The following is a 56,718-nucleotide window of genomic DNA, read 5'->3' on the forward strand; positions in this document are numbered from 1 at the left end:
AACTGGGCCACGTCGGCGATCAGCCCACCGAAGCCGGCAGCGCCGAAATCGCCCAGGCGTGGCCGGGCGGTGCGGCCGTGGCCGCGATGGTCCACGGCGTGAACGATGAAGCCGGCGGCATTCAACGCTTTGGCGAGACGGTCGTAGCGTTCTCCATGCTCGGCCAGGCCGTGGGCGATCTGCACCAGGCCGGCCGGTGCGCCGGCCACGTCGGACCAGGTGGAGGTGGCGATGCGGGTGCCGTCCGCGTCGGAGACGAAGGAGGAGGTGGAGGTGCTCATGCGTCCATTCTCACACCCGGGCGGCGGTGGATGCCAGCCCTGCCGGGGCCATGCCTGTGTGAACGATCTGCACCGGCGCCGCCCCCGGGCGGCATGCAGGGCACTCGCCCGCCCAAGGCATCTTCGCGTCAGTCACGGGGCAGCGCATCGCCGCCGTAGCGGCGCATGTGCTGCCGGCAACCTTCCGCCATGGCGGTCGCGCCGTCGTGCACCCTTGCCCCGTCCGCTTCCGCCATGCGCAACATGGTGGCGCAGACCTGCTCGAAGTGGCGGGCCGCCACCGTGGCGCGGGTGAAATGGTGCAGGTAGGAAGCGCGGTAGGCCCGCGCTTGGAGCGAGTCGTTCGCCAGGTCGTCGAGGAAGCTGGCGTAGTTCTGCGCGACAGGTGCATCGAGTTGCCGGTCGGTCCAGAAGCGGAAGGCCATCAGCAGGGCGGCCACGCCGAGAACGGCCGCCAATGGCGCGAGCCAGCGCCGGCGGAGGGCAGAGGGGGATGCAGGCGTGGGAGGCACGGGTCGAAGGGGTGGGCTGTGGGGACGAAGGTTCCAGCGAGCGCAGTGTAGAAGGGAGCGGGGTGGCCCCGGGCACGACGCAGGGCGGCTCGGGTGGCGGAAGGTGCGGCTGGCCCGGGGACTACCGATGCTTTATTTTGCGTTCACCTGCCCGGTTCCCCCCTTGCAATCCGTTTTTCACCATCCATATGGATGGTGTATGGATGTTTTTAAGGATCGCGCATGACGACTCCCACTACTGGCAACCGCCTCGCCAAGACGGGCGACTCCGAGAAGATCACGATCAACCTCGGCTATGTCGATCTCGGGCAGATCGATCTGCTCGTGGCCGAGAGCTTCTATGGCAACCGGACGGACTTCATCCGCACGGCGATCCGCAACCAACTGGCGGCGCACGCCGACGCGCTGAAGCAGGTAGTCGCTCGCAAGATGCTGGTGCTGGGCTTGCAGCATTTCAGCGCCGGCGATCTGGAAGCGGCCCGCTCGGCCGGCCAGCGCCTGCAGATCCGGGTGCTGGGGCTGGCCAGCATCGACCCGGCGGTCACTCCGGAACTGGCCCTCGCCACTATCGAATCCATCCACGTGCTGGGGGCCCTGCAGGCCAGCAGTGCCGTCAAAGCTGCGCTCGCCGGGCGCATCCACTGAACTTCAAGAAAGCCCCCGCATGAACGACCGCTTTTCCCAATGGATGGCTGACGCCGCCCAGTCCACCCACGCCGGCCGGCTGGCCGAGGCGACCGACACCATCCAGCGGGCCCTGCGCGACGCCGGGCTGGCCCCGACTCGCGCGCACTCCGGGCCCGGGCCTGCCCCCCGGGGGACGCCGCCTGGGCAGGCGGCGCCAGGCTGGGTGCTGGATGGGCTGACGCGCGTGATCGACGACGGGCCGCATCCGGCCGGTCGCCCAGCAGGTGCGGCGGCCGGCGACGGAGCATCCTGGGCGGGCGCTGCTGGCAGCGCGAACGCCGATGGGGCGGGCGAGCGCTGGCTGCGCGACAGCTTCAGCCACCGCGGCCGCACGCTGGCCTACCGTCTCTATCTGCCCCCGGAAACGGCAGGCACCGCCGTAGCGACGGCGGCGGGAGCGCCGCGGCCCCTGGTGGTCATGCTCCACGGCTGCACGCAGAACGCCGACGACTTTGCGGCCGGCACGCAGATGAACCGGCTGGCACGCGACCACGGCGTGGTCGTGCTCTACCCTGAACAGACGCAGCGCGACAACGCCCAGAAGTGCTGGAACTGGTTCAAGCCGCAGCACCAGCAGCGTGGGCGGGGCGAGCCCGCCGCCCTCGTGGCGCTGGTGCAGGCGGTGTGCGCCGCCCATGCCGTCGATCCCGCTCGCATCTATGTGGCAGGGCTTTCCGCCGGGGGCGCCATGGCCGACATCCTGGGCCAGTGCTACCCCGACGTGTTCGCCGCCGTGGGGGTGCATTCCGGCCTGCCGCAGGGCGCGGCGGCGGATGTGGCATCGGCGCTGGCCGTCATGCGCAACGGGCAGGCCGCCGCGCAGCCCAGGGGCGGTGCCGGACTGCCGCGTGCCGCCGTGCCCACCATCGTCTTCCATGGCGACGCCGACACCACGGTGCATGTGCGCAATGGGGCGGCCATCGCCCGTGCGGGCAGCCTGGCGGCCGATGCGGCGCAGGGGGCGGCGGGGCGGCAAGGGGCGTGCGAAGCCACCCAGGGCCGGTCGAGCCGGGGCGAGCGGCACACGCGCACCGTCTACACCGATGCCGGTGGCGGCGCCACGGTCGAGTACTGGACGCTGCATGGCGCCGGCCACGCCTGGTCCGGCGGCAGCGCTGCGGGTACCTATACCCACCCCGGCGGCGTGGATGCGAGTGCGGAAATGCTCCGGTTCTTCCTGCAGCATGCCCGCAAGGGGTAGCGGGCGCCCGTGCAGAGCCGCTCCAGGGCGGCGGTCTTTCACCCGGCGACTCCGCAGGCCGGCGAAGCGCCCGCCCGGCGACGGCTGGCGGCTGGCGGCTGGCGGCTGACAGCAGCTTCCAACTTGTCCGACAGGCGGGGGTGGGTGGGCCGGTTAACTTGTGGCTTCAGCTCCAGGAGAGAACGCCATGCCCACGACCAAACCCCTGTCCGGAACGGACGCCCCCGCCAGCGAAAAGCCCCATGCCGCCCAGACCAAACACCGCGCCCCCAGCATCGGGGTGATCGGCACGGCCGTGGCGGTGGCGGCCGTCGTCGTCGCGGCCGTCGCCTTCATGTGGCGCGACAAGATCTACGACCCGGCCAGCAGCTATGGCACCGAATCGCCCCACATCGCCGTCCCGGCGCAGTCGGAGCCACCAAAGCGCTGATGTCGGCTCAAGCCATGGGACGGCGCTGCCCTGCGTAGGGGCTGCGGCGTCCGTCCACACGGGATATCCGTCCCGCCCACCCCTGAAAACCGCCCTGCATGCCCCGCGACAACGACCGACCTCCCGCCTCTGAATTCGCTGCTGGCCAGGGCTTCATCGAGGTGCGCGGTGCGCGCGAGCACAACCTGCAGAACGTCGATGTACGCATCCCGCGCAACGCCCTCGTGGTCTTTACCGGCGTTTCCGGCTCGGGCAAGTCGTCGCTGGCGTTCGGCACGCTCTATGCCGAGGCCCAGCGGCGCTATTTCGAGTCCGTCGCCCCCTACGCCCGCCGGCTGATCGACCAGGTCGGCGTGCCGCAGGTCGATGCCATCGAGGGCCTCCCACCCGCCGTGGCGCTGCAGCAGAACCGCGGCACGCCCACGGCGCGCTCGTCGGTAGGCAGCGTCACCACCATCTCCAGCCTGGTGCGCATGCTGTATTCGCGGGCCGGCCACTACCCCGCCGACCAGCCCATGCTGTATGCGGAAGACTTCTCGCCCAACACGCCGCAGGGTGCGTGCCCGCACTGCCACGGGCTCGGCCGCGTCTACGAGGTGACCGAGGCCTCGATGGTGCCCGACGATTCGCTCACCATCCGCGAGCGGGCCGTCGCCGCCTGGCCCAGCGCATGGCAGGGGCAGAACCTGCGCGACATCCTCACCACCCTGGGCCACGACATCGACGTGCCCTGGCGCGACCTGCCGAAAAAAACGCGCGACTGGATCCTCTTCACCGACGAGCAGCCCACCGTGCCGGTCTATGCCGGCTTCACGCTGCAGGAAGCACGCCGCGCGCGGCGGGAGAAGCAGCAGCCCAGCTACATGGGCACGTTCACCGGCGCGCGTCGCTATGTCATGCACACCTTCGCGACCAGCCAGAGCGCGATGATGAAGCGCAAGGTTTCGCGCTTCATGGTCGGCACGCCGTGCCCGGTGTGCGCCGGCAAGCGGCTCAAGCCGGAGGCGCTGTCCGTCACCTTCCGGGGGCTGGACATCGGCGACTTCACGCACCTGCCGCTGGCGGCCCTGGCGGGGCTGCTGCAGCCGGTGGCCGAAGGGCAGGGCGACAGTGCCGCTTCGCCTGGCAACGACAAGCCGCTGCCCCGCGCTGCACGCGCCCGGGCCACCGCCGCCCGCGTGGCGGCAGGCGGCTCTGCCCATGCCGCCGCGCCCGACGTGCGGCGCACTGCGTCGCAATCGGCCGAAAAGCGGATCGCGGCCCAGCGCATCGCAGCCGAACTGCTGGGCCGCATCCGCGCCTTGACCGATCTGGGCCTGGGCTATCTTTCGCTCGACCGTGCCACCCCCACGCTGTCGCCGGGTGAACTGCAGCGCCTGCGGCTCGCCACCCAGCTGGCATCGCAGCTCTTCGGCGTGGTCTATGTGCTCGATGAACCCTCGGCCGGCCTGCACCCTGCCGATACCGCATCGCTGCTGGCGGCGCTGGAGCGCCTGAAGGCCGCCGGCAACTCCATCTTCGTGGTGGAACACGACGTGGCGACCATGCAGCGCGCCGACTGGCTGGTGGACGTGGGCCCCGAGGCGGGCGAGCGCGGCGGCCAGGTGCTCTACAGCGGCCCGCCGCCGGGGCTGGCCGGCGTGGCCGCTTCGCAGACGCGGCGCTACCTGTTCGGTGATGCCGCCGAGCGGCCGCGCCGCAGCCCGCGCCTGCCGCAATCCTGGCTGACGCTGGAGGACGTGCACCGGCACAACCTGCGCGGCGTCGATGCGGCCTTCCCCATTGGCTGCCTCACGGCCGTCACGGGCGTCTCCGGCTCGGGCAAGTCGAGCCTGGTCAGCCATGCGCTGCTGGACCTGGTGGGCGCGCGGCTGGGGCACGAGGGGGCGCTCGCCGACGGCGATGAACCACCCATGCCGGACGGCCCGCCCGATGCCGCAGCAGGCGACGACGACCCGGGCGCCGGCGGCATGCCCGCCACGGCGGCTGCGGTGACGGGGCGGCTGGGCGGTGCGGCCGGGCAGATCCACCGGCTGGTCTGCGTGGACCAGAAGCCCATCGGGCGCACGCCGCGGTCGAACCTCGCCACCTACACCGGCCTGTTCGACGCCGTGCGCAAGCTCTTCGCCGCCACGCCTGCGGCGCGCAGGAAGCGCTACGACGCCGGCCGGTTCTCGTTCAACGTCGCCAAGGGCCGCTGCCCGACCTGCGAGGGCGAAGGTTCCGTGAGCGTGGAACTGCTGTTCCTGCCCAGCGTCTACGCGCCCTGCCCGACCTGCCACGGCGCCCGCTACAACCCCGAGACGCTGGCCATCACCTGGAACGGGCTCACCATCGCCGACGTGCTGCAGCTCACCGTGGATGCGGCGTGCGACGCCTTCGCGCAGGAGCCCTCCGTGCTGCGGCCGCTGCAGGTGCTGCAGGCCATCGGCCTGGGCTACCTGCGGCTGGGGCAGCCGGCCACGGAGCTGTCGGGCGGCGAAGCCCAGCGCATCAAGCTCGCCACCGAGCTGCAGCGCACGCAGCGCGGCCACACGCTGTACGTGCTGGACGAGCCCACCACCGGGCTGCACCCGGCCGATGTGGACCGCTTGCTGGCGCAGCTGGACGCCCTGGTGCAGGCCGGTAACACGGTCGTCGTGGTGGAGCACGACATGCACTTCGCCGCATCGAGCGACTGGGTCATCGACATGGGGCCGGGCGCGGGCGACGAGGGCGGGCGCATCGTCGCCGCCGGCACGCCGCAGGCCGTGGCGCAGCATGCCGCGTCGCGCACCGCCCCCTATCTGGCCCGCGCCTTGCGGCCGGCTGCGGACGGCGGCGGCTCTGCGACGCCGGCGGCGCGGCCCCAGGCGGCATAGGACGAATTGCGCACCAGCTTGCGGTTCTCGTCCGGCGCGCCGTCCTTCCACCATACCGGGCCGCGCTCGCCCAGCGCCTCCTTGGTGCGTTGCACCGCGTCGCGTGCGGCGGCCCGGTCCTCTGCGGTGCCGGGCGCGCGCAGCGCGCGCCGGGCCGCCATCAGCTGGCGCACCAGCGCGCTGCGCTCGCCCTCGGCCAGGGCCGGGTCGGCCATGCGCCACAGCCGGCCGCGCACGACGAAATAGCGGCCGTCGGGCGTCACGGGATGGGACTGCGCGCTGCCTTGCGGCGGCGTGTCCGACGCGTCCATGCCCCGCCGCGTCACTCGTCCACCCGCCCCAGCCGGATGGGCCCGCCCGGCGCGGTGGCATCGACCGGCACCCCCTGCCGGGTCACCCGCAGGCGGCCGGCCAGGGCGAGGTTCCGTGCCACCTCGCGGATGTGCGGCATCCAGTCACGCCAGCGGTCGCCGGGCGCTGCGAGGGAGCGGGCTACCTCGGAGGGGCAGATGGTCGCCTGGGGTTGGCGCGCCGCCAGCAGGGAAAAGATGCGCGCTTCCACCGCCGCCTGCGGCAGGCTTTCCGGCGGGGCCGGGGCGTGAGCGGATCGGACGTCGGGCATGACGGTGCAGCGGCGGAGCGTCAGGACCTGGCTTTGGACTGGGACTTTGCTTTGGACTTGGACTTGGACTTGGACTTGGACTTGGACTTGGACTTGGACTTGGACTTGGACTTGGACTTGGACTTGGACTTGGAAGATTTTGCCGCCACGTGCATGTTGTCCACCAGGTTCGGATAGGGCCGGCCGGCCTTCTTCGCGCGGCGCTTGGCAGTGGCTTTCTGCGCAGGCGTCAGGCGCTTGCTGCGCTGGACGGACTTCGGGTTGCTCCTGTTCCAGGGGCTGGCGCGGCTGGTCTTCTTCTTTTTCCTGCGGTGCGAGGTGCTCATGCGGTCGTCTCCCAAGACGTGTTGACGTGACTTCGCATCACACCTCGCGGCGCACTGCGCGGGGGTGGGCGGCAGGCGGCGTGTGGTGTGGGACGGGATACCATCCGCCCATGGCCCGAGGCAAATCTTCTTCCGCCGCCGATGGCGGGCGCCCGCCGCATGCCGGCAACAAGGCGAACCTGCCCAGCAAGCTCTGCGCAGGCTGCGGCCTGCCCATGACCTGGCGGCGCAGCTGGGCGAAGAATTGGGAAGAAGTGAAGTACTGCTCGGAACGCTGCCGGCGCCACAAATGAACAAGGGCTGAAGCCCGGTCAGAATCCCGCCATGGCTCAAGGCAAACGTGTATCCGCAGACATTTCCGGCGAGACCCTCGCCGCCATCCGCGCGCTGGGCGCCGCGGCCCGGCAGGCGCGCCTGGCCGCAGGCGAGGGGCAGGCCGCAGCCGCCGCCCGTCTGGGCGTGCATGTGCAGACCATCGGGCGCGTCGAGGCGGGCGAGCCCGGCGTGGCGATCGGCCATGTGCTGGGGCTGCTGGCGCTGTACGGCGTCGAGGTGGCATGCCGCCCGCAAGCTGGCGGATCGCCGGCCGCCGCCAACGCCGCCAACAACGCCGCTTCCTGAGTTGTCGCTTCGCGCTCCGTGCTGCCGCACGGACCGGCGCGGCGTGACGGCGCGGACGACACGGTTCCGCCCCCGGGTTTCTGCGGGTGTCGATTTAGTTGACAACTAAACTATTGAGAACCAAACTGACCGCTTCTGGACTCGGCAAGGCGGCAGGTCATGAAGATCGTGTGCATCGGCGGGGGGCCCTCGGGGCTGTATTTCGCGCTGCTCATGAAGCTGCAGAACCCGGCCCACGACATCCGCGTCGTGGAGCGCAACCGTCCCTACGACACCTTCGGCTGGGGCGTGGTGTTCTCCGACCAGACGCTGGGCAACCTGCAGGCGGCCGATCCGGTCACCGCCGCGCAGATCCTCGATGCCTTCAACCACTGGGACGACATCGACGTCCACAGCCACGGCCAGACGGTGCGCTCGGGCGGCCACGGCTTTTGCGGCATCGGGCGCAAGCGGCTGCTCAACATCCTGCAGGCCCGCTGCGAGGAACTGGGGGTCGAGCTGGTGTTCGAGACCGACGTGCAGAGCGACGAGGACTACCCCGACGCCGACCTGGTGATCGCGGCCGACGGCCTCAACAGCCGTATCCGCACGAAGTACGCCGCCACCTACCAGCCCGACATCGACCTGCGCCTGTGCCGCTTCGTCTGGCTGGGCACGCACCAGCTGTTCGACGCCTTCACCTTCGCCTTCGAGAAGACCGAGCACGGCTGGTTCCAGGCGCATGCCTACCGCTTCGACGACAGCACCTCGACCTTCATCGTCGAAGCCCCTGAAAAGGTCTGGCGCGCCGCCGGGCTGGAGGCGATGGACAAGGAAGAGGCCATCGCCTTCTGCGAGCGGCTCTTCGCGCGCCACCTGGGCGGCCACCCGCTGATCTCCAACGCCAGCCACCTGCGCGGCTCGGCCCAGTGGATCCGCTTTCCGCGCGTGATCTGCAAGCGCTGGGTGCACCACAACGGCCATGCGCCGGTGGTGCTGATGGGCGATGCGGCCCATACCGCGCACTTCTCCATCGGCTCGGGCACCAAGCTGGCGCTGGAAGACGCGATCGAGCTGGCCCGCTGCATCGGCCGCCAGCCGGACGACCTGGCCGCTGCGCTGGCCGACTACGAAGCGGTGCGCGGCGTCGAAGTGCTGCGCATCCAGAACGCGGCCCGCAACTCCACCGAGTGGTTCGAGAACGTGGACCGCTACGCCAGCCTGCCGCCCGAGCAGTTCGCCTATTCGCTGCTCACGCGCAGCCAGCGCATCAGCCATGAAAACCTGCGCTTGCGCGACCGTGGCTACGTGGAGCGGTACGAAGACTGGATCGCCCAGCGCGCCGGCCTGCCGCAGCGCGGCGACGCGCAGCAGCCCCCGGTGCCGCCGATGTTCACGCCCTACGCCCTGCGCGGCCTGGTGCTCAAGAACCGCGTCGTCGTCTCGCCCATGGCGCAGTACTCCTGCACCGACGGCCTGCCCGCCGACTACCACCTGATGCACCTGGGCGCCCGCGCCCTGGGCGGGGCGGGCCTGGTCTTCGCCGAGATGACCTGCCCGTCGCCCGACGCACGCATCACCCCCGGCTGCCCGGGCCTGTGGAACGAGGCCCAGCGCGATGGCTGGAAGCGCATCGTCGATTTCGCGCATGCCCACAGCACCGCGAAGATGGCCCTCCAGCTCGGCCATGCTGGCGCCAAGGGCGCCACGCGCGTCGCCTGGGAGGGCATCGACCAGCCGCTGCCCGAAGGCGAGCGCTGGCCGCTGCTTTCCGCTTCGCCGCAGCAGTACCTGCAGGGCGTGAGCGACACCTCGCGCGCCATGACCCGGGCGGACATGGACCGCGTGCGCGACGCGTTCACCCAGTCCACGCGCTGGGCCCAGGAAGCCGGCTTCGACTGGCTCGAACTGCACTGCGCGCACGGCTACCTGCTCAGCAGCTTCATCTCGCCGCTCACCAACCAGCGCACCGACGACTACGGCGGCTCGCTGGAGAACCGGCTGCGCTACCCGCTGGAGGTGTTCGCCGCCATGCGCGCGGCGTGGCCGCAGGACAGGCCCATGTCGGTGCGCATTTCCGCCCACGACTGGGTGGAGGGCGGCATCACGCCCGATGACGCCATCGAGATCGCCCGCGCCTTCAAGGCGGCGGGCGCCGACATGATCGACTGCTCTTCCGGCCAGGTGAGCAAACTGGAAAAACCGGTCTACGGCCGCATGTTCCAGACGCCGTTCGCCGACCGCGTGCGCAACGAGGCCGGCATTCCGACCATGGCGGTGGGTGCGATCTCCGAGGCGGACCACGTCAACGGCATCATCGCCGCCGGCCGGGCCGACCTCTGCGCCGTCGCCCGCCCGCATCTGGCCAACCCGGCCTGGACGCTCAACGAGGCGGCGCGCATCGGTTACTTCGGTGCCGAGTGGCCCCGCCAGTACCAGGCCGGCAAGGTGCAGCTGGAGCGCAACCTGGAGCGTGAACGCGCCGTCGCCGCGCAGGCCGCTCTGTCGCCCCTGCAGCGCGCCCTGCAAGCGGAGGCGAACTGATGGCGTCCCTGCCAGGCCGCCATGCGGTCATCACCGGCGCGGGACGCGGCATCGGCGCGGCCATCGCCCGCCGGCTGGCGCAGGAGGGTGCCGTGCTGACCCTGCTGGGCCGCAACCTGGGCACCCTGCAGGCGCTGGCGGCCGAACTGCCGGCCTCCGCCCAGGCGCTGGCCGTGGCATGCGACATCACCTCGGACGCCAGCGTGGCGCAGGCCTTCGCCGCCGCGCGGGCTGCGGCCGGGCCGGTCGCCATCCTGGTCAACAACGCGGGCCAGGCCGAGAGCACGCCGTTCCACCGCATGGATGCCGCGCACTGGCAGCGCATGCTGGACGTGAACCTGACCGGCACCTTCCGCTGCACCCAGGCCGCCTTGCCCGACCTGCTGGCGGCCGCTGCCCCGGGCGCGGGCGGCACCCGGGGCCGCATCGTCAACATCGCCAGCACCGCCGGCCTGCGCGGCTATGCCTACGTTGCCGCCTACGCCGCCGCCAAGCACGGCGTGATCGGCCTGACGCGGTCCCTGGCCCTGGAGCTGGCCGGCAAGGGCATCACCGTGAACGCGGTGTGCCCGGGCTACACCGACACCGACATCGTGCGCGAGAGCGTGGAGCGCGTGGCCGCCAAGACGGGCCGCAGCGCCGAACAGGCGCAGGCCGAGTTCGTGCGCGGCAATCCGCAGGGGCGGCTGGTGTCGCCGGCCGAAGTGGCCGACACGGTGGCCTGGCTCTGCGGCGACGGCGCGGCGGCGGTCACCGGCCAGTCGATTTCCGTCTCGGGCGGCGAGGTGATGTGAGATGGCAAGCAGCCCTGTTCCTGTTCCTGTTCCTGGCCCATCGTCCGCGCCCATGCTGGCCGACGACTGCATCGGCCACGAGGCCCGCGCGGTGGCCGGCGACCACATCGACCTGAAGATCTGGCTGCGGCTGCTGGCCTGCAGCACGCAGATCGAGCAGCAGATCAGCCAGCGGCTGCGGGCGCGTTTCGCCACCACGCTGCCGCGCTTCGACTACCTGGCCCAACTGCAGCGCCACCCGGGCGGCCTGCGCATGAACGCGCTGTCGCGCTACCTGATGGTGACGGGCGGCAACATCACCGGCCTGACCGACCAGCTGGCCAAGGAGGGCCTGGTCACGCGGGTGGACGACCCGGAAGACCGCCGCTCCTGGCGCGTGGCGCTCACCCCCAAGGGCCGCAGCGACTTCGCCGCCATGGCCGCCGAGCACGAGACCTGGCTCACCGCCATGTTTGCGGGGCTGGGCGCCACCGACAAGGAACAGCTCTACGACCAGCTGGGCCGGCTGCGGGTGCAGCTGGCCGGGCGCCAGGCGGAGCACCAGGCAGGGTTGCCAGCGGCCCCGGCCCCGCCCCAGCTCAAGCCCACCGCATCCACCGGCGGCCGCGCCCGGCAAGCCTCAGCCGCCCGACCCGCCCCCTCTCGCAAGCCCAAGACCGCACCATGACCGACCGCATCGACCCCGCCCTCATCGCCGGCAACCGCACCCCGCTGGCGGGCTACGCCGCCACGCACTTCCTCTGGCAGGTGGAAGGCGGCGTGGGCACCATCACGCTGAACCGGCCCGAGCGCAAGAACCCGCTCACCTTCGACTCGTATGCCGAGCTGCGCGACCTGTTCCACCGCCTGCGCCAGGCCACCGACGTGCATGCCGTGGTGCTGCAGGGCGCGGGCGGCAACTTCTGCTCGGGCGGCGACGTGCATGAAATCATCGGCCCGCTGGTGCAGCTCAAGGCGCCCGAGCTGCTGATGTTCACCCGCATGACCGGCGCGCTGGTGTCCGAGATGCGGCACTGCCCGCAGCCCATCGTCGCGGCCATCGACGGCGTGTGCGCCGGGGCCGGCGCCATCATGGCCATGGCGTCGGACCTGCGCCTGGGCACGGCGCGCAGCAAGACGGCCTTCCTCTTCAACCGCGTGGGCCTGGCCGGCTGCGACATGGGCGCCTGCGCCATCCTGCCGCGCATCGTCGGCCAGGGGCGGGCGTCGGAGCTGCTCTACACCGGCCGTTCGCTGCCGGGAGACGAAGCCGAGCGATGGGGCTTCTTCAACCGGCTGTGCGAGCCCGACGCGCTGCTCGCCGAGGCGCAGAAGCTGGCCCATGACATCGTGGCCGGCCCCACCTTCGCCAACGGCATCACCAAGACCATGCTGCACCAGGAATGGGCCATGACGGTGGACCAGGCCATCGAGGCCGAAGCCCAGGCCCAGGCCCTCTGCATGCTGACCGGCGACTTCGAGCGCGCCTACCGCGCCTTCGTCGACAAGCGCCGGCCGGTGTTCGAGGGCCACTGAGCCCGCACTGGCTGCAGATGCTATGAAAATAATAGCTTCTGGCGCTTATGTAGCAAGCGCTGGAGCCTGATTCGATTCGGAAATTAGCCGTCCACATGGCGCGCGGCAAGGAAACCTCATGAGCGACACCCGCTATCTCGACTGGCCTTTCTTCGACGAGCGCCACCGCGATCTGGCCCGCGAGCTGGATGCTTGGGCCGTGCGGCACATCACCGACGCCCACGGCCGCGACGTGGACGACGCCTGCCGCGCGCTGGTGTGCAGCCTGGGCGCGGCCGGCTGGCTGCGGCACGCGGTGGCGGCCGGGGCGGGCGACGCCATCGACACCCGCGCGATCTGCCTGATCCGCGAGACGCTGGCGCGCCACGCCGGGCTGGCCGACTTCGCCTTCGCCATGCAGGGGCTGGGCTCGGGCGCCATCTCGCTGGCGGGCAGCGACGCACAGCGTGCCCGCTACCTGGGCCGCGTGGCGGCGGGCGATGCGATCGCCGCCTTCGCGCTGTCCGAGCCCGAGGCGGGATCGGACGTGGCGGCCATGGCCTGCACGGCGCGACAGGAGGAGGGCGCGGGGGAGGGCGGCGACTACCTCCTGGACGGCGAGAAGACCTGGATCTCGAACGGCGGCATCGCCGACTTCTACGTGGTCTTCGCCCGCACCGGCGAGGCCCCTGGAGCCAGAGGGATCAGCGCCTTCATCGTCGATGCCGGCACGCCCGGCTTCGAGATCGCCGAGCGCATCGAGGTGATCGCCCCGCACCCGCTGGCGCGCCTGCGCTTCACGCAGTGCCGCATTCCGGCCGCGCAGCGCATCGGCGCGGCGGGCGAGGGCTTCAAGATCGCCATGCGCACGCTCGACGTGTTCCGCACCTCGGTGGCCGCCGCCGCGCTGGGCTTCGCGCGCCGGGCGCTCGACGAAGCCCTGGCCCGTGCCACGCAGCGCCGCATGTTCGGCGGCGTGCTGGCCGACTTCCAGCTCACGCAGGCGAAGCTCGCCCAGATGGCCACCATGATCGACAGCGCCGCGCTGCTCACCTACCGCGCCGCCTGGATGCGCGACCAGGGCCACAACGTGACGCGCGAAGCCGCCATGGCCAAGCTCACCGCCACCGAGAACGCGCAGCAGGTGATCGACATGGCGGTGCAGATCTGGGGCGGCCTGGGCGTGGTGAGCGAACAGCCGGTGGAGCGCCTCTACCGCGAGATCCGGTCGTTGCGGATCTACGAGGGCGCCACCGAGGTGCAGCAGCTCATCATCGCGCGCGACCTGCTGCGCGCGTGGAACACGCCCGCCGGTGCGGCACCGGCCGGCTGACGCCGCTGGCTTGCCGATGGCTTGACTGCACAACGGATTCGGATCTTCGAAACGCGTCGCACCACAAGGGGTTTCCGCATGGCCAGCGCACACATCGACACCTTCGCCCGCGACCGGCTGCCGCCCGTCGCGATGCAGCCGGAATTTCTCTTCGAGCTGCCCGAGCTGCAGTTCCCCGAGCGCCTCAATTGCGGTGTCGAACTGCTCGACCGCGCGATCGACAGGGGCTGGGGCGACCGGCTCTGCGTGCAGGGCGCCGGCCTGCGCTGGACCTATGCGGACCTGCTGGCGCAGGCCAATCGCATCGCCCAGGTGCTGGTCGGCGACATGGGCCTGGTGCCCGGCAACCGCGTGCTGCTGCGCGCCCCCAACACGCCCATGCTCGCGGCCTGCTGGTTCGCGGTGATGAAGGCGGGGGGCATCGCAGTGGCCACCATGCCGCTGCTGCGCGCCAAGGAACTCCAGGCCATCATCGACAAGGGCCAGGTCAGCCACGCGCTCTGCGACCTGCGGCTGGCCGATGAGCTGCAGGTCGCTGCCCGGGCCTGTCCCGTGCTGCGGCAGGTGCGTTGCTTCAACGACCCCTCGCCCCAGGGGCTGGAGGCCGCGATGGCGGCGCGGCCCGCCACCTTCGACAACCTAGACACCGCGGCCGACGACACCTGCATCCTGGCCTTCACTTCCGGCACCACCGGCGTGCCCAAGGCCACCATGCACTTCCACCGCGACGTGATGGCCATCTGCGCCTGCTGGCCGGGCCACGTGCTGCGGCCCTCGGCCGATGACGTCTTCATCGGCAGCCCGCCCATGGCCTTCACCTTCGGGCTGGGCGGCCTGCTGCTGTTTCCGATGGCCGTGGGGGCATCGACCGTGCTGCTGGAAAAGGCATCGCCCGCCCAGCTGCTGGAGGGCATCCGCGACTATGGCGCCACCGTGCTGTTCACCGCGCCCACCTCGTACCGCACGCTGGCGGCCCACGGCGACGCGATCCGCGCCAGCACGCTCAGGCGGTGCGTGTCGGCCGGCGAGGCGCTGCCCGCCGCCACGCGGGCGCTCTGGAAGCAGGCCACCGGCATCGAGCTCATCGACGGCATCGGCGCCACCGAGCTGCTGCACATCTTCATCTCGGCCGACGAATCGCGCGCGCGGCCGGGCGCCACCGGCACGGCGGTGCCCGGCTACCGCGCCCGCGTGGTCGACGCCGAGGGCCGTCCGGTGCCGCCCGGCACCGTGGGCCGGCTGGCCGTGCAGGGCCCCACCGGCTGCCGCTACCTGGACGATGCCCGCCAGGCGCAGTACGTGCAGAACGGCTGGAACCTGACGGGCGACGCCTACCTGATGGACGAGGGCGGCTACTTCCACTACCAGTCCCGCACCGACGACATGATCGTCTCGGCCGGCTACAACATCGCCGCGCCCGAGGTGGAAGAGGCGCTGCTGCAGCACCCGGCGGTGGCCGAATGCGGCGTGATCGGCGTGCCCGACGAGGAGCGGGGCCAGATCGTCAAGGCCTTCGTGGTGCTGCGGCCCGGCCATGCCGAGGGGCCCGAGATGGCCCGCACGCTGCAGGAATTCGTCAAGCAGACGGTGGCTCCGTACAAATACCCACGCGCCGTGGCCTTCGCGACCTCCCTGCCGCGCACCGAAACAGGCAAACTCCAGCGGTTCCGCCTGGGCCAGGCCGGTGCCCCTGGCACGGCCGGCGCAGGCACCGACCACCGCCAAGCCACCCCTTCCACCGACAGAAAGGTTGCCCCATGAAGACCGTCTCCGCCGTCTCCGCCGCCTCCCCGCTCAAGCCCCTGGCAATCGCCGCGCTCGCCGCCCTGGCCTTCACGGCCCAGGCCGCCGACGCGGTCAAGGTCGGCCTGCTCAGCACCCTGTCCGGACCGGGCGCGGGCCTCGGCGTGGACATCCGCGACGGCTTTCAGCTGGCCGTCAAGCACGGCGGCGGCAAGCTCGGCGGCCTGCCTGCCGAGGTGGTGGTGGCAGACGACCAGCAGAGCCCGGACGTGGCCCGCCAGACGGCCGACCGGCTGATCAAGCGCGACAAGGTCGATTTCATGACCGGCGTGGTGTTCTCCAACGTGATGCTGGCGGTGGGCGCGCCCACCTTCGCCTCCAGGACGTTCTACATCAGCGCCAACGCGGGCCCTTCGCAGTACGCGGGCGAGCAGTGCAACCCGTATTTCTTCAGCGCCAGCTACCAGAACGACAACCTGCACGAAGCCGTCGGCAAGACGGTGCAGGACAAGGGGTTCAAGCGCGTCGCGCTGCTGGCGCCCAACTACCCCGCCGGCAAGGACGCGCTGGCCGGCTTCAAGCGCTTCTACAAGGGCGAGGTGCTGCTGGAGAGCTACACGCCGCTCAACCAGCTCGACTACGGCGCCGAGATCGCCAAGATGCGCGCCGCCAAGCCCGACGCGGTCTACATCTTCCTGCCGGGCGGCCTGGGCATCAACTTCATCAAGCAGTTCGTGGGCTCGGGCCTGTCCAAGGACATGACCCTCTTCGGCCCCGGCTTCTCTGCCGACGAAGACGTCATCAAGGCGGTGGGCGAGCCCATGCTCGGCATGTTCAACAGCTCCCTCTGGGCGCACGACCTGGACAACGCCGCCAACAAGAAGTTCGTGGCCGACTTCCAGAAGGAATACGGCCGCCTGCCCACGCTGTATGCGGCGCAGGGCTACGACGCGGCGCGGCTGATCGACGGCGCGGTGCGGGACGTCAAGGGCAACCTGGCCGACAAGGCCGCGGTGCGCCGTGCGCTGGAAGCCGCGCGCTTCGAATCGGTGCGCGGCCCGTTCAAGTTCAACACCAACCACTTCCCGATCCAGGACTACTACCTGCGCGTCATCACCAAGGACCCGCAGGGCCGCGTCACCAACCGCACGCTGGGCACCGTGTTCAAGAGCCACGCAGACGCCTACGTCGGCAGCTGCAAGATGCCGGCGGCATGACCGGCGCAGCGATCCCCATCGACGCCGTGAGCGGGGCCAGGCCATGACCGGGGTGCTGGTGCTGGAGCAGTCGCTGAACGGGCTGCAGTTCGGGCTGATGCTGTTCCTGCTGGCCGCCGGCCTCACGCTGGTGTTCGGCATCATGGACATGATCAACCTGGCGCATGGCTCGCTCTACATGGTGGGCGCCTACCTCATCGCCACCGCGGCGGCGGCCACCGGTTCGTTCTGGATCGGCCTCGCCGCCGGCATCGCGGGCACGGCGGTGATCGGCATGCTGCTGGAGGTGACGGTGCTGCGCCGGCTCTACCAGCGCGACCATCTCTCGCAGGTGCTGGGCACCTTCGCCATCCTGCTGATGGCCAACGAGGGGGTGCGCATGGTCTGGGGCTCGCAGCCCATCGCGCTCAACCCACCGGCCAGCCTGGCCGGCCCGGTGGAGCTGCTGCCCGGCTTCTTCTACCCGGCCTACCGGCTGCTCATCATCGGCGTGGGCCTGGGCGTGGCGCTGCTGCTCTACGTGCTGGTCACCCGCACCCGGCTGGGCATGCAGGTGCGCGCAGGCGCGTCCAACCGCGAGATGGCGCTGGCCATGGGCACCAACGTGCGCCGCCTGTTCACGGCGGTGTTCGGCCTGGGCGCGGCGCTGTGCGCGGTGGCGGGCGGTATGCTGGGCCCGCTGCTGGCGGTGCAGGTGGGCATGGGCGAGAGCATCCTGATCCTGGCCTTCGTGGTGATCGTGATCGGCGGCATCGGCTCCATCCGAGGCGCGCTGTTCGGCGCCCTGCTGGTGGGCCTGGTCGACACCGCCGGCCGCGCGCTGATTCCGCTGGCGTTCGGCCACTGGCTGGGCCCCGAGGCCGCCAGCGGCGCCGGCCCCGCGGTGGCGTCGATGCTGATCTACCTGTTGATGGCCGCCGTGCTGTTCTGGAAGCCGCGCGGGCTGTTCCCGGCGCACGGCTGACGCAATGGCCGAAAAATTCCTCCGCATGCACACCGCTTCTTCTTCCTCCTCCCATTCGCCGCCGCCGGCCGGGCCGCGGGCGGCATCGCCTGCCGGGGGGCCACCCGGGCTCTTCGACCATGCGCTGCACCTGCGGTGGACGCTGCCGCTGCTGGTGCTGCTGGCCGCGCTGCCGCTGGTGGCCTCGGCTCTGGGCGAGGCCTTCTACGTCGGGCTCTCCACGCGCATCCTGATCTTCGCGCTGGCCGCCACCAGCCTGAACCTGATCCTCGGCTTCGGCGGCATGGTCAGCTTCGGCCACGCCGCCTTCATCGGCATCGGCGCCTATGCGGTGGGCATCCTGATGCAGCAGGGCGTGGTGTCGGCCTGGATCGCCTGGCCCGCCGCCGTGCTGGCCAGCGCCCTGTTCGCCCTGGTGGTGGGCGCCATCAGCCTGCGCACGCGGGGCGTGTACTTCATCATGATCACGCTGGCCTTCGCGCAGATGCTGTTCTACCTGATGGTGTCGGTCAAAGCCTGGGGCGGCGAAGACGGGCTCACCCTGGCGGGGCGCTCGGTGCTGGGCGGGGGGTTCGACTTGGCGAGCGACACGCGCTTCTACTACGTGGTGCTGGTGCTCTTCGTGCTGGCGTTCCTGCTGATCCAGCGGCTGCTGAATGCCCGCTTCGGCCATGTGCTGCAGGCCATCCGCGAGAACGAAACCCGCATGCTCGCCATCGGTTTCCCGGTCTACCGCTATCAGCTCGCGGCGTTCACGCTGGCCGGCGGGCTGGCCGGCCTGGCGGGCGCGCTGCTGGCCAACCAGTCGAGCTTCGTCAGCCCGTCGCTGCTGCAGTGGAACCAGTCCGGCCTGCTGATGGTGATGGTGATCCTGGGCGGGGTCGGCCACCTCTGGGGCGGCTTCATCGGCGCTGTGGTGTTCCTGCTGCTGGAGGAAGTGCTCGCGGCCTACACCATCCACTGGCAGTTCATCCTGGGTGCCGTGCTGCTGCTGGTGGTGCTGGCCGCGCCGCGCGGGCTGGCCGGCCTGCTGCGGCGGGAGAAGCGTGCATGAGCGTTCAGCCCCTGCAAACCGAAAGCGCTGCTCCGCTGCTGCACGTGGACGGCCTCGTCAAGCGCTTCGGCGGCCTCACCGCCACCGACCATGCCGAGCTGCGCGTGCAGCCCGGTGAGCTGCATGCGCTGATCGGCCCCAACGGCGCGGGCAAGACCACGCTGATCCACCAGATCTCGGGCGCGCTCGCACCGGACGCGGGCCGCATCGTCTTCGGCGGTGACGACATCACCCGCCAGGCCATGCCCGAGCGCGTGTTGCGCGGCCTGGCCCGCTCCTACCAGATCACCAGCATCTTCAAGCGCCTGTCGGTGCTGGACAACGTGGCCCTGGCCGTGCAGGCGCGGCAGGGCAGCAGCATGCGCTTCTGGCAGGCGGCCCGCGCCGAGCGCGCCCGCTACGCGGAGGCCGCCGAGGTGGTCGAGCGGGTGGGCCTGGGCGCGCAGCTGCACGCGCTGGCCGGCGCGCTGGCCCATGGCGAGCAGCGCCAGCTGGAAGTGGGCCTGGCGCTGGCCACCGCGCCCCGGCTGCTGCTGCTGGACGAGCCCATGGCTGGCATGGGGCCGGACGAATCCGAGCGCATGGTGGCGCTGCTGCAATCGCTGCGCGGAAGCACCACGCTGTTGCTGGTCGAGCACGACATGGACGCCGTGTTCCGCCTGGCCGACCGCATCTCGGTGCTGGTGTTCGGGCGCGTCATCGCCTGCGGCACACCGGCCGAGATCCGCAACCACCCGGACGTGCGCCGTGCCTACCTGGGTGACGAACTGCCGGTGGAGGCCGAGGCATGACGCACGAGTCGCTCAATCCGCCGGCGGCTGCGCCGGCCGCTGCCCGCGCCGCTTCGGGGCGGCAGGTGCTGCTGGAGGTGGACGACCTGCAGACCGCCTACGGCAGCAGCCAGGTGCTGTTCGGCGTCGGCATGCGCATCGACGCGGGCGACGTCGCCACGCTGCTGGGCCGCAACGGCATGGGCAAGACGACGACCGTGCGGTCGCTGCTGGGCCTGGTGCGGGCGCGGGGCGGCACAGTGCGCTTCCGGGGCGAACGCATCGAGCGGCTGGAGCCCGACCGCATCGCCCGCATGGGCCTGGCGGTGGTGCCCGAAGGCCGGCAGATCTTCCCCAACCTGTCGGTGGCCGAGAACCTGCGCGCCTTCGCGGGCAACCGCAACCAGTCGCCCGACCCGTGGACGCTGGAACGTGTCTATGCGCTGTTCCCGAGGCTTGCCGAGCGGTCGCGCAACATGGGCAACCAGCTGTCGGGCGGCGAGCAGCAGATGCTCGCCATCGGCCGCGCGCTGATGACCAACCCCTACCTGCTGGTGCTGGACGAGGCCACCGAGGGCCTGGCCCCGCTGGTGCGCGAAGAGATCTGGCACTGCCTGGCGCAGCTGCGCGCGCAGGGCCAGAGCATCCTGGTCATCGACAAGTACGTGCAGCGGCTGATCCAGCTGGCCGACCGGCACACCATCGTGCAGCGCGGCCGCGTGGTCTGGCAGGGCGATTCGGCTGCGCTGGCCGCCGACCCGGGCCTCTGGCAGCAGTACATCGGCGTATGACCTCTTCGACTCTCCTCATGTCCTCTCCCGACTCTTCCGTCCCCTCGGCCACGCCATCGCCATCGCTATCGCCCGTGGTTTTCGAGCGGCCGCTGCGCATCCGCTTCGCCCACTGCGACCCGGCCGGCATCGTGTTCTTTCCGCAATACCTGGTCATGCTCAACGGGCTGGTCGAGGACTGGTTCAACGACTGCCTGGGCGTGTCGTATTCGGGGCTGCTTGGGCCGCGCCGCATCGGCATGCCCATCGTGCGGCTGGAGTGCGAGTTCCGCGCCGTCAGCCGCATGGGCGACGACGTGACCCTGGGCCTGGCGGTGGAGCGCGTGGGCAACAGCTCCATCACCCTGGCGCTGCACTGCCGCGCCGGCGACGAGGAGCGCATGCGCTCGCGCCAAGTGCTGGTGGCCACCGACCTCAAGACCCACAAGGCCCGCGCGCTGCCCGATGACGTGCGCGAGGCGCTGGCGCGGCTGCCGCGCTGACGGCACGCGACGGGGCGCCGCAGAATTCCCTTTTCCCGGAGACAAGCATGCAGACTCTTCTTCCCCCCGGCTGGCCCCGGCCCCGCGGCTACGCCAACGGCGTCGCGGCGCGCGGCCGCATGGTGTTCGTGGCCGGCATGATCGGCTGGGACGCCGAGGGCGTCTTCCACACCGACGACCTGGCCGGCCAGGTGCGCCAGGCGCTGCAGAACGTGGTCGCCGTGCTGGCCGAGGGCGGCGCGCGGCCCGAGCACATCGTGCGCATGACCTGGTACGTGACCGACCGCAAGGCCTACGTGGCGGCCTATCCCGAGATCGGGAAGGCCTTCCGCGAGATCGTCGGCAGCTTCAACGCCGCGATGACGGCGGTGGAGGTGTCGGGCCTGATCGAGGACCGCGCCAAGGTCGAGATCGAGGTCACGGCCGTCATTCCCGACTGACATGCTCTACCGCGACTTCGCCACGCAGGAGCAGATCGACGCGCAGTACGACACGGCCATTCCCGTGGCCGACCGCGCCGCCGAGATGCGCCACTACCAGGAGCGCAGCGCCCATGCGCGCGGGGCGCTGCGGTGCACGCTGGACGTGCCCTACGGCCCCACGCGGGCCGAGACGCTGGACATCTTCCCGGCAGACGTTCCGGGGGCGCCGGTCTTCGTCTTCATCCACGGCGGCTACTGGCGGGCGTTGTCGTCGAAGGAATTCAGCTGCGTGGCGCTGGGGCTGGTGCAGCGCGGCATCACCGTGGTGGTGCCCGACTACGCCCTGTGTCCGGCCGTCACCATCGATGAAATCGTGCGCCAGATGCGCGCGGCCTGCGCCTGGGTGCTGCGCCACATCGGCGAGCACGGCGGCGACCCGCAGCGCGTGGCCGTGGGCGGCAGCTCGGCGGGCGGGCATCTTGCGGCGATGTGCCTGCAGACGGAGTGGGCACGCGATTACGGCCTGCCGCAGGACCCCTTCAAGTGCGCGGCGATGGCCAGCGGCCTCTACGACCTGGCGCCGCTGCGTTACAGCTACCTGCAGCCCAGGATCCAGCTGACCGAGGAGACGGTGCGGCGCTGCTCCCCGGTGCTGCACGTGCGCCCCAGCCCCACGCCGGTGCTGCTGACCTGGGGCGGGCTGGAGCAGCCGGAATTCGCGCGCCAGACCATGGCCTGGCACGATGCCTGGCGCGCCGCGGGCAACCATGCCGAACTGCTGGACCAGCCGCAGGCCCACCATTTCAGCGCCATCCACGGCTTCGAGGATCCCGCCAGCGCACTGTGCGACTGGCTGGTCGCGGCCCTGTCCCGCCCCCGCTGACGGCGGCCGATCCCAGCCGCCGACATGGCGTTGCACGCGCTTCCTACAGGCGAGGCGCGCCATCCGGACGACCATCTCGGCTCAACTCAACGAGGACCTCTCCATGCGCAAGATGATTCTGATGGCTGTCGCCGGTTTTCTGTGGAAGAAATTCCAGGCCAAGCGCACCGGAACGCCGATGGCGGCCGGCTACCGTCGCCGCTGAGCTGGCACGCGTCCGCAGCGGCGGACGACCGATTGAGAAACTCCCCAGGCGGCGCGAGCCCCCTGGGGATTTTTTCGGGCGCGGGCTGGGGCGGGGGCCAGGTCGGGGCAGGTAAAGCTCTCCGTGGTGTCAGGGCCGCCGGAGCCTTTGCAGCGCGGGAACTTCGAGTCTCTGCTGGTAGGGCGCTGCCGGCAAGGCAAACGGCGCCGCCACCCGCTGGCCGGGCGCGTCGTGGCACTGGCTGAGTGCGGCCAGTTCGCCCCTTCCCGGTGCCGCGATGCGTCGCAGTGGCGCGAGATGCCTGTACCCAGCCGGGTCAGCGCCGGGTGGGTCGGAAGGGCCGGCCCACGCGCTGTTCAGCCCGCCACCTACAACCGCAACACTGCAGATGGACGAGGCTCTCGGAAGTGGTGCGCCTTGCGCCTGCTACCCCACGAGCCGCGGCGAAATGACCGCGACCACAACAACGGACGCCCCATGGACCCCAACGCCCACTTCCCCCTTTCGCGGCGCGACCTGCTCATCGCTGGCGCCACGTCGGCCGCCGCCACGGCGGTGCCTGCCGCGACACCCTCCCAACCCAAGCCCACCACCATGACAGCTGCCGCCGCACCCATGTCCGTCCGCTTGAGCGTCAATGGCGCTCCCCGCCAACTCGAGGTGGATCCCCGCACCACGCTGCTGGATGCGCTGCGCGAGAACATGCACCTCACCGGCACCAAGAAGGGCTGCGACCACGGCCAGTGCGGCGCCTGCACCGTGCTGGTGAACGGCCGGCGCGTCATATCCTGCCTCAGCCTGGCGGTGATGAACGAGGGTGCCAGCGTCACCACCATCGAAGGCCTGGGAACGCCCCAGGCGCCGCACGCGCTGCAGACCGCCTTCGTCAAGCACGACGGCTACCAGTGCGGCTACTGCACGCCCGGGCAGATCTGCTCCGCCGTGGGGGTCATCGACGAGATCAAGCGCGGCACGCCCAGCCATGTCAGCGCCGACCTGACGGCCCAGCCGATGCTGTCGGCCGAAGAGCTGCGTGAACGCATGAGCGGCAACATCTGCCGCTGCGGCGCCTATTCCAACATCGTCGACGCCATCACGGAAGTGGCGGGGGCCAAGGCATGAAATCCTTCACTTACGAACGCGTCACATCGTCGGCCCAGGCCGCAGCCGCCGTGGCGGGCAAGCCCGGCGCCAAATTCGTGGCGGGCGGCACCAATCTGCTCGATCTGATGAAGCTGCAGATCGAAACCCCCGCCCATCTGGTGGACGTGAACGGCATCGGCCTCGATACGGTCGAAGCCACGTCCCAGGGTGGGCTGCGCATCGGCGCGCTGGTGCGCAACAGCGACCTGGCGGCGCACCCCACGGTGCGGCGCGACTATGGCGTGCTGTCGCGCGCGCTGCTGGCCGGTGCTTCGGGCCAGTTGCGCAACATGGCCACCACGGCCGGCAACCTGCTGCAGCGCACCCGCTGCCCGTATTTCTACGACACCAACATGGCCTGCAACAAGCGCCAGCCGGGCAGCGGCTGCTCGGCCATCGGCGGCTACAGCCGGCAGCTGGCGGTGATCGGCAGCAGCGATGCCTGCATCGCCACCCATCCCAGCGACATGGCCGTGGCGATGCGCGTGCTGGACGCCACGGTGGAAACCGTGCGCGCCGACGGCGCCACCCGGGTGATCCCGATCGCCGACTTCCACCGCCTGCCCGAGAACACCCCGCACATCGAAACGCAGCTGCAGCCGGGCGAATTGATCACCTCGGTCACCCTGCCCGCGCCGGTCGGCGGCACGCACGTCTACCGCAAGGTGCGCGACCGCGCTTCCTACGCCTTCGCGCTGGTGTCGGTGGCTGCCATCGTGCAGCCAGGCGGCAGCGGCCGCGTGGCGGTGGGTGGCGTGGCCCACAAGCCCTGGCGCGTGGAAGCGGCGGAAGCCGACATGCCGCAAGGTGCCAAGGCCGTGGCCGCGCGCCTCTTCGCAGGCGCCCGCCCGACGCCCGAGAACGCTTTCAAACTGCCGCTGGCCGAGCGCACGCTGGCCGCCGCACTGAACCAGGCCAGGAGCTGAAGTCCATGAAATTCGATACCCCCGCAACCACCAATCCGATCGACCAGCTGAAGGTCGTCGGCCAGCCGGTGGACCGCATCGACGGCCTGCTCAAGACCACCGGCACCGCGCCCTATGCCTATGAACGGCACGACGTGGTGTCCAACCCGGCCTACGGCTACATCGTGGGTTCCGCCATCGCCAAGGGCCGCATCCGCAGCATCGACGGGGCCGAGGCCCGCAAGGCGCCCGGTGTGATCGCCATCGTGACGGCCGAAACCGCCGGCAAGCTGGGGCAGGGCAAGATGAACACCGCCCCGCTGCTGGCCGGACCGCAGGTGGACCACTACCACCAGGCCGTGGCGCTGGTGGTGGCCGAAAGCTTCGAGCAGGCCCGCGCCGCAGCGCAGCTGCTGCGCGTCGACTATGAAACGGCGGCCGGCAACTACGACCTGGCCAAGGCCAAGGACTCGGCCACCAAGCCCAGCGACATCAACGGCGACGCGCCCGATACCGCCGTGGGCGACTTCGCTGGTGCCTTCGCTGCCGCCCCGGTGCAGGTTGACGCCACCTACACCACCCCCGACCAGTCGCACGCCATGATGGAGCCGCACGCCACCATCGCTGCCTGGAAGGGCGACGAGCTCACGGTGTGGACCTCCAACCAGATGATCGCCTGGGGCCAGGGCGAGCTGGCCAAGACGCTCGGTATTCCCAAGGACAAGGTGCGGCTGGTGTCGCCCTTCATCGGCGGCGGTTTCGGCGGCAAGCTGTTCCTGCGCGCCGATGCGCTGATGGCGGCGCTGGGCGCCCGTGCGGCCAAGCGGCCCGTGAAGGTGACGCTGCAGCGTCCGCTGATGTTCAACAACACCACCCATCGGCCGGCGACCATCCAGCGCGTGCGCATCGGTGCGGACAAGGAAGGCAAGATCCTCGCCATCGGCCATGAATCCTGGTCGGGCGACCTGCCCAAGGGCCAGGCCGACGCAGCGGTGGACCAGACCCGGCGCCTCTACGCCGGTGCCCACCGCATGACCGCCACCCGGCTGGCCGAGCTGCACCTGCCCGAAGGCAACGCGATGCGCGCGCCGGGCGAAGCCACCGGCCACATGGCGCTGGAAGTGGCCATGGACGAGCTGGCCGAAAAACTGGGCATGGACCCGGTGGAGCTGCGCATTCGCAACGACACGCAGGTCGTGCCCGACACGACCGGCGAGAAGTCCTCTTCCGGCGACAAGGAAGAGGGCGGCAAGCGCCCGGAAAAGCGCTTCTCCCAGCGCGAACTGGTGCAGTGCCTGCGCCTGGGCGCGGAACGCTTCGGCTGGAACAAGCGCAGCGCCCAGCCTGCCCAGACCCGAGACGGCCGCTGGCTGGTGGGGCTGGGCGTGGCGTCGGCCTACCGCGGCGCCCCGGTGATGAAATCCGGCGCCCGCGTGCGGCTCGACGGGCGCGGCGTGGTCACGGTCGAGACCGACATGACCGACATCGGCACCGGCAGCTACACCATCATCGCGCAGACCGCTGCGGAAATGATGGGTGTGCCGCTCAACCGCGTGGTGGTGCGCCTGGGCGACTCCAAGTTCCCGGTGTCCGCGGGTTCTGGCGGGCAATGGGGCGCCGCCAGCTCCACCTCGGGCGTCTATGCCGCCTGCGTCAAGCTGCGGGAAGCCGTTGCCCAGAAGCTGGGCCTCGATGCCGCCAGCGCCCGCTTCGAAGGCGGCCAGGTTCTGGCCGGTGGCCGCAGCATGCCCCTGGCCGACGCGGCGCGCGGTGCCGATCTGACGGCCGAAGACAGCATCGAGTTCGGCGACAGCACCAAGAAGACGCAGCAATCCACCTTCGGCGCCCACTTCGTCGAAGTGGCCGTGGACGCCTTCACGGCGGAGGTGCGCGTGCGCCGCATGTTGGCAGTCTGCGCGGCCGGGCGCATCCTCAATCCGAAGTCGGCCCGCAGCCAGGTGATCGGCGCGATGACCATGGGCGTGGGCAGTGCGCTGATGGAGGAACTGGCGGTGGACACGCGCCGGGGCTTCTTCGTCAACCACGACCTGGCGGGCTACGAAGTGCCGGTGCATGCCGACATTCCGCACCAGGAGGTGATCTTCCTGGACGAAGTGGACCCGCTGGCTTCGCCGTTGAAGGCCAAGGGCGTGGGCGAGTTGGGCATCTGCGGTGTGAGCGCGGCCCTGGCCAATGCGATCTACAACGCCACCGGCGTGCGCGTGCGCGACTATCCTGTCACGCTCGACAAGCTGATCGAAGGCCTGCCGCTCGCGGCCTGATACCCCCTTGCACACCCACCGCATGAATGCCGTAGAAAGACACTGCCATGGATGACCTGGACAGCCGGGTACTGCGCACCGCGAGCGCATGGGTGGCGGCCGGCACGCCGGCCGCGCTGGTGACGGTGGTGCGCACCTGGGGGTCTGCGCCCAGGCCTCCGGGTTCGCTGATGGCGATCAATGCGCAAGGCGAGACGGTCGGTTCGGTCTCCGGCGGCTGCATCGAGGACGACCTGATAGCGCACATCCGCGAGGGCGGGCTGGCCACCGTCTGCGCGGGAGGGCTGCCCGCCGTGCTGCGCTACGGCATTTCCGCCGACCAGGCCCACCGCTTCGGGCTGCCCTGTGGCGGCACCATCGAACTGGTGGTGGAGCCGCTGTCGGCGCACAGCCGGCTGGACGACCTCCTGGACGCCTGCCTGCGCCGCCAGGCGACGGAGCGCGTGCTCGACCTGGCCACCGGCCAGGTGCGGCTGCGGCCTGGCGGACGCGACGGCGTGCCCCTGCTGGAAGGCGCGCGCCTGCGCAGCAGTTTCGGCCCGCGCGCCCGCATCATCGTGATCGGTGCCGGCGACCTGTCGGCCTTCCTGTGCCAGATCGCGCTGGGCCTGGGCTTCGAGGCCATCGTGTGCGACCCCCGCGCCGAGCACCGCGCCACCTGGTGCGTGCCAGGCGTGGAAGTCAGCCACGAAATGCCGGACGACCTGATCCTGCGCCTGCAGCCCGACGCCCGCACGGCGGTGGTGGCGCTGACGCACGACCCCAAGCTCGACGACCTGGCGCTGATCGACGCACTGCAGTCCAAGGCCTTCTACGTGGGCGCGATCGGCTCGCGGCGCAATGCCGCCACGCGGTCGGAGCGGCTGCAGGAACACTTCGGCCTCACGGCCGCCGACCTGGCCGCGCTGCATTCGCCGGCCGGCCTCTACATCGGCAGCAAGACGCCGGCCGAGATCGCGCTGTCGATCATGGCGGAGGTGGTGGCGGCCAAGAACGGCGTGCTCGTGCCGCAACAGGCGCAGGTCGCCACCGCCAAGCGGCTGCAGGAAGAAGAGGGCGCCGGCGCGGCGTCGGCGACCGGCCTGCTGGCGCCGACGTGCGCGCTCTGAGCCCTGGCGCGGCCGCAGCGCCCCAGCCGCCCGTTGCCCACCCCCCGGATGCCGCGCCTTGCGTCGGCGTGCTGGCAGCCGGCCTCGGCCGCCGCATGGGGAACTGCGCCAAGCCCGCGCTGGCGCTGGGCGGGATCAGCGTCCTGGAGCGGCTGACGGCGGCGTTTCGGTCTGCGGGATGCGAACACGTCAGCCTGGTGCTGGGGCCCTATCGGGACGCGTTGATGCCGCTGGCGGACCGTTGCCGGGCTCGCCCGCTGCTGCACACGCTGGCGGAGCCGACCCTGCCGGATTCGCAGCGGCTGGCGATCGAGGACCATGTGTCGTCCCACGCGGGCCGCGACCTCATGCTGGTGGTGGCAGACCTGCCGCTGCTCACCGCGTCGCATGTGCGGTCGCTGCTGGCCGCCTGGCAGCACCGGCCGGCCCCTGTCGATGCGCTGATACCCACCGTGGACGGCGCGCCCGGCCACCCGGTGGTGCTGTCGTGGCAGGCGGTGAGCGCCATCCGTGCGCAGCCCCCCTCGGCGGGCGTGCGCGACTGGATGGCCGCCCACGCGGCCAGCCTGTGGCGCTGGCCGTGTGCCGACGCGGCTTACGTCACCGACATCGACACGCCCGAGGACCTGGCGCGGGTCCGGGCCGCCTTCGCGCCGCCGGGCCCTGCTGCCCCGCCGCGGCAGCCGCAGAGCGGCTGAGCCTTGAAGGCGCAGGCACCCACCGCACCCATCTCAACGCCTCACCGCCTCACAGCGGTTCCACGACGAAGCTCTCCATCGCGGCGCCGGCGGACAGCCGTTCCTGGAAACGCTGCGCCGTGTCCAGGGCTTCCGCGATGGTGACGTGCATGTCGATGTAGCGGTAGGTGCCGAGCCGGCCGACGAAGGTCACGCCACGCTCCTGCCGCGCGCGCTCCACGTACCGGGCCAGCAAGGACTTTTCCTTGACCAGGCGGATGGGGTAGTAGGGTGTGTCCGTGCCTTCGCACAGGCGGCTGTATTCCTTGAAGACCACGGTGTCCGCATGCTGCTCCCACGGCGCGAAGTGCTTGTGTTCCGAGATCCGCGTCCAGGGCACCGAGGGGTCGCAGTAGTTGATGACGGCGTTGCCCTGGTAGTCGCCGCCATGGTCTTCCCGCACGAAGTCCAGCGTGCGGTACCCCAGGCGCCCCTCGTCGTAACCGAACCAGGCGTCGATGGGCCCGCTGCAGAAGACGTGGTCGTAGCGCGGCGCGTCCGATCGGTGGAAGGGCGTTTCCAGATGCACCGACACGGTCGGCAGATCGAGCAGGTTCTGCACGATGGCGGTGTAGCCGTCCCGCGGTATGCCCTGGTAGTGGCTGGCGTAGTAGTTGTCGTCGTAGTTGAACCGCACCGGCAGCCGCTTCAGGATGCTGGCCGGCAGGGCCGAGGGCGGCATGCCCCACTGCTTGGTGGTGTAGCCCGCGAAGAAGGCGTCATAGAGCGCGCGCCCCATCAAGCGCAGCGCCTGCTCCTCGAAGTTCTGCGGCTCGCCCTCGCCGGGCTCCCCGATCTGCGCGAAGAACGCTTCGGCTTCGCGTGGCGAAAAGGTCTTGCCGAAGAACTGGTTGATGGTCAGCAGGTTGAGCGGCAGGGAAAACACCCGGCCGCCGGTGAGGGCCTTCACCCGGTTGACGAAGGGCATGAACTCGCCGAACCGGCGGATGTAGTCCCATACGACCTGGTTGCTGGTGTGGAAGATGTGCGGGCCATAGGTGTGCAGCATCACGCCGGTGGCGTCGTCGCGGGCGGTGTGGCAGTTGCCGCCGACATGGGGGCGCGTGTCGAAGACGTCCACTTCATGGCCGGCGCGACCCAGTTCCTGGGCGAGCACGGCGCCGGAGAATCCGGCACCGACGATGGCGATGCGCTGCCTGCGCGCATCCGCCGGGCGGGCGTCGGCGGCAGGGGCGGGGTGGGACAGAGTGCTCATGTGGCGGAAGCCGTTTCTTCGGCGGGGGCGGCCTGCGGCGCGCGTAGGTGGTCCATTGCTCCGGCGGCGTCGTCGAAGCGCTCCAGCAGCCGCTGCATGGCGGCGGCCGTCAGGTCCCACGAGGTGGCGGCCACCTTCGCCCGGGCCTTGCGCTGGAAGTCGGCCCGCTCCTGGTCGCCCCAGCCCAGGATGCGCTCGCAGGCGGCGACGAACTCGGCATGGGACTGCGCGATGGGCACCACGCCTGCATAGTGCTGGCGCACGTCGTGGATGTCGGTGCTCACCGCGGGCTTGCCGGCAGCCAGATACTCGAGCGTCTTCGTCGGACTGATGAAGCGGGTGGAGGCATTGAGCGCGAAGGGCATGAGGCACACGTCCCAGCCCGACAGGAACGCGGGCAGCTCGTCGTAGCGGCGCTGGCCCATCCAGTGCAGGTTGGGCCGCTGGGGCAGGCTGGCGGGGTCGATCTTCACCACCGGGCCGACCATCACCCACTGCCAGTCGGGGTGCGCGTCGGCGGCGGCGGCCATCAAGGCCAGGTCGAGCCGCTCGTCGATCACGCCGTAGTAGCCCAGACGTGGGCGCGCCATGCCCGCCTGGTCGGGATGGTCCGGCACCCCGGTCTGGCCGAAGTGCGCGTGATCGACACTGCTCGGAAAGCAATGCACGTCGGCATGCCGGCCGCGTTTGGATTCGTAGAGGCTGCGGCCGCCGGTGAAGACCAGGTCGACGGAACGCAGCAGGGCTTCTTCCCGCGCAAGCAGCTCTTTGGGGGCGAAGTCGAACGCCGAGAGCTCATCCATGCAGTCGTACACGGACCCGCGCGGCGTCAGCTCCTCTGCCAGGGGCAGGGCCATGGGGGTGTAGAACCAGAGCACGTAGTCATGGATGTCGTGCTCCAGCAGGTGGCCGAGCAGCAGCGTGCGCATGCCGTCCATGTGCTGTGCGTCGAAGCCGTGGGCGGTGCCGGGCATGTGCATGCGCAGCACCTCCACGCCGGCGCAGGGGCTGTAGCGTTCCAGCCAGGGCCGGTCGGCGCCAGGCATGGGTTCTTCGACGAACAGCACGGGGTGCCGGGCCGCCAGGCGCGAAAGCAGCTGCTGTGGGCGCTGATAGACGAAGTCCCAACGGAGATGCGAGAAAACGATCAGATGGGTCATGGGAGTCTCCGGTGAGGGGTGAAGGAAAGCGCTGTGGGAGTCGGGTGCGGGCAGGGTGTGCTGCCAATGCCGGAGCCGGTCGGCATAGGGGGCGCAGAGGCGCCGGTCCAGCCCGCCCGACGGGGCGTCCGGCAGGTCCCAGAGACCGCTGTGGTGCCAGTGCTGCGGCTCCTGCCAGTCGGGGCGGTCGATGAGCGGGTACAGGCACATGCCCAGCAGCGGAATGCCGCGCGCCCTGCAGGCGACGGCCTCCGCTGCGATGTGATCCAGCCAGTCGCTGCGACCCACGCCGACGTGGCCCGTCTCCGACAGGCAGAGCGGCCGGCGGTACCGTTGCCATACGTCGGCGATCAGCTGCGAGGGCCGGCGCCTGCGGGTGTCGTTCAGGTGCCAGTGCAGCCGCGCGTGGCTGCCGTGTTCCCACTGGTTGTTGTGGTAGTAGTTCAAGCCGATCAGGTCGAGGTAGCGCGGCGCGCCGCCCAGCTCCGGCGCCGCGCGGCCGCACAGCATGTCCCAGGCCTCGAACTGGCCGGCATGCTCTTGCGCTGCATCGGCGCAGGCGCCGGGGCCTGCGCCGCACGGCGGCTCCACATGCATCACCGGGTCGGTGTGCAGCAGCCGGGCGAGGGGCGCCACGCTCCACACCGCGTCGGCACCGCGCAGCGCCGCGCGCACCAGCACGCGCTTGAAAGCCTGGCCCCGATGCGGGTCCGCACTCGGGGCGTGGGGCCAGATGAGGCCGGTCCGGGTGGCCGCCCAGGCCAGGAAGGAAATCTCGTTCACCGGCTGGTACACCGGAGCTGGGCCGGGAATGCCCTGCACCGTCTCGGCCACGCGGCGGCAATACGCCGCGAAGGCGTCGACGAACTCATCGGGCCGCTCGAATGGGTCGAGCCGGTCGGGCCAGCCGTAGTGCATCAGCGTCCAGACCACCTGGAGGCCATGGGCTGCGGCCAGATGGGCCTGCCGGGCCAGCGCCCGGAACCCTTCGTCGCCCGCCCGGTCGATCAATCGCCAGCCGATGCTTTCCCGCACGACGCGGATACCCAGCGGGCCGAGCGCGGCATAGTCCTCTACCAGCCGCGCGCCGTGTCCGTTGCGCACGTTCGCATCCAGCGGCATGCCCCAGCCGTTCACGTGGTCGGCGCCTTCGTAGCCGCCCATCCAGAAATCCTGGAAAGGGCTCGCTTCGTGGAAACCGGGGGGGATATGCCGGTGCGGCAGGCTGGTCGCCGGCGAGGAAGTTGCGCGGCGTAGCACGGGCATGTCGGGGGTCAAGATCGATAGAGCGGACGGGTGGGGAGGTTCCGACAGGCGGCACGGCGCTGTCTGAGAATCAGCCTGCGCCCCGCGCCACTCTGGCGTGTAGGGAAACAGCCCGCCTCGGCCTAGGAAGGGGCGCTGCATGGCGCTCCTGCGGCTGTAGGGTGGTATGCAAATGTTGACGGCGCCTTCTCCTACCCCGGCCAGAGGGGCCGCATGCAGGCTCGGGTGGCGGTGTGGGCCCGGAGGCAGTGAGGATGAGGCATGCCACCCAGACCCCCTGTGGATGGGCCGCACGGCCGAAAAGCTAAACCGCCGGTAATCGACCGCCGCGAGGAAGTGGCGTGCCCCGGTTTCCGCCGAGATCCCTTGGCAGCATGCAGTAACGACACCGTCCGTCCAACAGAACAAAAATCATGCAACAAGACACCTCAGCCGCCCTCAGCGCACGGGTCATTGCCAAAAGCCACCTTGCCTTCCCGATAGTGGGCATCGGTGCTTCCGCAGGCGGCCTCGAAGCCTTGCGCCGGCTGCTGGCGGAACTGCCTGCCGAGCCGGGGCTCGCCATGGTGGTCGTGATGCATCTGAGCCCGGAGCACGAAAGCGCGCTGGGCTCGATCCTGAGCCGGGTGGGCAAGCTGCCGGTGACGACCGTGACCCAGACCACTCGCATCGCCATCGACCACGTGTACGTGATTTCGCCGGCCCTGCGGCTGGTGATGAGCGATGGCGAGTTGCAGGTCTATCCTTTGACCACGCTCGAAGGCCGGCGCCGATCCGTCGACCTGTTCTTTCGCAGCCTGGCGCAGGCGCATGCCGAACACGCCGTCGGCATCGTGCTTTCGGGCACCGGCAGCGACGGTGCGCAAGGGCTGCGCCGCATCAAGGAGGCCGGCGGCTTGACAATGGTGCAGAGCCTGGAGGATGCCGAATACGACGGCATGCCGCGATCCGCCATCCAGACCCAGGCTGTGGATTTCGTGATGCCGGTAGAGGAGATGCCTGGCAAGCTGGTGCAGCTGCTGCAGAACGCCCGACGGATCGAAATGCCCAGCCCGCCCGATGAGCTCGACGTGCTGCAGTCCAGGGGCGAAGCCGCCGTGCTGGCCGAAGAGGCGTTGTTGTCCATCAAGGCGCTGCTGCGCGAACGCACCGGCCATGACTTTTCCCACTACAAGCGGGGCACGGTGCTGCGCCGCATCGAACGGCGCATGCAGGTCAACGGCATGCCGGACCTGCCCAGCTATCGCCGCCTGCTCGATTCCGAGCCGCGCGAGACGCCGGCCTTGCTGCAGGACATGCTCATCAGCGTGACCAATTTTTTCCGCGACCCGGACGCCTTCGACCTGCTGAAGCGATCGATCCAGCAGTTCCTGCGGGAGCGCCAGGCCAACGAGCCCTTCCGCGCCTGGGTCGCTGGCTGTGCCTCGGGCGAGGAGGCCTACTCCATCGCCATCCTGCTGCGCGAGGTACTGGGCGCACACGGCGTGCCGGTGCAGCTCTTCGCGTCGGACATCGACGAGCGGGCGGTGGCTGCCGCTCGCACCGGCGTGTTCCCGGCCTCCATCGGTGGCGACGTGGAGCCCGAACGCCTGCGCGACTTCTTCCTGACGGAAGCAGGAGGGCTGCGCATCGCCAAGAGCGTTCGCGATACGGTGGTCTTCTCCGTTCACAACGTGCTGAGCGACCCGCCCTTCACCCGCATGGATCTCATCTGCTGCCGCAACCTGCTGATCTATCTCGACCGGGTCGCGCAGCTGCAGGTGCTGCAGAGCTTCCATTTCTCCTTGAAGGCGGGCGGCCTGCTGTTCCTCGGCAGCTCGGAAACGGCCGACGTGGCGGACACGCTGTTCGACGAGGTGGACAAGACCCACCGCATCTACCGCGCCAGCCGCCAGACACAGCGCGCCCGCCCGTTGCCCCCCCTGCCGAGCCGCATCGCGGACCTGCCGGTGCCGCCACCGCGCACGGCCAGCGCTTCGCCGCCCAAGCCTCCGCTGGAGCTGCTGCACGAACGCATCGTGCGCAATTACTCTCCGCCCACGGTGCTGGTCGATGCCGACGACACCGTGCTGCACGTGAGCCATCGCGCCTCGCACCTGCTGCGGTTGCCGGAAGGCGTGCCGTCCAACAAGCTGCTGGCGCTGGCCCGGCCCGAATTGCGGGCCGAGCTGCGCGCGGCTCTCAGCCGGGCGGCCGAAACCGGCTTCACCGTGGCTTCGCCCAGCGTGCGGTTAACCATCAACGGCGTGCCTTCCACCGTCGTGATGACCGTGCGGCCCGCGGTGGACGAGACTCCCAAGGGCTTGATGCTGGTGGTGTTCGACGAAGCCCGCGAGAGCATGGGTCTGCCCGCCGAAGGAATGGATGGGCGCGACCCGGTCATCGAGTCGCTGGAGTCGGAGCTGCTGCTCACGCAGGAGCGGCTGCGCAACATGCTGGGCGAATCGACGGCGTCCACCGAGGAGTTGCGTGCCTCCAACGAGGAACTGCAGACCATCAACGAGGAGCTTCGCTCCACGACCGAGGAGCTGGAAACCAGCCGGGAGGAACTGCAGGCGGTGAACGAGGAGCTGACCACCGTCAATTCGGAGCTGACCCTGCGGATGGAGGACAGCTCCAAGCTCAGCGACGACCTGCAGAACCTGATGAATTCCGCCGAGATCGGCACCGTGTTCGTGGACCGGGAGATGAAGCTCAAGCGCTTCACGCCGCAGGCGGCGACGCTCTTCAACCTGCTGCCCACCGACACGGGCCGCCCACTGCTCGACATCACCCACCGGCTTCAATACGACGAGCTGGCCAGCGATGTCGCCGACGTGCTGCGCGACCTCAGGCGCATCGAGCGGGAGGTGCGCAGCCTGGACCACCGCTGGTTTCTCGCCCGGGTCGTGCCCTATCGCACCAGCGAGGACCGCATCGAGGGGGCGGTGCTCGCGTTCTTCGACATCACGTCGCGCCGCATGATCGAGGAGAAGCTGCGGCTGAGCGAGCAGCGCATGCGGCTGGTGGCCGAAAGCATGCGCGACTACGCCATCATCACCATGGATGAGAAAGGCGTCATCGCCACATGGAGCCCGGGCGCGGAAAAGATCTTCGGCCACAGCCTGGAGGAAGCCGTCGGCCAGCCGTTCGACATCCTCTTCGAGGCGAGCGACCGTGCCGCGGGCAAGCCCCGGATGGAACTGCAGAAGGCGCGGGATACCGGCCGGGCGGATGACAACCAGTGGCACGTCCGCAAGAACGGGGAACGCATCTTCTGCAGCGGCATCACGACCCCGCTGGGCGAGGGAGGTGTCATCGGCTTCGCGAAGATCTGCCGCAATTTCACGCAGGAGGAGTTTCGCGAGCGGCAGCGGGACGCGGCGCTGGAAACGGAGCGCGCCACCACCCACCGGCTGCACGAGGCGGGCGTGATGAAGGACGAATTCCTCGCGGTGGTGTCGCACGAACTGAAGAACCCGCTGTCTGTCATCCAGATGAACGCGCAGCTGCTCTCGCGTCTGCCCACCCTGCAGGGCGAAAGCCGGGCGCTGCGGGCTGCCCGGGCGATCCAGGGGGCAGTGGCCAGCCAGCTGCAGATCATCAACGACCTGCTGGAGCTTTCGCGTGCCAACATGGGCAAGCTGGTGCTCGCACCGAGCGTGTTCGATGTGGCGGACACGCTCCGCGGCATCGTCGACGCACTGGTCAGCAACGCGCAGGCCAAGCAACTGACGATCAACGTCGACGCGGTGCCGGCCAGGCTCTACGCCGACCCGGTGCGCATCGAGCAGGTGGTGTGGAACCTGATGACCAACGCGGTCAAGTTCACCCCCAGCGGTGGCAGCGTCCATGCCGCCTTGACCGTGGAGGCGGGCATGGCCGTGCTGACCGTGGCGGATTCGGGCATCGGGCTGCACCCGGCCGATCTGGCGGGGATCTTCGAGATGTTCCGGCAGGTCGATTCCGGTGCCAGCCGGCGCAGCGGAGGCCTGGGCATCGGGCTCGCCCTGGTCCGCCAGTTGGTCGAACTGCACGGCGGGCGCGTGGCCGCCCACTCGGAAGGACAAGGGCGGGGGGCGTGCTTCACCGTCTGGCTACCCCTGTGTCTGGCCGCATCGGAAGACGTCGAAGGGGCGCAGCCCCCGTGCAGCCTGGACGGCCTGCGCCTGTTGGTGGTGGACGACGAGCCCGACCTGTTGAACGCGTTCGGTGCGCTGCTGGAGGGCGAGGGCGCGCAGGTACGGCTCTGTACCGGCGCCGAGGAAGCCCTGGCGCAGGCGCATGCCGGTGCTTTCGACGCCGTGATCTCCGACATCGCCATGCCGGGGCGGGATGGCTACTGGCTTGCGCAGCAGCTGCGGGCGGACCCGACCACGCGGGCGCTGACGCTGGTGGCGGCCTCGGGCATGGCGCGGGAGGTGGACCGATCCCGCGCCCTGGCCGCAGGCTTCGATGCCCATCTCGGCAAGCCGGTCGACATCGATCTGCTCAACAACGTGTTGGTGGCCGCATTCAGACAGCGCCACCCGCAAGCCACGGACGATGCACGCCGCGGTGCATCGGCGGGAACGGGCAACAAATTGCCGCCGGCCACCGTCTGACCACCGGGCTGGCCGCGGGATCGCCCCGGCGGCGCCACTGCCCGCCCATCGATGCGATGGCGGGGGCGGCGGGCGCTCAGGCCGTTGCCACGGCCAGCGGCATGGCCGTCTCCAGCTTCGGGTCGTTGGCCGCCGTACGGCGCGGGGCGCGGCGCTTGACGGCCGGACGCACGAAATCCGGGTGGAAACAGCGCCGGCTGCCGTCGGCGAACGCCACGGTCACCGATTGCCCGTCTGCCGCGGCCACCGTACCCTGGCCGTATTTCTTCACCCGCACCACGGCACCGATCTCGAAGCGCGTGGGTGCCGGGGGGGCCGTGGGAAGGCCGGTGCGGTTCGCGGCCGTCGCGGTGGCCACCGGGCTCAGTTGCGGAGCCGAGGTGCCCCCGCCGCTGCGGCCCACCGTGGGCGAGCCGGGACGGGAGGCGGAGACCCGGACGGCCTCTCCCGCGCGCGCCGGAATCTGCTGCACGGTGGCGCTCTGGCGGCCCTCGGTGGCACGGTCCTGCGCCGCCTGCGCCTCGGCCATGCGCACGCAGTTGTCGCACACGCCGCAGGCCTCGGCGTCCTCGATCTGGTTCATGGTGCCCAGCAGCACCTGCCAGCGGCAGCGGCCCGTCTGCGCGTAGAACACCATGTGCTCCAAGCCGTCGTGGTCCAGCGTGCGCTTTTGCACGTAATCCTCGACCAGGGCGCCCAGCGCGGCTTCGTTCAAGCCGTTGCGCTGGAGCTTCACGTGGCCCCGCGCGTTCTGCACGGCGATGCGGCGGCGGCGCAGCAAGCCCAGCGCCACCTGCAGCTTGGCGCGCGGGCGGTCGAGCACACGCTGCAGGCTGTCCAGGTCCCAGGCGGTGGCGTCGCCGGGCGGCGGGTTCTGCAGCGCTTCGTAGAGCGCCGACAGGTCTTCCAGCGTGGGGTAGCGGCCCGCCAGGAAGAACTGCTGCACGGCCTTGTCCTTGCGCAGATAGAGCAGGGTGCAGTCGGCCGGCTGGCCATCGCGGCCGGCGCGGCCAGCCTCCTGGTAGTAGGCGTCCAGCCCGCCGGGCATCTGGTAGTGCACGACGAATCGCACGTCCTGCTTGTCGATACCGAGGCCGAAGGCGTTGGTGGCCACCATCACGCGGGTGTCGCCGCGCATGAAGCGGTCCTGCGCCGCGCTGCGCTCGGCGGACGGCATGCGGCCGTGGTAGAGCTCCACCGATTCGCCCTTGCCGGCCAGCAGGCCATGCACTTCCTCGGCGGCTTTCACGGTGGCGGCGTAGACGATGCCGGAGCCGGGCGCATCGCGCACCGTGCGCAGCAGGGCGTCGCGCTTTTCCGCCTCGGTGGCGACCTGCGTCGCATGGAAGCGCAGGTTGGGCCGGTAGGTGCCGGTGTCCAGCAGCCCAGCCGCCGCGATGCCCAGCTGGCGGCGGATGTCCTGCGCCACGGCGCCGGTGGCGGTGGCAGTCAGTGCCAGCACGGGTGGCTTGCCCAGGCGCGGCAGGGCGTGGGCGATGTCGAGAAAGGCGGGGCGGAAGTCGTGGCCCCATTGCGATATGCAATGCGCCTCGTCCACCACCAGCAGGCCGACGGGGCCGCTGTCGGCCAGCAGGTTCATGAAATCGGCATCGGCCAGCCGTTCGGGCGTGGTGAGGATGATGCGGGCGCTGCCGTCGCGAATGGCTTGTTCGGCCGCCTGCGTCTCGCCGCTCGATAGGGCGCTGTGCAGCTGCACTGCGGCCACGCCGCACTCGCGCAGGGAATCGCACTGGTCGCGCATCAGGGCGATCAGCGGCGACACCACCACGGTCCGGCCGGCGATCAGCACGGCGGGCAGCTGGTAGCACAGCGACTTGCCGGCACCGGTGGGCATCACCGCCAGGGTGTTCTCGCCGCGCAGCACCCGTTCGATCACCTCGCGCTGCCCGGAGCGCAGCGCCCGCAGACCGAACACGTCCTTCAGCACGGTCTGGATGCGCGCCTGGCCGGGGATGCGTGGGCGGCGGGTAGGGGTCTTGGGCGCCGACGTCGTGGAACGGGGCGCGCGGTGGCTGCGAGCAGCTGTGGAAGCAGGCATGGTAGGTGGTGCATCAAGGCCGCAGGGTGCGCAGCCATGGACTGAATGGTCCCGGCACCGGGTGGGCGCCCGCGTGGGACGGTGCTTACGCAGCCTGTCGTCCCCGGGCGCCAAGGGGGGCCCTACAACGCCGCACCCCCGGTGGGCGCCGTCAGCGCACGCACTCCAGCAGCTTGGCATTGAAGGCCGGCAGGTCGTCGGGCTTGCGGCTGCTCACCCAGCGGCCGTCCACCACCACCTCCTGGTCGACCCAGGTGGCTCCGGCATTGCGCAGGTCGGTGGCCAGGCTCGGCCAGCTGGTCAGCTTGCGGCCCTGCACCAGGCCGGCATCGATCAGCAGCCAGGCGCCGTGGCAGATGACGGCGATGGGCTTGCCCGCTTCGTCGAAGGCGCGCACGAAGGCCTGTGCCTGCTCGTCGGTGCGCAGCGTGTCTGCGTTGAGCACGCCGCCCGGCAGCACCAGCACGTCGAAATCCTCGGCGCGCGCCTGGGCCAGCGGCAGATCGACCGGGAAGGTGTCGGCCTTCACGTCGTGGTTGAAGCCCTGCACGCTGCCGTCCTTGGGCGAGACGATGCGGGGTTCGGCGCCGGCCTGGCGCAGCGCGTCGCGCGGGCTGGTCAGCTCGACCTGCTCGAAGCCGTCGGTGACGAGCAGGGCGACACGGCGGCCGGGCTGGGAGGAGGTGGGGGTGGTGCTCATGGATTCGGATTCCTGGAGTGGGGAGGGTTGGGATGAGGCACGGCGCCGTGGTCGGGCCGGCGCCGTGCCGGGCCGCACATCCTGGCGCCGTGCGCCCCCGGCCCCCGGTAGGAAAAGGGCGTGCGCCGCCGTCGCCCGCCGCTGAAGCTGCGGGACGGTGGGGCGGCCGGTCGCCATCGATGCGCGGCCCCCGCTGCGTGAACCGGCTGATGGGCCGCGCGCCGGCCGGCCTGGGCGTACAGGGCGTGCCGGGGGGGCGGGGCGGTGCCGGGGCCGGGCAGGGGCTGGGCAGGTGCCGGGCAGTGGCCGAGGCGGTGGAGCGGCGGGGGGTGAGCGGCCCTGCGGGCCCCGCAGTCGCCCGGAAGGCCAGCTAGGCGCGATGCAGCGCGGGCGGGTGCAGGCGCTGCAGTTCCTGCGGGGGCACGCCGCGGAGCAGGTCGAGCACCATCTCGGCCAGCTCGGCGCCCGTGGCGGCCGAGCTGGCCTGCCGCACGCAGAGCAGGCCGGCCGGGGCCATGCCATCCGGCCATTCGCCGTAGATGGCTACTTCCAGGTCGCGGCCCGGCTGCAGGCCTTGCTCCTTCAGCGCCTGCAGCGCGCCCTGGCCGGCCAGGTCGTTGTCCACCAGCACGGCCTGGGGGCGCTCGGCTGGCGGCAGCGCCAGCAGGTCCCGCAGGGCGCGATAGCCGGCCAGGGGGTCGAAGGCATCGCGCCGGACGGCGGCCTCGGGCAGCGCGGCGCCCGGGGCCGCCTGCAGGGCCGAGACGAACCCGGCGTGCCGTTGCGCTGCGAAGCTGTAGCCGGCGGGGGCACCGATGTAGCCCATGCGCCGCAGGCCGCCGGCCAGGAAGTGTTCGGCCGCCTGCCGCCCGCCCGCATGGTTGTCGAAGTCCAGCCACGCATGGGCGGGCAGCCGGCTCTGCTCCGCCCGGCCATACGCCAGGAAGGGCATGCCATGGCCGGCCAGCAACTGCAGCCGCTCGTCCTGCACGCGGGTGCGGGCGACCACGAAGGCATCGACGCGCCGCGCGGCGATGGCCCTTTCGTAGGCCTGCAGTTCCTGGTCCACGGGAGCGGAGACCAGCAGCAGGTCCACCCCGTCGCGTGCCAGCCGCTCGGTCATGGCAGCCGCCACGGTCAGGAACTGCACGTCGCTGGCGAGGTGGCCCGGAACGATGGGCAGCACCATGCCGACCGCGTCGGCCTTGCCCAGCGCCAGCCGCCGGGCCGTCGCGTTGGGCTGGTAGCCCATGCGCTGCGCGGCGGCCTGCACCAGCCGGCGCGTGCCCTCGGCCACCTCGGGGTAGTCGTTGAGGGCACGGCTGACGGTGGTCAGCGACAGATTGAGTTCGGCAGCGATCCGTTTGAGGGACATGGGGCGTGGCGCGTTTCGTCCTAGTAGAACTACTAAGACGGATTCAAAGCGCTTTGGAGAAAATTCAAAGCGCTTTGAGGTGGTGGATCAATAAAAAATTTAGGGGAGACGAATTCCATGTGCCCACGTCGATCGACGGTTCTGGCAGCGCGCGCATTCCGGGTTGTAGCAAGCGCTTCGATGATACTGGCGGCCCCCGTCGCGCGGGCCGCGGAACCCGCTGGGGAGTGGGAGTTCGGCGCCTACCTGCGCACCGGCGCTGCCCGGGCGTCGGTGGAGGGGGCCCGGCGCGGGGGCTACAGCCTCGGCCTGCCCGGCCAGAAATTCCGGCTGGGCAACGAGGGCGATTTCTATGGCGAGGCGCGGGTCGGCCGCAGCTTCGAACTGGGCTCGGGCGTCAAGCTGCGGGCCGTCTGGGGCGGTGCGCTCTACGACCCCACTCCCACGCCCGACCACCCGCGCTACACGCTCAAACAGGCCTTCGCCGAACTCCAGGGCCTGCCGGCGCTGCCGCCGCAGGCCGCCATCTGGTTCGGCCGGCGCGCCTGGCACCGCGAGCACCTGCACATCGTGGACACCGACTATCTGCTGCCCGACACCGGCCAGGGGGTGGGCATCCATGGCCTGCCGGTCGGCTCCGGCCTGCTGGGGGTGGCCTACTTCGCCAAGAGCATCGAGACGCTGGAGCAGGGCGTCCAGCGCGACGTGAACGCTTCACGGCTCAGCGTGGACTGGAGCGCCGTGCCCATGGGTTCCCAAGGCGCCCAAGGCGATCTGCGCGTGCAGGGCAGCCTGGTGCGCGGCCGCGCGGGCGCGACGGGCGAGCGCCATGGGCATTCGCTCTCGCTGCGTCACCGCAGCTCGGCCGACATGGAGTCGTACCGCCTGCGGCATCTCACCTGGCTGCAGTTCGCCTCGGGCCGGAGCGCGCTCGACAACGGATTCGGCTCCTTCGCGGGCGAGGGGGGCCGCACGGCCAGGCGGCTGGTGCACGCCGTGGAAGGCCAGTTCGGCGCCTGGGGCGGGCAGGCGCTGGTCGGCGTGGAGCGGGGCCGCAACGAAGGTGCGGCCCACCGCGACGACGGCTGGGTGGCCGGCGGCCGGCTCAGCTGGGACGTCGCCCCCCGGGCCAAGCTGCTGTTCGAGGCCGGCTTCAACGAGCGCCGGACGGGCGACGGCGGCCCGGTGCAGCACCTGAGCAAATTCACTTTCGCCCCCGCGCTCGCGGGCAAGCCCGGCATCCATGGCCGGCCCGAACTTCGCCTCTTCGTCACCCACGTCCGCATGAACGGCGCGGCCTCCTCCGCGCTGGCCATGCCCGGCGGCGCCCGCAGCGTCACGCTGGTGGGCCTGCAGCTGGAAACCTGGCTGTAGCTCCCTCCTTTTCTTCCCTTCGCTCCTTTTTTTGCCCTCGACGGCGCATTCCCATGAAAAACCAAGTCCAGCTCATCACCTACGCAGACCGCCTCGCGGGCCATTTCCCTGGCCTTGCCGACCTGTTGGCGGGCCCGCTGGCGCAGGCCATCGGCGGCGTGCACGTGCTGCCGTTCTTCGATCCCATCGACGGGGCGGATGCGGGCTTCGACCCCAGCGATCACACCGCCGTCGATCCGCGCCTGGGCACCTGGGACGACGTGCGTGCCCTGGGCGAGCGGGTCGAGCTGATGGCGGACCTGATCGTCAACCACGTGTCGGACGCGTCGCCACAGTTCCAGGACTTCCTGCGCCGGGGCGATGCCTCGCCCTATGCGGGCATGTTCCTCACGCTCGGCAGCGTGTTCCCCGGCGGGGCGACCGAAGCGGACCTGCTGCGCATCTACCGACCGCGCCCCGGCCTGCCGCTGACGGGCGTGACGCTGGAAGGCGGCGAGAAGCGCCTGTTGTGGACCACCTTCACGCCCCAACAGGTGGACATCGACGTGCAGCACCCCGAGGGCCAGGCCTACCTGAGCGCCATCCTGCAGCGCTTCCAGCAGGCCGGCGTGCGCGTGATCCGGCTCGACGCGGCGGGCTATGCCATCAAGAAGGCGGGCACCAGCTGCTTCATGATTCCCGAGACCTTCGACTTCATCGCCCGGCTGAGCGAGCAGGCGCGCGGCATGGGCATGGAGGTGCTGGTGGAGATCCACAGCTACTACCAAACGCAGATCGAGATCGCCCGGAAGGTGGACCGGGTGTATGACTTCGCGCTGCCGCCGCTGGTGCTGCACGCGCTGTTCCAGGCGGACGCCGCGCCGCTGGCGCACTGGCTTTCCATCAGCCCGCGCAACGCCGTCACGGTGCTGGATACGCACGACGGCATTGGCGTGATCGACGTGGGCGCCGACGCCGCCACCGGCCGGCCGGGCCTGCTGGAGCCCGACGCGATCGATGCGCTGGTGGAAACCATCCACGCCCGCAGCGGCGGCCAGAGCCGCCAGGCCACGGGCGCCGCGGCCTCCAACCTCGATCTCTACCAGGTCAACTGCACTTACTACGACGCCTTGGGCCGCGACGACGAAGCCTATCTGGCGGCCCGCGCCATCCAGTTCTTCGCGCCCGGCGTACCGCAGGTCTATTACGTGGGCCTGCTGGGCGGCGTGAACGACATGGACCTGCTGGAGCGCACCCACGTGGGCCGCGACATCAACCGCCACCACTACGCGGCAGGCGAGGTGCAGGCCTGCCTGCGCACGCCGCTGGTGCGCCGCCTGCTGGAACTGGCGGCCTGGCGCAACACGCACCCCGCCTTCGCGGGCGACTTCGCGGTGCTGCCGGCGGCGCCGGGCCACCTCTCGCTGGCCTGGACGCACGGCGCGGCCCACGCGCGGCTGGACGTCGACCTGGCCGCGCGCCGCGCCGTCATCACCCAGCAGGGCGGCGCCGATGGCCGTCCCGCCCGCTGGGCCGTGAGCGGCGCCGGACCGGCCCCCGCCCCGGCCCGGGCCGAGCCCGTGGCCCTCGACGCCCGCTGACCGGCTGACCAGCTGACCGGCACCGCAAGGCGCGCCCGCCAACACCATCCACACAGGAGACAACGCCATGCATTCCGCCTCCACCCTGCCCGCGCAGGCCCGCCAGCTGCGCTGGCTCACCTGCCTGATGTTCCTGATCTTCGCCATGACCACCGACGCCGTCGGCGTCATCCTGCCCGAGGTGATCCGCACCTACGGCCTGAGCATGGCGGCCGCCAGCGCGTTCCACTACGGCACCATGCTGGCGATCGCGCTGTCGGGCTTCCTGCTGGGCGGCCTGGCCGACCGCTGGGGGCGCAAGGCCACCATCCTGCTGGGCCTGTCCCTCTTCGCAGCGGCCAGCGGCCTGTTCGCGGTGGGCGACGGCTTCGGGTTCTTCCTCGCGCTGCTCATGCTCTCGGGCGTGGCCATCGGCATCTTCAAGACCGGAGCGCTGGCGCTGATCGGCGACATCTCCCGTTCCACCCGCGAGCACACCGCCACGATGAACACCGTGGAAGGCTTCTTCGCCATCGGCGCCATCATCGGCCCGGCCCTGGTGACCTGGCTGCTGCATGCCGGCCTGCCCTGGATGTGGCTCTACGTGTCCGCCGCCGTGCTGGCCCTGGTGCTGGTGGTGTCCGCCGCCAGCGTGCGCTATCCGCAGCGGCCCGCCACGGCAGCGGCCACCGCCGCGCCCGGCGCCAGCCTGGGCCAGTGCTTCGCGCTCATGCGCCAGCCCTACGTGCTGGGCTTCGCGGTCTCGCTCTTCCTCTATGTGGCGGTGGAATGCGCCATCTACGTCTGGCTGCCCACGCTGCTGCAGGGCTACCAGGGCCCGGCGGCCCTGCTCGCCGCCTATGCGCTGCCGGTGTTCTTCACGCTGCGCGCCATCGGCCGCTTCCTGGGTGGCTGGCTGCTGGAGCGGCTCGAATGGTCGCTGCTGACCTGTGCCATGGCGCTGTGCATTGCCCTGTGCTTCGCCGGCGCGCTCTGGGGCGGCGTGGCCTGGGCGGTGTACCTGCTGCCCGCTTCGGGTCTCTTCATGTCCGTGCTCTATCCCACGCTCAATTCCAAGGGCATCAGCTGCGCGCCGCGCTCCCAGCACGGCGCCGTGGCCGGCCTGAACCTGTTCTTCTCCTGCCTGGGCGCGGCGGCCGGCCCGTTCGCCATGGGCCTGGCGGCCGACGCCTTCGGCGGCATGCGCCACGGCTTCGCGCTGGCGGCCGGCTTCGCCGTGCTGCTGTTCGCCGGCCTGCTGTGGAACTGGCTGCGCCAGCCGGTGCGCGAGCACCTGGCGCGCTGCGACGAGCGCGACTATGCCGGCGCCTGAGGCCGGTGCATCACCGAAAGGAGCACCCATGTTCGTGGTCTGTGGCGAAGCGCTGATGGACGTCTACGTGCGCGACAGCACGCCCACCGGGCTGCTGCTCGATGCCCGCGTGGGCGGATCGCCCTTCAACATGGCCGTGGGACTGGCCCGCCTGGGCCAGCCGGTGCAGCTGCTGGCGGGCCTGTCGCAGGACGTGTATGGCGAGCGGCTGCTGCAGACGCTGCGCGACGAAGGCGTGGGCGCCTCGCTGGTCCTGCACAGCCCGGCGCCCACCACCCTCAGCGTGGTCAGCGTGAACCACGCGGGCGTGCCAAGCTACGCCTTCCACGGCCATGGCGCGGCCGACCGCCAGCTGCACCCGCACGACCTGCCGGCGCTGCCGGCCGGGGCGCGGGTGCTGCAGTTCGGCTCGTATGCGATGGTGGTGGAGCCGGTCGGCGCCACGCTGCGGGCGCTGGCGGCGGCCGAGCGCGGCAGCCGGCTCATCGCCTACGACCCCAACGTGCGGTTGAACGTCGAGCCCGACCTGGAACGCTGGCGGGCCGTGGCCAGCCAGATGGCGGGGCTGGCCGACCTGGTCAAGGTGAGCGACGAAGACCTGGGCCTGCTCCATCCGGACGAGTCTCCCGCCCATGTGGCGGAGCGCTGGCTGGCGGCCGGCGCCCGCCTGGTGGTCGTCACCCGGGGCGCCACCGGCAGCGAGGCCTGGAACCGCCGGGGGCATGCTGCCGCCCGGTCGCTGCTGGTCGACGTCGTGGACACCGTGGGCGCGGGCGATACCTTCCAGGCGGCGCTGCTCGCCTGGCTGGCCGAGCACGGTTTGCTGGACGCGGGTGCGCTGGACGCGCTGGACACCCACCAGCTCGGCGCGATGCTGCGCTTCGCTGCCCGGGCGGCTTCCATCACCTGCTCGCGGCGGGGCGCAGACATGCCCCGGCGGGCCGAGCTGCTGTAGGCAGGCCTGGCAGCGATGGCCGTGCCACGGCCCTTTGCAGATGCGGTCAGCCGGGGGGCGTCCCGACCCCGCCCAGGGGCCGCCGCACTCCGCTGTGCACGGGCCCACCGCACCCGTAGGCTTCGGCTGACATCGCGGTGCGGCGTCGCCCGCCGGCCACGGCCCGGGCGGCCTTCTACATTCCTTCCATGCAAGCGCAGACGGCACTGTTCACTACGTACACGGCATTGGTTCGTGAGGTCAGGCAGGGTGCTTCGGAGCGCTGCTCCCCATTCGGTTCCTCCTTCCTTCGGCGATGACGCCATGGCCCAAGGCAGCGGTTCCACCTCCGGCGACCTCGTCGTCGCCCGCCCCCAGGGCCTGTATTGCACGGCCGGCGATTTCTACATCGATCCGTGGCGGCCGGTAGACCGTGCCGTCATCACCCACGGCCATTCCGACCATGCCCGCATGGGCCACGCCCACTACCTGGCGCACACCGACAGCGAAGGCACGCTGCGCCAGCGCCTGGGGGCCGACATCCAGCTGCAGACGCTGCCCTATGGCGAGGTGATCGAGCACCACGGCGTCAAGCTGTCGCTGCATCCGGCGGGCCACGTGCTGGGTTCCGCGCAGGTGCGGCTGGAGCACGGCGGCCGGGTCTGGGTGGCCTCCGGCGACTACAAGACCGAAGCCGATGGCACCTGTGCGCCCTTCGAGCCGGTGCGCTGCGACACCTTCATCACGGAATCCACGTTCGGCCTGCCGATCTACCGCTGGCCCACCCAGCCGGTGCTGTTCGCCGACATCAACGCCTGGTGGCGCGCCAACGCGGCCGACGGGCGCCCGTCCGTGCTGCTCTGCTATGCCTTCGGCAAGGCGCAGCGCATCCTGCACGGGGTGGATCGCAGCATCGGGCCGATCGTGGTGCATGGCGCCGTGGAGCCCCTCAACGAGGTCTACCGCGCCGCCGGCGTGGATCTGCCGGAGACCCTGCGCGCCACCGATCCGCGCGTGACGCCCTCCCTGCTGAAGACGGCCCTGGTACTGGCGCCGCCCTCGGCCCAGGGCACGCCCTGGATGCGCCGCTTCCCCCGCCATTCCGACGCCTTTGCCAGCGGCTGGATGCAGCTGCGCGGCACGCGCCGCCGGCGCGGCGTGGACCGGGGCTTCATCATGTCCGATCACGCCGACTGGCCCGGGCTGCAGTCGGCCATTGGCGCGACCGGCGCGGAGCGCATCTTCGTCACCCACGGCAGCGTGGCCGTGCTGGTGCGGTGGCTGCGCGAGCAGGGGCTGGACGGCCAGTCCTTCCATACCGAATACGGCGACGAGGACGATCAGCCGGACGCGGCGCAGCACCCCGCCAGCGGCTCGACCACCGCAGCTGCGGAGGGCGCCGCAGGCGACGCCGAGCCGGAGCCGGCGCAGGAGCCGGCCGGCACATGAAGGACTTTGCGGCGCTCTACCGCGCGCTCGACTCCAGCACCTCCAACCTGGCCAAGCAGGCGGCACTGCGCGCCTATCTGGAAGCCGCTGCGCCCGAAGACGCCGCCTGGGCCGTGTATTTCCTGGCCGGCGGCAAGCCGCGCCAGCTGGTGCCCTCCAAGCTGCTGCGCAGCTTCGCGCGCGAGGCTGCGGGCCTGCCGGAGTGGCTGTTCGACGAAAGCTACGACGCCGTGGGCGATCTGGCCGAGACCATTTCGCTGCTGCTGCCTGCGCCCCTGCAGACCCACGAGCTGGGTCTGGCCGAGTGGATGGAGCATCACCTGTTGCCGCTGCGCGGCCAGCCGCCCGAGGTTCTGGAGCCCACCCTGCGGGCGCAGTGGAGTGCGCTCGCGCCCGATGAGCGGCTGGTGTATTTCAAGCTCATCACCGGCGCCTTCCGCGTGGGGGTGTCGCGCCTGCAGGTCACCCAGGCGCTGGCGGCGGTGAGCGGGGTGGATGCCAAGCGCGTGGCGCAGCGGCTGATGGGCTATACCCACATCGGCGCGCGCCCCGGTGCCGCCGACTACCTGCGGCTGGTGGCCGCGGCCGATGCCGGGGGCGACGAAGCCGCCGAGGGCGAAGTGCGGGGCCATCCGTATCCCTTCTTCCTGGCCCACCCGCTGCAGCTGCCGGTGGAGCAGTTCGACGCCGTGCTCGGCCCGCCCGACCGCTGGCAGGTCGAGTGGAAGTGGGACGGCATCCGCGCCCAGCTGGTGCGCCGCGCGGCAGCCGATGGATCTGCCGCCGGCACCTGGATCTGGTCGCGCGGCGAGGAGCTGGTGAGCGACCGCTTCCCCGAACTGCAGGCCCTCGGCGGCCAGTTGCCGCCCGGCACGGTGATCGACGGCGAGATCGTCGTCTGGCGCGCCGCCGAGGGCGACGTGCCGGCCCGCGTGCGCCCCTTCGCCGATCTGCAAAAGCGCATCGGCCGCAAGACGCTGGGCCCGAAGCTGCTGCGCGACCTGCCCGTGGTGCTGCTGGCCTATGACCTGCTGGAAGAGGGCGGCGAGGACCTGCGCGCGCTGCCGCAGCACGAGCGCCGCGCCCGGCTGGACGCGCTCGTCGCCCGCCACCCGCACCCGGCGCTGGTTCAGAGCCCGGTGCTGCAGGGCGACAGCTGGGCCGCGCTGGCCGAGCAGCGCAGCGAGGCCCGCGCCCTGGGCGTGGAGGGCATGATGCTCAAGGCCCACGATGCGCAGTATGGCGTGGGCCGCACCAAGGACGTGGGCACCTGGTGGAAGTGGAAGATCGATCCGCTCTCGGTCGATGCCGTGCTGATCTACGCCCAGCGGGGCCACGGCCGCCGTGCCACGCTCTACAGCGACTACACCTTCGCCGTGTGGGACGCCGAGCCCGGCGTGCCGGAGCGCCAGCTGGTGCCCTTCGCCAAGGCGTATTCGGGCCTGACCGATGCCGAGATGGCGCGGGTGGACGCCATCATCCGCCGCACCACCGTCGAGACCTTCGGCCCGGTGCGCAGCGTGCGCCCCACGCTGGTGTTCGAGCTGGGCTTCGAGGGCATCGCCCGCAGCAGCCGCCACAAGAGCGGCATCGCCGTGCGCTTTCCGCGCATGCTGCGCTGGCGGGAAGACAAGCCGGTGGAGGAGGCGGATTCGCTCGGCACGCTGGCCATGCTGCTGCCGGCGGCGGATGGCTGATACTACCAAATTGATAGCTACACAGCCTTGATCATCAAGCGCTGGAGGGCGATTTGACCTGAATTTCTCGGCGCCAGGGCCCGGGGCCGCCTCAGCCCGCGGCCTCCGGCGGGCGGTCGTTCTCGATCCACACCTTGGTGGCGTCGCCCACGCGCGAGAGCTGCATGTGGTACTCGTAGCGCTCGGGGTGGTAGAGGCCGGTCAGGAACTGCACCGGCCGGCCGCTCGCATCGACCGCCACGCGGGCGACGCGCAGCAGCGGCACGCCCGGCGCCACGCGCAGGGCCGCCGCCACGTGCAGGTCGGCCAGCGCCGCGCCCAGGGTCTGCTCGGCCGACACCACCTGCACGCCCGACTGCTCCAGCGCGACCAGCATGGGCACGTCCTGCAGGGTGGGCTTTTCCACCGCCGCTGCCAGGTCGGGCGGCAGGAACACCTCGGTGTATGCGATGGGCTGGCCCTTGAACTTGCGCACCCGCACCACCTTCAGCACCGGGCTGCCGGCCGGCAGCTGCAAGGCCTGGGCGACGTGCGAGGGCGCCGGCAGCAGCCTGTGCTCCAGCACCGTCACGCGCGTGCGCCGGCCCATGTTGACGATGTTGTCCAGCAGGCCGCCCCGCAGCCGCAGGTGCGCGGGCAACTCGTCCTGGGCTGCCGGCAGCGTGCCCTTGCCGCGCAGGCGCACCACCAGGCCCTCTTCTTCCAGCCGCGCCAGGGCCGAGCGGATGGTGACGCGCGCCACGCCGAACTCCTCGGCCAGCTGCCGTTCGCCCGGCAGCGGCAGGCCGCGTTCGTACTGGCCGGACTTGAGCCGCTCGCGCAGGATGAGCCGCACCTGGTGGAACCGCGGCAGGGCGGGCGAAGGGGAGGTGTCGAGCGGCTCGGTCATTGCAGCCACTGTAGGAGCCCGGTGGGCCGAGGGCAAGGCGCCGGCCCCGGCCGGTTCAGTCGTAGCGCTTGGCGCCCGCCAGCAGTTCGGGCGTTCCCAGCAGCTGGTTGAGCCCGTCGAACTGCAGCATCTGCGGCCAGTACGGCTCGGTCGTGCCGTGCCGGTGCAGGCTGGCCAGATAGCCTTGCAGCGCATGGCTCAGCGCGCGCACGGTGCCGCCGGGGAAGATCGCCAGCCGGTAGCCCAGCGCCTGCAGCTCGGCGGCCGGCAGGAGGGGCGTCTTGCCGCCTTCCACCATGTTGGCCAGCAGCGGCCCGCGCGGCGACAGCCGGGCCAGGGCGGCCGCCATGTCGTCCCGCGTGCGCAGGGCCTCCACGAAGAGCACGTCGGCGCCCGCGTCGGCATAGCGGTCCATGCGGTCGAGGGCGGCGTCCAGGCCCTCCACCGCCACGGCATCGGTGCGGGCCACGATGAGCGTGCCGGCGTCCCGCCGGGCATCGCAGGCGGCGCGGATCTTGCCGGCCATCTCGGCCGCGCCGATCAGCGTCTTGCCGTCCAGGTGGCCGCAGCGCTTGGGGCTGGTCTGGTCCTCCAGCTGGATGGCCGATGCGCCGGCGCGCTCCAGCAGGCGCACCGTGCGCTGCACGTTGATCGCGTTGCCGAAGCCGGTGTCGGCATCGACGATCAGGTGCAGCGCCTCGTTGCGCTCGCGGATGGCGGTGGTCACCTGGGCCACGTCGTCCAGCGACAGCAGGCCGATGTCGGGCCGGCCGAGCCGGGTGTAGGCGATGCTGGCGCCGGACAGGTAGGCGGCGTCGAAGCCGGCCTGCGCGACCAGCAGGGCCGAAAAGGCGTCGTACACGCCGGGCGCGGTGACGATGGCCGGCGACTGCAGGCGGGTCTTGAGGTCTGTGGTCATGGGTGGGGTGCGGGGGCGTGGCTGGCGCGCCGGGCGGCCAGGCGTTTTTCGAGGTGCGGCAGCAGACCGCCGTCCCGGATCATGGCGACCAGGTGCGCCGGAATGGGCTCGCAGGCCAGCACGCGGCCGGTGGCCAGGTCGTGCACGCGGGCCCGGTCCAGGTCGCAGGCCACCGGGGCGCCCGCGGCCACGGTGGGCGCGTCGAGGCACACCAGCAGCGGCAGGCCCAGGTTGAAGCCGTTGCGGTAGTAGATGCCCGAGAACGAGCGCGCCACCACGCAGGCCACGCCCAGGTGCCGCAGCACCTCGGCCGCCTGCTCGCGCGACGAGCCGGCGCCGAAGTTGCGCCCGGCGAAGACGATGTCGCCCGGCCGCACTTCGGCGGCGAAGCGCGCATCCACCGACTCCAGGCAATGGCGCGCGATCTTGGCGATGCCGAACTTCATGTAGGCGCCCGGGGCCAGCAGGTCGGTGTTCAGGTCGTCGCCGAACAGCCAGGCACGGCCCGTGGCGGGCAGGGTGTGCGCCGCGCTCATTGCAGCATCTCCCGCGGGTCGGCGACGCGACCGGCCACGGCCGATGCGGCCACCGTCCAGGGCGAGCCCAGGTAGATCTGCGCCTGGGGCGAGCCCATGCGGCCCTGGAAGTTGCGGGCCGTGGTGCTGATGGCCACCACGTCGGGCCCGAAGGTATGCGCGCCGTAGCCGGCGCAGGCGCCGCAGCTGGTGGGCAGCAGTTCGGCGCCGGCTTCCACCAGGGTGCCGAGCACGCCTTCCGCCTCGGCACGCTGCTGGTCCTGCAGGCTGGCCGGCGCCACCAGCAGGCGCACGCCGGCGGCCACCTTGCGGCCCTGCAGCACCTGGGCCGCCATGCGCAGGTCGTCCAGCTTGGCGCCGGTGCAGGCGCCCACGTAGGCCAGGTTGATGGCCACGCCGGCCAGGTCGGCCGCGTCGCGGCCATGGGCCGGGCTGTGCGGCTCGGCCACCTGCGGGGCGAGGGCGGCGGCATCGAAGACATGGTCGGCCAGCAGCGGCGCGCCTTCGTCGGTGTGCCAGTGCGCCAGGTCCACGTCGCCGGCGCCGGCGCGGGCCAGCCAGTCGCGGGTGACTTCGTCGGGCGCCACCAGGCCCGCCTGGGCGCCCAGTTCCGCCGTCATGTTGGAGAGCGTCATGCGCTCCTGCATCGACAGCGCCTGCACCGCCGGGCCGGCATATTCCACCGCCTGGTACTGCCCGCCGTCCATGCCGAAGCGGGTGCAGAGAAACAGCATCATGTCCTTGGCGGACACGCCCGGCGCCAGCCGGCCGTTCCAGGCCATGCGCAGGGTGTGCGGCACCTTGAGCCAGATCTCGCCGGTGACCAGCACGCCCAGCATCTCGGTCGCGCCCACGCCGAACATGTAGGCACCGAAGGCGCCGCCGGTGGGCGAATGGCTGTCGCCGCCCACGGCGAACATGCCGGGCCGCAGGTAGCCCTTTTGCGGCACCACCACATGGCAGATGCCTTCGCCGTCGTGGAAGCGCGCCACGCCCGCGCTCTTCACCCAGTCGCGGGCGATCTGCACGATGGCGCGGCTGTCGTCGTCGTAGGCCGGCACGTAATGGTCGGTGACCACCACCACCTTGTCCGGGTCCCACACCGTCGCGCCCAGGCGGTCGAGCATGGGCTTGACCCGGCGCGGCCCGCCCGAGTCGTGCATCATGGCCAGATCGACCCGGCAGGTGACGATCTCGCCCGGCGTGACGTGGCCGACGCCGGCAGCGCGGGCCACCAGCTTCTGCGCCAGGGTCTGCGGAGCGGCCCCAGCCGAAGGGGTCGCAGCAGCAGCAGCGGAAGGGAAGGCGGCGGCGCTCATTCCACGCTCGCGCCGGAGGCCTTGATGATCTTGGCCCAGTCCTGCACGTCCTGCGCCACGAACTTCGCGAACGCGGCGGGCGGCATGTCCACCGTGGTCGCCGCTTCGGTGCGCATGCGCTCCTGGTAGTCGGGCGACTCGATGGCCTTCTTCACGGCGGCATAGAGCTTCTGCGTCACGTCCGCCGGCATCTGCGCCGGGCCGAACAGGCCGAACCAGGCCATCGACTCGAAGCCCTTCACCGTCTGCGCGATCGGTGGCACGCCGGCGAACTGCGGCAGCGGCTCGCGGCTGCTCACGCCCAGCAGCTGGATGCTGCCGTTCTTCATGTGCGGCAGCACGTTGACCGTGCTGGCGAACATCAGGTCCACGGTGCCCGCCAGCACATCGGACAGCGCCGGGCCGGTGCCCTTGTAGGGCACGTTGACGATGTCGGTGCCGGTCAGCATCTTGAACTGCTCGCTGGCCAGGTGCAGCGACGAGCCCTGCGCGCCGATGGCGAAGTTCAGCTTGCCCGGGTTGGCCTTGGCATAGGCGATGAGCCCGCGCGTGTCGGAGAACGGGGCGCCCCGGCGCGCGATGAGCACGCTGGGCACCTTGGCCACCATGGTGATGGGCGTGAAGTCCTTCACCGGATCGAAACCCAGGTTTTTGTAGAGCGTGGCGTTGATGGTGTGGCCGGTGAAGCTCATCAGCAGCGTGGACCCGTCGGCCGGCGCCTTGGCCACATAGGCCGCGGCGATGTTGCCGCCGGCGCCGGCGCGGTTTTCCACGATCACCGGGCGGCCCAGGGTGTCGCCCATCATGCGGCCGATGACGCGGGCGAGCGTGTCCGTGGTGCCGCCGGAGGGACTGCCCACGATGAGGGTGATGGGCCTGCCGCCGTCCTGCGCCAGGGCGAATGAGGGTGCCAGCGCGGCGGGCAGGGCGCAGAGCGCGGCCAGCGCGCAGCGCCGGGTCAGGGCTGTGTTCATGTTGCTTGTCTCCGTCTTTCGTTTGTTCGTTCGTTCTCGTGGAAGGCCCATCCTAGGCAGCCTGGCTGCGGCTTTCAATGGAACCTGCTGGTCCCATCGGGCAGACCAGAGGGCGGCCGACCGGCGCAGACGGCGGGCGTGGCCTTTGGCCTACGCGGCTCGGCAGTGCGGCGCGGTGTAATCGCGGCCATGGAATCGAGCGACGCCGACACCCCGGGCTCCCGCCCGCCGCGCCGGGGCGCTGCGCAGCAAGCCGTGGCCCGGTGGATGGCGTTGCGCGGCTGGAAGCCCTTCGCCTTCCAGCGCGAGGTGTGGCGCGCACTGGCCCAAGGCCGCAGCGGCCTGCTGCATGCCACCACCGGCGCGGGCAAGACCTATGCGGTGTGGCTGGGCGCGCTGCAGGCCTTCGCCGACCAGCGCCCACCACTGAAATCCAAGTCAAAACAGGCTGTAGCGCTGGAATCACGGGCGCGGGTAGCTATCGAAACAATAGCGAAGACGCGCCGGCCCACGCCGGAGCCGCTGACCGTGCTGTGGCTCACGCCCATGCGCGCCCTGGCGGCCGACACGCTGCGCGCCCTGCAGACGCCGCTGGACGCGCTGGCGCCCGAGCACCCGGTGCTGGCCCGCTGGACGGCCGGCGCCCGCACCGGCGACACCGCCAGCGGCGAGCGCAGCGCGCAGTCGCGCCGCCTGCCGACCGTGCTGGTGACCACGCCCGAGAGCCTGTCGCTGCTGCTGGCGCGCGCCGATGCGCGCGAGACGCTGTCCACCGTGCAGCTGGTGGTGGCCGACGAATGGCACGAGCTGCTGGGCAACAAGCGCGGGGTGCAGGTGCAGCTGGCGATCGCCCGGCTGCGCGGCTGGAACCCGGCGCTGCGTATCTGGGGCATGTCGGCCACGCTGGGCAACCTGCCCGAGGCCATGCACACCCTGCTGGGCGACGGGCAGGCCGAGGGCGCGGGCGGCGCGGGCGTGCTGGTGCAGGGCAAGGTCGACAAGCGGCTGGTGGTGGACACGCTGCTGCCCGACCACCCGGAGCGCTTCTCGTGGGCCGGGCACCTGGGCCTGTCGATGCTGCCGGCGGTGGTGCGCGAGCTGGCCTCGTCCGGCACCACGCTGGTGTTCGTCAACGTCCGCTCGCAGGCCGAGGTCTGGTACAAGGCCATCCTCGATGCGCGGCCCGACTGGGCGGGCGAGCTGGCCATCCACCACGGCTCGCTGGACCGGGGCGTGCGCGAATGGGTGGAAGCGGGGCTCAAGGCCGGCCAGCTGCGCGCCGTGGTCTGCACCAGCAGTCTCGACCTGGGCGTGGACTTCCTGCCGGTCGAGCGGGTGCTGCAGATCGGCTCGCCCAAGGGCGTGGCGCGGCTGCTGCAGCGCGCCGGGCGTTCCGGCCACGCGCCGGGCCGGGCCTCGCGCATCACGCTGGTGCCCACCCACAGCCTGGAGCTGGTGGAAGCCGCCGGTGCCCGCGCGGCCGTGCAGGCCGGCCAGGTGGAGATGCGCGCCAGCCCGCGCCGGCCCATCGACGTGCTGGTGCAGCACCTGGTGACCGTGGCGCTGGGCGGCGGCTTCGAGCCCGAGGCGCTGTATGCGGAAGTGCGCGGCACCGCGGCCTACCGCGACCTGCCGCGCGACGTCTGGCAGTGGTGCCTGGACTTCGTGCACCGCGGCGGCCCGTCGCTCGCCGCCTATCCCGACTACCAGCGCGTGGCCCCCGACGAAGACGGCGTGTGGCGCGTGCCCAGCGCCCGGCTGGCGCGCCGGCACCGCGCCAACATCGGCACCATCGTGAGCGATGCGAGCATGGTCGTGCAGGTGCTGCACGGCGCGCGGCTGGGCACCATGGAGGAGAGCTTCCTCTCGCGCCTCTCGCCGGGCGACTGCTTCGTCTTTGCCGGCAACGTGCTGGAGATGGTCAAGATCGAGGACATGACGGCCTACGTGCGCCGGGCCGCGCGGGGCCGCCCCACGGTGCCGCGCTGGGGCGGCTCGCGCATGCCGCTTTCCACCGTGCTGGCCGACTTCGTGGTGCGCCAGCTGGCGCAGGCGGCCGAGGGCGACTACAGCGGCCCCGAGATGCGCTGCGTGCGCCCGCTGCTGGAAGTGCAGCAGCGCTGGTCCGCCTTGCCCACGCCCGGCACGCTGCTGGCCGAGACGCTGCGCACGCGCGAAGGCTGGCACCTCTTTCTCTACCCCTTCGCCGGCCGGCATGCCCACACCGGCCTGGCCAGCCTGTTCGCCTGGCGTGCGGCGCAGGGCGAGGCCGGTACCTTCTCCATCGCCGTCAACGACTACGGCCTGGAACTGCTGAGCGCCACCGAACGCGACTGGGCCGCGCTGCTGCCCGAGCTGTTGCGCGCCGACCCCGTCGATCCTGCCGCCGCGCCTGCGCCCGGCCTGCCCGCGGACGAGGCCCTGGCCATTCGCAATACCGCCAACGCCCCCGCCGAAGCGCCGGCCACCGACGCCGCGCGGCAGGCCCTGCTGCACGAACTGCTGGCCAGCCTCAACGCCACGGAGATGGCGCGGCGGCGCTTCCGCGAGATCGCCCGCGTCTCCGGCCTGATCTTCCAGAGCCATCCGGGCGAGCGCCGCAGCGCGCGCCAGCTGCAGGCGTCGTCACAGCTCTTCTTCGAGGTGTTCCGCAAGTACGACAACGCCAACATGCTGCTGCGCCAGGCCGACGAGGAGGTGCTGAGCCAGGAACTGGACGTGGCCCAGCTGCTGGCCGCGCTGCGCCGCATGCAGCACCAGCGCCTGGAAGTGCGCTCGCTGGTGCGGCCCAGCCCGTTCGCCTTTCCGCTGATGGTGGAGCGCTTCCGCGAAAAGCTCACCAACGAACACCTGGCCGACCGCATCGCCCGCATGCTGGCGCAGCTCGACAGCGCCGCCGACGCCCCCGCCGGCAAGGCGCAGGCCGCGCCGCCGCCGCAGGACGTGGTGCCGCCCGATCCGCCGCAACGTCCCGCGAAGCGCAA

Annotated in this window: 48 protein-coding genes (2 of these 48 cut by a window edge); 33 read left to right on the plus strand and 15 right to left on the minus strand. The window is 71.1% G+C overall.

Translation table 11 applies throughout. The features are described from left to right. Positions 1-281 carry the 5' end (the start) of an alpha/beta fold hydrolase gene (locus tag ASF94_RS01420; RefSeq protein ID WP_056660416.1) on the minus strand. 595 nt of this gene lie to the left of the window's left edge, so the window shows 281 of its 876 coding nt (coding positions 1-281); its start codon is at positions 279-281; its stop codon lies beyond the left edge, outside the window. A gap of 128 nt (positions 282-409) precedes the next feature. Then, positions 410-739 carry a hypothetical protein gene (locus ASF94_RS01425; RefSeq protein WP_056660418.1) on the minus strand — a complete coding sequence of 110 codons (330 nt, stop codon included), beginning with the start codon at positions 737-739 and terminating at the stop codon, positions 410-412. A 276-nt stretch (positions 740-1,015) separates the two neighbouring features. Here ASF94_RS01425 and ASF94_RS01430 point away from each other — a divergent pair, with 276 nt between their 5' ends. From ASF94_RS01430 to ASF94_RS01445, 4 genes are all read left to right on the plus strand, one after another. Beyond that, positions 1,016-1,438, plus strand: a complete 423-nt coding sequence (locus ASF94_RS01430; RefSeq protein WP_056660421.1) for a hypothetical protein — start codon at positions 1,016-1,018, stop codon at positions 1,436-1,438. Between the two features lie 19 nt (positions 1,439-1,457). Then, positions 1,458-2,681, plus strand: a complete 1,224-nt coding sequence (locus ASF94_RS01435; protein WP_156382378.1) for a PHB depolymerase family esterase — start codon at positions 1,458-1,460, stop codon at positions 2,679-2,681. A gap of 187 nt (positions 2,682-2,868) precedes the next feature. Next, entirely contained in the window at positions 2,869-3,111 is a 243-nt protein-coding gene (locus tag ASF94_RS01440) for a hypothetical protein (RefSeq protein WP_056660424.1), read from the plus strand. 98 nt (positions 3,112-3,209) lie between these two features. Then, entirely contained in the window at positions 3,210-5,972 is a 2,763-nt protein-coding gene (locus tag ASF94_RS01445) for an excinuclease ABC subunit UvrA (protein WP_056660427.1), read from the plus strand. Here ASF94_RS01445 and ASF94_RS01450 read toward each other — a convergent pair. From ASF94_RS01450 to ASF94_RS21645, 3 genes are read right to left on the minus strand one after another with little or no spacing between them, the layout of a single operon-like run. Continuing rightward, positions 5,894-6,283 (minus strand): hypothetical protein, encoded by a 390-nt coding sequence (locus tag ASF94_RS01450; RefSeq protein WP_056660797.1) that lies wholly within the window; start codon positions 6,281-6,283, stop codon positions 5,894-5,896. The genes ASF94_RS01445 and ASF94_RS01450 overlap by 79 nt on opposite strands. 11 nt (positions 6,284-6,294) lie before the next feature. Further along, positions 6,295-6,594 carry a DUF3253 domain-containing protein gene (locus ASF94_RS01455; protein WP_082492889.1) on the minus strand — a complete coding sequence of 100 codons (300 nt, stop codon included), beginning with the start codon at positions 6,592-6,594 and terminating at the stop codon, positions 6,295-6,297. Positions 6,595-6,614: 20 nt separating this feature from the next. Continuing rightward, positions 6,615-6,920: a hypothetical protein gene (locus tag ASF94_RS21645; protein WP_235505206.1), complete on the minus strand. Its 306-nt coding sequence runs from the start codon at positions 6,918-6,920 to the stop codon at positions 6,615-6,617. Between the two features lie 110 nt (positions 6,921-7,030). On the opposite strand from ASF94_RS21645, the gene ASF94_RS01465 reads away from it, so the two are divergent. The 21 genes from ASF94_RS01465 (at position 7,031) to ASF94_RS01565 (ending at position 28,353) form a co-directional block, all read left to right on the plus strand. Continuing rightward, positions 7,031-7,213: a DUF2256 domain-containing protein gene (locus ASF94_RS01465; protein WP_056660434.1), complete on the plus strand. Its 183-nt coding sequence runs from the start codon at positions 7,031-7,033 to the stop codon at positions 7,211-7,213. 31 nt (positions 7,214-7,244) lie between these two features. Next, entirely contained in the window at positions 7,245-7,541 is a 297-nt protein-coding gene (locus tag ASF94_RS01470; RefSeq protein ID WP_056660437.1) for a helix-turn-helix domain-containing protein, read from the plus strand. 159 nt (positions 7,542-7,700) lie between these two features. Further along, positions 7,701-10,064, plus strand: a complete 2,364-nt coding sequence (locus ASF94_RS01475; protein WP_056660440.1) for a bifunctional salicylyl-CoA 5-hydroxylase/oxidoreductase — start codon at positions 7,701-7,703, stop codon at positions 10,062-10,064. After that, the gene (locus ASF94_RS01480) at positions 10,064-10,858 is read left to right on the plus strand and encodes an SDR family NAD(P)-dependent oxidoreductase (RefSeq protein WP_056660443.1); all 795 of its coding nucleotides are present in this window, start codon (positions 10,064-10,066) and stop codon (positions 10,856-10,858) included. The genes ASF94_RS01475 and ASF94_RS01480 overlap by 1 nt, the downstream gene beginning before the upstream one ends. 1 nt (position 10,859) lies before the next feature. Then, positions 10,860-11,525: a MarR family transcriptional regulator gene (locus tag ASF94_RS01485; protein ID WP_082492890.1), complete on the plus strand. Its 666-nt coding sequence runs from the start codon at positions 10,860-10,862 to the stop codon at positions 11,523-11,525. Further along, the gene (locus ASF94_RS01490) at positions 11,522-12,373 is read left to right on the plus strand and encodes an enoyl-CoA hydratase family protein (RefSeq protein ID WP_056660446.1); all 852 of its coding nucleotides are present in this window, start codon (positions 11,522-11,524) and stop codon (positions 12,371-12,373) included. Before ASF94_RS01485 ends, ASF94_RS01490 begins: the two co-directional genes overlap by 4 nt. A gap of 118 nt (positions 12,374-12,491) precedes the next feature. Then, positions 12,492-13,685: an acyl-CoA dehydrogenase family protein gene (locus tag ASF94_RS01495; RefSeq protein WP_056660449.1), complete on the plus strand. Its 1,194-nt coding sequence runs from the start codon at positions 12,492-12,494 to the stop codon at positions 13,683-13,685. A gap of 78 nt (positions 13,686-13,763) precedes the next feature. Continuing rightward, positions 13,764-15,446 (plus strand): AMP-binding protein, encoded by a 1,683-nt coding sequence (locus tag ASF94_RS01500; protein WP_082492891.1) that lies wholly within the window; start codon positions 13,764-13,766, stop codon positions 15,444-15,446. Then, positions 15,443-16,645, plus strand: coding sequence for an ABC transporter substrate-binding protein (locus tag ASF94_RS01505; RefSeq protein ID WP_056660452.1), 1,203 nt, complete (start codon positions 15,443-15,445; stop codon positions 16,643-16,645). Before ASF94_RS01500 ends, ASF94_RS01505 begins: the two co-directional genes overlap by 4 nt. Before the next feature lie 43 nt (positions 16,646-16,688). Next, positions 16,689-17,609: a branched-chain amino acid ABC transporter permease gene (locus ASF94_RS01510; RefSeq protein WP_056660456.1), complete on the plus strand. Its 921-nt coding sequence runs from the start codon at positions 16,689-16,691 to the stop codon at positions 17,607-17,609. 25 nt (positions 17,610-17,634) lie between these two features. Then, a complete protein-coding gene (locus tag ASF94_RS01515; RefSeq protein WP_235505208.1) occupies positions 17,635-18,663 on the plus strand; it encodes a branched-chain amino acid ABC transporter permease in 1,029 nt (342 codons plus the stop codon). After that, complete coding sequence (locus ASF94_RS01520; RefSeq protein ID WP_056660459.1) at positions 18,660-19,454, plus strand: ABC transporter ATP-binding protein; 795 nt, start codon at positions 18,660-18,662, stop codon at positions 19,452-19,454. The genes ASF94_RS01515 and ASF94_RS01520 overlap by 4 nt, the downstream gene beginning before the upstream one ends. Before the next feature lie 68 nt (positions 19,455-19,522). Then, positions 19,523-20,224, plus strand: a complete 702-nt coding sequence (locus ASF94_RS01525; RefSeq protein ID WP_056660806.1) for an ABC transporter ATP-binding protein — start codon at positions 19,523-19,525, stop codon at positions 20,222-20,224. A gap of 17 nt (positions 20,225-20,241) precedes the next feature. After that, positions 20,242-20,706: a thioesterase family protein gene (locus tag ASF94_RS01530; protein ID WP_056660462.1), complete on the plus strand. Its 465-nt coding sequence runs from the start codon at positions 20,242-20,244 to the stop codon at positions 20,704-20,706. 47 nt (positions 20,707-20,753) lie between these two features. After that, complete coding sequence (locus ASF94_RS01535) at positions 20,754-21,146, plus strand: RidA family protein (RefSeq protein WP_056660465.1); 393 nt, start codon at positions 20,754-20,756, stop codon at positions 21,144-21,146. A gap of 1 nt (position 21,147) precedes the next feature. Then, positions 21,148-22,011: an alpha/beta hydrolase gene (locus tag ASF94_RS01540; RefSeq protein WP_056660467.1), complete on the plus strand. Its 864-nt coding sequence runs from the start codon at positions 21,148-21,150 to the stop codon at positions 22,009-22,011. A 682-nt stretch (positions 22,012-22,693) separates the two neighbouring features. Then, positions 22,694-23,338: an aldehyde dehydrogenase iron-sulfur subunit PaoA gene (gene paoA, locus ASF94_RS01545; RefSeq protein WP_056660470.1), complete on the plus strand. Its 645-nt coding sequence runs from the start codon at positions 22,694-22,696 to the stop codon at positions 23,336-23,338. Further along, a complete protein-coding gene (locus ASF94_RS01550) occupies positions 23,335-24,285 on the plus strand; it encodes a xanthine dehydrogenase family protein subunit M (RefSeq protein WP_056660473.1) in 951 nt (316 codons plus the stop codon). Before paoA ends, ASF94_RS01550 begins: the two co-directional genes overlap by 4 nt. 5 nt (positions 24,286-24,290) lie before the next feature. After that, entirely contained in the window at positions 24,291-26,546 is a 2,256-nt protein-coding gene (gene paoC / locus ASF94_RS01555) for an aldehyde oxidoreductase molybdenum-binding subunit PaoC (RefSeq protein ID WP_056660476.1), read from the plus strand. Between the two features lie 47 nt (positions 26,547-26,593). Beyond that, positions 26,594-27,655 (plus strand): XdhC family protein, encoded by a 1,062-nt coding sequence (locus tag ASF94_RS01560; RefSeq protein WP_056660479.1) that lies wholly within the window; start codon positions 26,594-26,596, stop codon positions 27,653-27,655. Continuing rightward, positions 27,643-28,353, plus strand: a complete 711-nt coding sequence (locus ASF94_RS01565; RefSeq protein ID WP_156382379.1) for an NTP transferase domain-containing protein — start codon at positions 27,643-27,645, stop codon at positions 28,351-28,353. The genes ASF94_RS01560 and ASF94_RS01565 overlap by 13 nt, the downstream gene beginning before the upstream one ends. Positions 28,354-28,402: 49 nt before the next feature. Here ASF94_RS01565 and ASF94_RS01570 read toward each other — a convergent pair whose 3' ends face one another. Then, entirely contained in the window at positions 28,403-29,608 is a 1,206-nt protein-coding gene (locus tag ASF94_RS01570) for a UDP-galactopyranose mutase (RefSeq protein ID WP_056660485.1), read from the minus strand. After that, positions 29,605-31,932, minus strand: coding sequence for a glycosyltransferase (locus tag ASF94_RS21650; RefSeq protein ID WP_056660488.1), 2,328 nt, complete (start codon positions 31,930-31,932; stop codon positions 29,605-29,607). The genes ASF94_RS01570 and ASF94_RS21650 overlap by 4 nt, the downstream gene beginning before the upstream one ends. A gap of 515 nt (positions 31,933-32,447) precedes the next feature. Between ASF94_RS21650 and ASF94_RS01580 the strand changes: the two genes are divergently transcribed. Further along, positions 32,448-36,617: a chemotaxis protein CheB gene (locus ASF94_RS01580; RefSeq protein WP_082492894.1), complete on the plus strand. Its 4,170-nt coding sequence runs from the start codon at positions 32,448-32,450 to the stop codon at positions 36,615-36,617. A 76-nt stretch (positions 36,618-36,693) separates the two neighbouring features. Here the strand turns inward: ASF94_RS01580 and ASF94_RS01585 are convergent, their stop codons facing one another. The 3 genes from ASF94_RS01585 to ASF94_RS01595 form a co-directional block, all read right to left on the minus strand. Beyond that, a complete protein-coding gene (locus ASF94_RS01585) occupies positions 36,694-38,676 on the minus strand; it encodes an ATP-dependent DNA helicase RecQ (RefSeq protein WP_056660491.1) in 1,983 nt (660 codons plus the stop codon). A 151-nt stretch (positions 38,677-38,827) separates the two neighbouring features. Then, on the minus strand, positions 38,828-39,376 hold the full coding sequence (locus tag ASF94_RS01590) for a type 1 glutamine amidotransferase domain-containing protein (RefSeq protein ID WP_056660494.1): 549 nt from the start codon (positions 39,374-39,376) through the stop codon (positions 38,828-38,830). Between the two features lie 370 nt (positions 39,377-39,746). After that, positions 39,747-40,751 carry a LacI family DNA-binding transcriptional regulator gene (locus tag ASF94_RS01595; RefSeq protein WP_056660497.1) on the minus strand — a complete coding sequence of 335 codons (1,005 nt, stop codon included), beginning with the start codon at positions 40,749-40,751 and terminating at the stop codon, positions 39,747-39,749. Positions 40,752-40,931: 180 nt separating this feature from the next. Here ASF94_RS01595 and ASF94_RS01600 point away from each other — a divergent pair, with 180 nt between their 5' ends. From ASF94_RS01600 to ASF94_RS01625, 6 genes are all read left to right on the plus strand, one after another. Further along, complete coding sequence (locus ASF94_RS01600; RefSeq protein ID WP_056660500.1) at positions 40,932-42,125, plus strand: carbohydrate porin; 1,194 nt, start codon at positions 40,932-40,934, stop codon at positions 42,123-42,125. A gap of 53 nt (positions 42,126-42,178) precedes the next feature. Then, positions 42,179-43,705, plus strand: coding sequence for a sucrose phosphorylase (gene gtfA, locus ASF94_RS01605; RefSeq protein WP_082492896.1), 1,527 nt, complete (start codon positions 42,179-42,181; stop codon positions 43,703-43,705). Positions 43,706-43,772: 67 nt separating this feature from the next. Then, positions 43,773-45,017: a sugar MFS transporter gene (locus ASF94_RS01610; protein WP_056660503.1), complete on the plus strand. Its 1,245-nt coding sequence runs from the start codon at positions 43,773-43,775 to the stop codon at positions 45,015-45,017. A 28-nt stretch (positions 45,018-45,045) separates the two neighbouring features. Next, the gene (locus ASF94_RS01615) at positions 45,046-45,972 is read left to right on the plus strand and encodes a carbohydrate kinase (protein WP_056660506.1); all 927 of its coding nucleotides are present in this window, start codon (positions 45,046-45,048) and stop codon (positions 45,970-45,972) included. Between the two features lie 303 nt (positions 45,973-46,275). Further along, positions 46,276-47,400, plus strand: a complete 1,125-nt coding sequence (locus tag ASF94_RS01620) for a ligase-associated DNA damage response exonuclease (RefSeq protein WP_056660509.1) — start codon at positions 46,276-46,278, stop codon at positions 47,398-47,400. Continuing rightward, the gene (locus tag ASF94_RS01625) at positions 47,397-49,097 is read left to right on the plus strand and encodes an ATP-dependent DNA ligase (RefSeq protein ID WP_056660513.1); all 1,701 of its coding nucleotides are present in this window, start codon (positions 47,397-47,399) and stop codon (positions 49,095-49,097) included. The genes ASF94_RS01620 and ASF94_RS01625 overlap by 4 nt, the downstream gene beginning before the upstream one ends. 91 nt (positions 49,098-49,188) lie before the next feature. On the opposite strand, the gene ASF94_RS01630 is transcribed toward ASF94_RS01625, so the two are convergent. From ASF94_RS01630 to ASF94_RS01650, 5 genes are read right to left on the minus strand one after another with little or no spacing between them, the layout of a single operon-like run. Beyond that, entirely contained in the window at positions 49,189-49,986 is a 798-nt protein-coding gene (locus ASF94_RS01630; RefSeq protein ID WP_056660516.1) for a GntR family transcriptional regulator, read from the minus strand. A gap of 55 nt (positions 49,987-50,041) precedes the next feature. Continuing rightward, a complete protein-coding gene (locus tag ASF94_RS01635; protein ID WP_056660519.1) occupies positions 50,042-50,905 on the minus strand; it encodes an oxaloacetate decarboxylase in 864 nt (287 codons plus the stop codon). Beyond that, positions 50,902-51,441, minus strand: a complete 540-nt coding sequence (locus tag ASF94_RS01640; RefSeq protein WP_056660522.1) for a 3-isopropylmalate dehydratase — start codon at positions 51,439-51,441, stop codon at positions 50,902-50,904. Before ASF94_RS01640 ends, ASF94_RS01635 begins: the two co-directional genes overlap by 4 nt. Beyond that, on the minus strand, positions 51,438-52,760 hold the full coding sequence (locus ASF94_RS01645; protein WP_056660525.1) for a 3-isopropylmalate dehydratase large subunit: 1,323 nt from the start codon (positions 52,758-52,760) through the stop codon (positions 51,438-51,440). Before ASF94_RS01645 ends, ASF94_RS01640 begins: the two co-directional genes overlap by 4 nt. Further along, positions 52,757-53,734 (minus strand): tripartite tricarboxylate transporter substrate binding protein, encoded by a 978-nt coding sequence (locus tag ASF94_RS01650; protein WP_056660529.1) that lies wholly within the window; start codon positions 53,732-53,734, stop codon positions 52,757-52,759. The genes ASF94_RS01645 and ASF94_RS01650 overlap by 4 nt, the downstream gene beginning before the upstream one ends. A gap of 267 nt (positions 53,735-54,001) precedes the next feature. On the opposite strand from ASF94_RS01650, the gene ASF94_RS01655 reads away from it, so the two are divergent. Beyond that, positions 54,002-56,718 carry the 5' portion of a ligase-associated DNA damage response DEXH box helicase gene (locus ASF94_RS01655; protein ID WP_056660809.1) on the plus strand. Its footprint extends 205 nt past the window's final position, so only the first 2,717 of its 2,922 coding nucleotides appear in the window; it begins with the start codon at positions 54,002-54,004; its stop codon lies off the right edge, out of view.

The sequence above is a fragment of the Acidovorax sp. Leaf160 genome (assembly GCF_001424265.1).
Lineage (GTDB): Bacteria > Pseudomonadota > Gammaproteobacteria > Burkholderiales > Burkholderiaceae_C > Paracidovorax.

Coding starts and splice junctions, on each gene's coding strand:
- ASF94_RS01505 (WP_056660452.1), top strand. CDS start 15,443: ATGAAGACCGTCTCCGCCGTCTCCGCCGCCTCCCCGCTCAAGCCCCTG.
- ASF94_RS01540 (WP_056660467.1), top strand. CDS start 21,148: ATGCTCTACCGCGACTTCGCCACGCAGGAGCAGATCGACGCGCAGTAC.
- ASF94_RS01625 (WP_056660513.1), top strand. CDS start 47,397: ATGAAGGACTTTGCGGCGCTCTACCGCGCGCTCGACTCCAGCACCTCC.
- ASF94_RS01535 (WP_056660465.1), top strand. CDS start 20,754: ATGCAGACTCTTCTTCCCCCCGGCTGGCCCCGGCCCCGCGGCTACGCC.
- ASF94_RS01585 (WP_056660491.1), bottom strand. CDS start 38,676: ATGCCTGCTTCCACAGCTGCTCGCAGCCACCGCGCGCCCCGTTCCACG.
- ASF94_RS01610 (WP_056660503.1), top strand. CDS start 43,773: ATGCATTCCGCCTCCACCCTGCCCGCGCAGGCCCGCCAGCTGCGCTGG.
- ASF94_RS01445 (WP_056660427.1), top strand. CDS start 3,210: ATGCCCCGCGACAACGACCGACCTCCCGCCTCTGAATTCGCTGCTGGC.
- ASF94_RS01650 (WP_056660529.1), bottom strand. CDS start 53,734: ATGAACACAGCCCTGACCCGGCGCTGCGCGCTGGCCGCGCTCTGCGCC.
- ASF94_RS01630 (WP_056660516.1), bottom strand. CDS start 49,986: ATGACCGAGCCGCTCGACACCTCCCCTTCGCCCGCCCTGCCGCGGTTC.
- ASF94_RS01590 (WP_056660494.1), bottom strand. CDS start 39,376: ATGAGCACCACCCCCACCTCCTCCCAGCCCGGCCGCCGTGTCGCCCTG.
- ASF94_RS01485 (WP_082492890.1), top strand. CDS start 10,860: ATGGCAAGCAGCCCTGTTCCTGTTCCTGTTCCTGGCCCATCGTCCGCG.
- ASF94_RS01480 (WP_056660443.1), top strand. CDS start 10,064: ATGGCGTCCCTGCCAGGCCGCCATGCGGTCATCACCGGCGCGGGACGC.
- ASF94_RS01635 (WP_056660519.1), bottom strand. CDS start 50,905: ATGACCACAGACCTCAAGACCCGCCTGCAGTCGCCGGCCATCGTCACC.
- ASF94_RS01470 (WP_056660437.1), top strand. CDS start 7,245: ATGGCTCAAGGCAAACGTGTATCCGCAGACATTTCCGGCGAGACCCTC.
- ASF94_RS01510 (WP_056660456.1), top strand. CDS start 16,689: ATGACCGGGGTGCTGGTGCTGGAGCAGTCGCTGAACGGGCTGCAGTTC.
- ASF94_RS01595 (WP_056660497.1), bottom strand. CDS start 40,751: ATGTCCCTCAAACGGATCGCTGCCGAACTCAATCTGTCGCTGACCACC.
- ASF94_RS01475 (WP_056660440.1), top strand. CDS start 7,701: ATGAAGATCGTGTGCATCGGCGGGGGGCCCTCGGGGCTGTATTTCGCG.
- ASF94_RS01530 (WP_056660462.1), top strand. CDS start 20,242: ATGTCCTCTCCCGACTCTTCCGTCCCCTCGGCCACGCCATCGCCATCG.
- paoC (WP_056660476.1), top strand. CDS start 24,291: ATGAAATTCGATACCCCCGCAACCACCAATCCGATCGACCAGCTGAAG.
- ASF94_RS01515 (WP_235505208.1), top strand. CDS start 17,635: ATGCACACCGCTTCTTCTTCCTCCTCCCATTCGCCGCCGCCGGCCGGG.
- ASF94_RS01455 (WP_082492889.1), bottom strand. CDS start 6,594: ATGCCCGACGTCCGATCCGCTCACGCCCCGGCCCCGCCGGAAAGCCTG.
- ASF94_RS01430 (WP_056660421.1), top strand. CDS start 1,016: ATGACGACTCCCACTACTGGCAACCGCCTCGCCAAGACGGGCGACTCC.
- ASF94_RS01440 (WP_056660424.1), top strand. CDS start 2,869: ATGCCCACGACCAAACCCCTGTCCGGAACGGACGCCCCCGCCAGCGAA.
- ASF94_RS01645 (WP_056660525.1), bottom strand. CDS start 52,760: ATGAGCGCCGCCGCCTTCCCTTCCGCTGCTGCTGCTGCGACCCCTTCG.
- paoA (WP_056660470.1), top strand. CDS start 22,694: ATGGACCCCAACGCCCACTTCCCCCTTTCGCGGCGCGACCTGCTCATC.
- gtfA (WP_082492896.1), top strand. CDS start 42,179: ATGAAAAACCAAGTCCAGCTCATCACCTACGCAGACCGCCTCGCGGGC.
- ASF94_RS01615 (WP_056660506.1), top strand. CDS start 45,046: ATGTTCGTGGTCTGTGGCGAAGCGCTGATGGACGTCTACGTGCGCGAC.
- ASF94_RS21650 (WP_056660488.1), bottom strand. CDS start 31,932: ATGGGCGGCTACGAAGGCGCCGACCACGTGAACGGCTGGGGCATGCCG.
- ASF94_RS01580 (WP_082492894.1), top strand. CDS start 32,448: ATGCAACAAGACACCTCAGCCGCCCTCAGCGCACGGGTCATTGCCAAA.
- ASF94_RS01435 (WP_156382378.1), top strand. CDS start 1,458: ATGAACGACCGCTTTTCCCAATGGATGGCTGACGCCGCCCAGTCCACC.
- ASF94_RS01550 (WP_056660473.1), top strand. CDS start 23,335: ATGAAATCCTTCACTTACGAACGCGTCACATCGTCGGCCCAGGCCGCA.
- ASF94_RS01640 (WP_056660522.1), bottom strand. CDS start 51,441: ATGAGCGCGGCGCACACCCTGCCCGCCACGGGCCGTGCCTGGCTGTTC.
- ASF94_RS01490 (WP_056660446.1), top strand. CDS start 11,522: ATGACCGACCGCATCGACCCCGCCCTCATCGCCGGCAACCGCACCCCG.
- ASF94_RS01560 (WP_056660479.1), top strand. CDS start 26,594: ATGGATGACCTGGACAGCCGGGTACTGCGCACCGCGAGCGCATGGGTG.
- ASF94_RS01500 (WP_082492891.1), top strand. CDS start 13,764: ATGGCCAGCGCACACATCGACACCTTCGCCCGCGACCGGCTGCCGCCC.
- ASF94_RS01520 (WP_056660459.1), top strand. CDS start 18,660: ATGAGCGTTCAGCCCCTGCAAACCGAAAGCGCTGCTCCGCTGCTGCAC.
- ASF94_RS21645 (WP_235505206.1), bottom strand. CDS start 6,920: ATGAGCACCTCGCACCGCAGGAAAAAGAAGAAGACCAGCCGCGCCAGC.
- ASF94_RS01465 (WP_056660434.1), top strand. CDS start 7,031: ATGGCCCGAGGCAAATCTTCTTCCGCCGCCGATGGCGGGCGCCCGCCG.
- ASF94_RS01450 (WP_056660797.1), bottom strand. CDS start 6,283: ATGGACGCGTCGGACACGCCGCCGCAAGGCAGCGCGCAGTCCCATCCC.
- ASF94_RS01495 (WP_056660449.1), top strand. CDS start 12,492: ATGAGCGACACCCGCTATCTCGACTGGCCTTTCTTCGACGAGCGCCAC.
- ASF94_RS01620 (WP_056660509.1), top strand. CDS start 46,276: ATGGCCCAAGGCAGCGGTTCCACCTCCGGCGACCTCGTCGTCGCCCGC.
- ASF94_RS01570 (WP_056660485.1), bottom strand. CDS start 29,608: ATGAGCACTCTGTCCCACCCCGCCCCTGCCGCCGACGCCCGCCCGGCG.
- ASF94_RS01600 (WP_056660500.1), top strand. CDS start 40,932: ATGATACTGGCGGCCCCCGTCGCGCGGGCCGCGGAACCCGCTGGGGAG.